The following is a 57,671-nucleotide window of genomic DNA, read 5'->3' as shown; positions in this document are numbered from 1 at the left end:
AGGATCGTCGTGCATCCGAAATTGGAGAAGATGAATCCATTGACGAATTGGAAGCGGAAGTCGAGCCACTGACGGCACAACAACTGGAAGAAATTCGATTGCACGCCCATAAGGAAGGTTATCAGGCGGGCTACGATGAAGGCCATAAGCACGGCGTGGATGCTGGAACTCAGGAAGGTCGTCAGCAAGGTGAAACGTCTATCCGCGCTGAGCTGGAACCCGCACTTCGCGCTGAAACCGATTCCCTCTCTGAATTAAATCGTTTGTTGCAGGCGGCTTTTGCCGAACAACAGGATCAGCTCAAACCACTGATTTTAAATATGGTAACGGGCTTGGCCCGCCAGTTTATTGAAAAAGAACTTGAACAAAGTCCTGAGTTGTTGACGCATTTTATTCAAAAAGGCATTCAGGTTTTACCAGGTAAAGTGGAAGAATTGACGGTGCAAGTGCATCCCGATCGTCAGGAAACGGTTCAAAATACGCTGCGCGTTCCTGAAGGAGAATTTCAAGTACAGAGCAATCCAGAGCTTGGCCCCTGGGATTGTCAACTGAACAGCGACTGCAGTCAGGTCAGCCTGGATTTTGAATCCCGTTGGCAGACCTTGTTGGAGCAGTTTACCCAAGGTGATTTGACAAGCGATGAATCTACAGAGTGCTTTGCGGAAGGGCAGTTAGTGGACGAACTGTCTGAAGATCTGGATGTCGCCATGGGCAGCCCGTCTCCCATTCAGGAAGACAACAATTCAACCCCCCAGAGTGGGATATAGAATCTAGCGCCGGTTTCCGGCAAACAGGGTTCTTAAGGAAGTGAATATGCGTGATTTATGCGCTGAGTTAAAAGCACTGAGCCCGAGTCAGAATCCTGGCGAATTTCAATACGATTACGTGGCAGAAGGGCGGCTGACACGCTTGGTTGGTATGACATTGGAAGCCGAAGGCCTGCGCACAAGCCTTGGCCAAACCTGTCAAATCATCAATCAGTCTGGTGTCGAAGTGGAAGCTGAAGTTGTGGGCTTCAATGGCCAGAAAGTGTATCTCATGCCGATCACCCACTTTTCCGGTGTCGAACCTGGTGCGCGCGTCCGCCCAATGACTAAAACCACTCAGATCCCTGTTGGCAACGAGCTGCTGGGGCGTGTAGTTAACGGTTTGGGCAAACCAATCGATGGACTTGGAGCCGTGCGCTCGAAGGATAAGTTGGCCTTGTTGGCCGAAGCCATTAACCCGCTTTCCCGTTCGCCCATTCAAGAGCCCATGGACGTAGGGATTCGGGCCATTAATGCCTTGTTGACCGTGGGTCGCGGCCAGCGACTTGGATTGTTCGCGGGCAGTGGCGTCGGTAAAAGTGTTCTGCTGGGTATGATGACGCGCTTTACGGATGCCGATGTCGTTGTTGTCGGTTTGATCGGCGAGCGTGGCCGCGAAGTAAAAGAATTTATTGATCACAGTCTGGGTGAGGAAGGTTTAAAGCGTTCGGTTGTGGTGGCATCTCCAGCAGATGAAGCGCCGCTCATGCGCTTGCGTGCTTCGGAGTTGTGCTGTCGCATCGCCGAATATTATCGTGATCAAGGCAAAAATGTTTTGCTGCTTATGGATTCCCTGACACGCTATGCTCAGGCTCAGCGTGAAGTGTCCCTTGCGGTAGGTGAGCCGCCGGCCACCAAAGGGTATCCACCTTCCGTTTTTGCCAAGCTGCCTCAACTTGTGGAGCGCGCTGGTAACGGCGAACCCGGCGGCGGTTCCATCACGGCTTTCTATACCGTATTGACTGAAGGCGATGATCTGCAAGATCCGGTAGCCGATTCAGCCCGGGCAATTCTGGATGGCCATATTGTATTGTCTCGTCGACTGGCGGAAGAGGGAATCTATCCGGCAATAGATGTGGAAGCGTCCATTTCGCGAGCTATGCCTAATATTGTTAGCCCGGAACAATTGCAAAAAATGCAAGCCTTTAAACGCTTGCTGGCGATCTACCAGGAAAACAAGGATCTGATTAATATTGGTGCTTATCGCCCTGGCAGCAATCCGGAAGTGGATTTGGCCATTGATCGGGCTCCACATTTGCGCCAATTTGTTTGTCAGGGTATGAACGAGGCGGTAAGTTATCCCGCGGCCTGTTCTATTTTGGATGCGGTGTTGTCGACAAACCAGCAAAATGCATCACAAGCTGGTGCACAGGCGCAGCAGGATATGGCTAGCTGATGGCGAAGTCGCGCAGTAAGCGCCTGGAAGTTGTACTGAATCTGAATCAACAGGATCTGGACAAAATTTCAGAACAGTTGGCTAAGCAGCAGGAAAATCTTCAGCAGGAACAACTCAAACTCGGGCAATTGAAAGATTATCGCGATGATTATATGAATTCCGTGCGCGCGCTTAAACACACAAATGTGCAACAAATTCAAAGCCAACGCGGTTTTATCCAAAGAATGCAAATGGCCTGTGATCAGCAACAGGCTATGGTTGCCAAGGTGAATGAACACTGTGAAGCGATAATGCAGTTATGGCAACAACAATCCCAAAAGCTCAAAAAACTGGAAGAGTTGATCGAACGTTATCAACAGGAAGAGCAGTTGATGATTGATAAACAGGAACAAAAGCTCATTGATGAACTCAGCACCCAAAAAGCCTCTCGTCGAATGTCCTCAGTCTGATCCGCTTGTCTTACCATACGTTTTCTGTTGGTGTGATTTACTTGTTCAATCACGCCCAGCCCGTTAAAGTTAAACCACAGTTCAGGAACTTTTTTGCTGGTAATCGCTAACTTTTTTAATGATAGCTATTGGTAATGGTGGCCATAACTGTAGATGAATGATACTCCCAGTCCCTAAGCCTGAAGGCCGCGGACTGCTTCATGCGAACGCGCAAAACTTGATGGCGCAACAGAATCGGACGAATTTCTGAATGGGCCTTGCTGCGATCGCCAAAGACAAGAACACAAGGAACGTAGCCATGGCAGATGTACTGAATGAAGAGTTGCTGGATGAGTTACGCCAGCTGATGGGTGATGACTTAAAGTTACTCATTGAAACGTATCGCAAAGATACGGAATTCCGCTTGTCCACTATTCAGCAGGCACTCGACGATGGTGCGTTGAGTGATGTTATTGATGCCGCCCACAGTCTCAAGGGCAGCAGTTCCAATGTGGGAGCTGTGAATATGGAAGCCTTGTGTCATCAAATCGTTCAATCTTCCCGAGCGGGCAGTCAGGGGGAAGTGGTGGCGTTATTTCCCCAACTTTGTGCTGAATACGATCGGGTGATGGGGCGGTTTGCCCGCGTTGTGGAACGATAAACCCCCTCCGATTTTCTGATTTCCAATCTTTGGCATTCCATTTGCTAACTCTTACTGCGTAGTTCTAAAGAGAAATCTCTAGCTGAGTTTTGATGGGCTAAGACAGGCCCACAGAGGGGGAAAGGCCCCGGTAGAGAGTTCCAAACTCATATATAGCTCGTTACAAGGTTCATTTGTGTACGTTTTTGTCCTGCCGGGGGCAAAGGCTTGCCGCTTAAGCAGGTAGCGAAAAAGGAAATCAGGCAATGCCAGCGAATACCAGTGATATTTTATTAAACAGTATTTCCTCCCCGAAGCCCGTTTCGCGTCCAGAATCGAAATCCGATGCGTCGCAAAGCTTTGCTGAGCATTGGACGCTGCAATCGAAAAAGTCGCCTCAGAATCTGGGACGTGAGCTTCATGAACCTCGGGAACGCCCTGAGCGGCTAAGCCCGCAGCAAAGTAATGCCAATGATCGACGCCACGACCGGCAAGCGGACAAGCATCAGGATCACAAGGCTGACGCTACACCGGAAACTCGCCGTTCAGATTCGGCTGCCGGGTCTTCAAGAGCCGAGATGGATCGCGCTTCGCATAACAAAGCGGCTTCACGTGCAGAAGCCGAAAAGCCGGATTCCAGTGATACGGTTGCTGGAAAAACCGAAAAGCAGGTTTCTTCGCAACGCCCGTCCGTTGATGATGAGAGTAATCCTCCCGAGACCGTTCACGAGAATACTCCGGCTCAATCACAGCAGAACTCCGAGCAGCCTTCCAAGGAGCTCAGTGCCAGAGAAAAGTTTTTACTGGCCTTGCTTGGTGTCTCTGATCCTGCGACTTCCGATAAGCTGGCGCCAGAAAATGGAGAAGACAGCGATGGCTCAGGTGAATCAGGTCCGGAAAGCTTTATTGAATTGCTGCTTACCGGGGGCTCATCGGCAAAAAATAACGATGGAGAACAGGCAGAGGCTGAAGGGCCAGAAACCCTGGATGGGCTACAAGAGGGGGAAGATCTGGCTTTGCCAGGCGAAGCTGAATCATCGGCTCAAGAAACTGAGGTCATCGCTGGCGATCTGGAGGTCGAAGCTGAGGCCGTTATGCCGGCAGCAGTATCCAACAAGGTGGCCGAGCAGGTTTCAGGGTTGCGCGCTGTGGCGAGTGCTGAGTCTAAACACGTAACTTCGACATCAGAGTCTAAATCAACCTTGACAGCGAACCCCTTATTGAACGAAACAGCTGTGGAAGGCGAGCTGGGTGACGATGCCGCTCAAGAGGATAGCCCGGGTGAACTGATCGCACAGAATGCCAAATCTGCGCAGGGCGCGCATTCTCTGAGTGGTTTGCTCAAGGAGGCTTCTCCAAATGTGGTTCCCAGAGAAATTGTCGCTTCACCCAGTGCCACCGGCTATGGTGAAGCGGCTGGCATCAATCACAGCCAGAGTCAGGGGCGCTTAAGTGGTCTGGAGCACAGCTTTCAAATGCAACGCTCTGCTGATGTACAGGGGCGCAGCAGCATGCAATCCGATTTGAATCAGGCCCAATGGAAAGCCGAAGTGGCGGAGAAAGTCGCCTGGTTTTCGGCGCGCAATATTTCTCGCGCTGAAATCAGGTTGGATCCACCGGAGCTGGGCAGCCTGCAAATTAAAATTCAGCTGAACCAGGAACAGGCCCAGGTAACGATCAATAGCCCCCATGCCAGCGTTCGTGAAGCGCTGGATCAAACCTCCGCCCGCTTGCGAGAGATGTTTCAGGAGCAAGGTCTGGATTTAACCGATGTGAATGTTGGTGGAGAAGGCGCCCAGCAGCGCTCTGATGAGCATGACAGTATGGCGGGTATGAACGAAGGTGAGGAGCCGACCGAGCCTGAGGCAGCTGCGCCACCTGTTATTCAACGTTTGGGTTTGGTGGATTCCTACGCTTGAGGCATCTGATTGAAGTGCATTTTTGAATATTCCGGATGAAGCATCGGGCATCGCGAAGGGCCCGATGCGCTTGTTCCCCGCTTATCCTCGATTTTTTCCTCTCTCTCCAAGATATACGGCTTCGTTCGCCACCTTGAAACGCTCCTCCTGCAAAACGCCTTTTGCGCACATTGGTCTATTCTGAGTTCAGAGGATTTGCCCCAGGCGAAATAATGGCACGCCTCTTGCTCAACAAGAACTGTAATCCAAGAAGTGACTGGAAATTGACGGAGAGCCCATGGCTGAAGAAAACGAATCCCAAGGTGGCGGAAAAAAGAAGCTGATTATCTTTATCGTGCTTGGCTTGGTGTTAATAGGTGCCTCGGTAGGAGGAACCTTGTTCGCTTTGGGCTTCTTTGATGAGCAAAAAACCGAGCAAACGGAAGAGGGCGAAGGTGAAGGCGAAGAAAATCCAGAGGAGGCTGAGGAAGGCGAAGAAGGCGATGAAATGGAAGCCGCAGAGCCGACCCCGTCGGCTATCTATTTGCCACTCAAGCCGCCCATCATTGTAAATTTTGAAGCGCGCGGTCGTCAGCGTTACCTGCAGGTGGAAGTCACCTTAATGATGCGTACCGAGCAGGCCCTGTCGGCGGCGGAGCTGCACATGCCAATGATTCGAAATGCCCTGGTCATGTTGTTCAGTGGCCAGATTTATGAAGAGTTGCAAACACCGGAAGGGAAAGAACTGGTGCGTCAGCTGGCGTTGGAAGAAGTGCAAACCATGATGGATCGCGAAATAGGTGAGCCCGGCGTTGAGCAGGTGCTGTTTACCAACTTTGTTATGCAGTAACGGTTAACAGCCGAACTAGCTAAGAGCGAGTGTACCGATAATGCAAGACTTACTCTCACAAGACGAGATTGATGCCTTACTCCACGGTGTCGATGACGGCGAGGTTGAAACGGAGGTTGAGGTCGAGGAAGGCGATGTCGTTGTCTATGACCTTACCGCTCAAGATCGTATTGTACGCGGTCGAATGCCCTCACTGGAAATGATCAATGAGCGCTTCGCACGTTACACTCGAATCAGCATTTTTAATCTCCTCAGGCGTTCAGCGGAAGTCTCTGTCGGGGGCATGCAGACCATGAAGTTCGGAGAGTATGTTCATACCTTGTATGTCCCGACCAGCTTGAATATGTTGAAGTTTCGTCCGCTGCGTGGAACCGGTTTGATCATTCTCGATGCCAAGCTGGTTTTCAAACTCGTGGATAACTTTTTTGGCGGAGATGGCCGTCACGCCAAGATTGAAGGCCGCGAATTTACGCCGACCGAATTACGTGTTGTACAGATGGTTGTGGATCAGTGCTTGATGGATTTGTCCGAAGCCTGGCGTGCGGTGATGCCCATTGAGCTGGAATTCCTCAATGCGGAAGTTAACCCGGCCATGACCAATATTGTTGGGCCAAACGAAATCGTGGTGGTCAGTAAGTTCCACGTTGAGCTTGACGGTGGCGGTGGTGAGATGCACATCACTATCCCATATTCCATGCTTGAACCCATTCGTGATCTGCTGGACAACAGCGCCCAGAATGAAGCGGATGAAACCGATGCCCGCTGGGTTAAGTCCATGCAGTCAGAAGTACTGCAAGCCAGTGTAAAGCTGGAATGCGATCTTGTGCGTAAATCCCTGCTTCTGCGTGAAGTGATGGATCTGAAACCCGGTGACATTATCCCCATTGAAATGCCCGAAGAGCATGTCGTGACGGCGAACAGTGTTCCGGTCTTTCGCAGCACTCTGGGACAATCCCGGGGCAATTTATCCATGCGCATCGAAGGCGTCGTGGAAAACAAAGATGAAGAGACTGCTGATTTGCTGCGTATTGCTGGTGTTAGCAGTCATCACGAAGACATTGACGAAGATATTCATAAAGCTTCGGCCTAATTAATGTGTAAACGGGCCTAGCGCCAGTGAGTTGGAGAAAACCATGAGTGATGACGATCAGAACGATTCCGGAGATGTGAATCAGGATGACATGGCCGATGAATGGGCAGCCGCCATGGAAGAGGCGGGTGAAGGCGGCGATGGCGACGGCGGCGTAGAAGACGATTGGGCCGCCGCCATGGCGGAAGCGGGTGTCAGCGAAGAGGAAGAAGAACCTGAGCCTGAACCAGCGGGAGACCCAATGCCCCTGCAGGATTTCTCCGCGCCGGAAGGCCCCGGGGATCAACCTGATCTGCAAGTGGTTTTGGATATTCCCGTAACCATGTCGATGGAAGTGGGCCAAACGTCCATCTCTATTCGTAATCTGCTGCAACTGACCCAGGGTTCGGTTATCGAGCTGGACAGATTGGCGGGTGAACCTCTCGATGTTCTGGTGAATGGAACCTTGATTGCCCACGGGGAAGTGGTTGTGGTGAATGAAAAATTCGGCATTCGCATGACCGATGTGATTAGCCCCCAGGAACGCATTGCGCGTTTACGCTGATTAAACCCAGGGTGCTTACTATGAAAAATAAAAACGCTCAGTACTTGATCGCATCACTGGCCAGCCTGCTGATGGCAATGCCGGTCTGGTCCCAGTCTGAGACGGCAGGAATCGCTCAGCAGCCGGTTTCCGGTTTGCCGAGCGCTTCCTCGCAGCTGTTGCAAATTTTGCTGGCACTGGGTCTGGTTATCGCCATGATTTACGCGCTGGCCTGGTTTTTAAAGCGTTTTTCCAAGCAAGGCAGCCTGGCCAACAGCCCCATTAAAATTATCAGCAGTACCAGCATGGGTACACGCGAAAAAATTGTGTTAGCGGAAGTGAACGGACAGCAGCTATTGTTGGGCGTGACAGCTCACTCCATCAATACTCTGCAAAGCTTCGACAAAGACGATCTGGAAGAACTTGAACTGAATCAAAACCGTACGGAGGCGGTGGTGGATTTCAAAGCCAAATTGGCAAGCTTGATGGCGGTCAACAAAAAACCGGTTTAAAAAACGCTTCGCTAACAATAACAGGGTGACAGGCCGGGGAGTATGAATCTAGAATCCAGCCAACAACAGAAAACCAATCCAGTATACAAGGGTATTCTGTCAATTTTCTTCGCTTGCATAGCGTTTATCTTCGCCAATACCAGTCTGGCGCAAACCAGCAGCAACAGTGAATTACGAGGCTCTGATGTTGCCACAGCGGCACAGATAGCCAGCGAGCAGCTGGAAAGTGCCAAGCCCAGCGCTGAAAATATTCCCTTAAAAGCCATTCCCGGTATGCCGGCTCTGACGGTAAAAACCAATCCCGACGGCAGTGAGGATTACACCGTAAGCCTGCAAATTCTGGCGATCATGACAGGGCTTACCCTGTTGCCGGCTTTGTTAATGATGATGACTTCTTTTACTCGCATCATTATTGTTTTTGCGATTCTCAGACAGGCCTTGGGTTTACAGCAATCGCCATCGAATCAAATTCTTATTGGTTTATCTCTGTTCCTGACGATGTTTATTATGACGCCGGTTTTCGAGGTTATTAACGAACAGGCATTGCAACCGTATATTGAAGAAGAGATTACCGCACGACAGGCGCTTGAGGCGGCAAGGGAACCAGTCCATCAGTTTATGCTGGCGCAAACCCGAGAGTCGGACATCGATTTATTCATGCGTATTGCCCAGGAACCCCCTGTGGCAACACCTACCGAGTTGCCATTGAATATTCTGATTCCGGCCTTTGTGACCAGCGAATTAAAAACCGCTTTCCAGATCGGCTTTATCATTTTTATTCCTTTTCTGGTGATTGATATTGTGGTCGCCAGTGTTTTGATGGCTATGGGTATGATGATGTTGTCGCCTCTGATTATCTCTCTGCCATTTAAGATTATGTTGTTTGTGCTGGTCGATGGCTGGGCAATGCTGATTGGCACCCTGGCAGCCAGTTACGGATACTGAGGTAGCGTATATGACGCCAGAACTGGTTATGGATCTCTTGGGCGACGCGCTCTACTTGATTGTCTTAATTGTTGCAGTCATTGTTGGGCCGAGTCTGGTCGTTGGCTTGTTGGTCAGTATGTTTCAAGCGGCGACACAGATTAACGAACAAACCCTGAGCTTCTTGCCCCGATTGCTGATTACCCTGGCCACCATAATGGTGGCGGGCAGTTGGCTGATCACCAAGTTTACCGATCTATTTGATCGCCTCTTCACGAATATTCCTTTGATGATTGGCTAAGCCGTGGAAGTTATCACCGAGCAACAAATTCTGGAGTTTGTGGGCCAGTATATTTGGCCCCTGATCCGAATCAGTGGTGTGCTGCTGGCCATGCCGTTGATTGGTGCTCGTGTTGTGCCGGCACGAGTGCGGCTTGCATTGGCTTTTGTGCTGGCGGTTTTGGTGTCGCCATTATTGCCTCCAGTGCCGAACGATGTACCCTTGCTTTCCCTGAGCATGTTGAATATCGGTGTTCAGCAATTATTAATTGGATTAGCAATGGGCTTTTCCCTGCAAGTGTTTATGCAGATTTTTGTACTGGCCGGCCAAGTAATCGCGGGCAAACTGGGTTTGGGTTTTGCTGCCATGAATGACCCGTCGACCGGTGTGAGTGTACCGCTGATTTCCCAATTTTATTCGATCACAGTGACTTTATTATTTTTTTCGGTTGATGCCCATTTGCTGGTGATTGAGGCATTGGCGGCAAGCTTTTACTCCATTCCTATTGGCCCGACAGGATTGGATCGACAGGCGTTATTGATGATCGTCGGGCTGGGCAGCTGGATGTTCAGTTCGTCATTGGTCATCGCCTTGCCATTGCTGACGGCTTTGCTGGTCGTGAACCTGGCATTTGGTGTTATGAGCAGGGCCGCACCACAGATGAATGTTTTTGCGGTTGGCTTCCCGCTGACGCTGGTGTTTGGTTTGTTGCTGATGTGGTTGTCTCTGGTCAGCTTTTTACCAAACTTTAATACCTTCATGTACGAAGCTCTGCAGTTTATGCAGAACTTGTTACAGAACCCTTAATTTCTTACTGGAGGCAGCGTCGATATGGCTGAAGATTCCAGTCAGGAAAAAACAGAAGAACCCACGCCCAAACGGCTGGAAAAGGCCCGGGAGGAGGGCCAGGTTCCCCGATCCCGGGAATTGACCACGTCTGTGCTTCTGCTTGGAGGCACGATTTGCCTGTTTATGCTCGGGGGCTACATCACCGAGCGTCTTGAATCGATCATGCGTTTTAATCTCAGTCTTGATCGTAAGTCATTGTTCGATACCAATCTGATGTTCCGCCAGTTGGGCGAGTCAATTTACGATGGTTTGTTTATTTTAGTGCCCATTTTTTCTGTATTGGCATTTGCCAGCATTTTGGGCCCGATTTCTCTGGGTGGTTGGTTATTCAGCGCCAAGTCTCTAGCCCCAAAAGCCAGTCGAATGAATCCCGGTGCAGGCTTGAAGCGCATGTTCGGTGTGAAAGGACTGATGGAGCTGGTAAAAAGTGTCGGTAAGGTTTTGGTGATTTTAATTCTGGCGCTGTTTCTGCTGGATTTTCAGAAGGAAGACATTCTTCGTCTGGCGTATCAGGATGTAAACGTCGCCCTGGAAAATTCCATGGTGTTAGCGGGAATTGCCGCAATCATTTTGGCCGCTTCTACCATTTTGATCGCGATTGTGGATGTACCGTTCCAGATTTGGGATAACGCTCGCAAGCTGAAAATGTCCTTGCAGGAAATTAAGGACGAAATGAAGGATTCGGAAGGTAAGCCGGAAGTTAAAGGCCGTATTCGTCAGTTGCAACGAGAAATGGCCCAAAACCGCATGATGGCCAATGTGCCTGAGGCTGATGTGGTGATTACCAACCCAACACACTTTGCCTGTGCCTTGAAGTACGATCCCACGAATATGGCCACACCCATTCTATTGGCCAAGGGCGGCGACAACATCGCCCTGAAAATTCGTGAGATTGCGAAAGCGAACAAGATTGAAATCATCGAATCGCCCCAGTTGGCACGTGCGATTTTTTACACCACAGAAATCGATGATGAAATTCCCGCCGGCTTGTATATGGCCGTGGCCCAGGTGTTGGCGTATGTATTTGGCCTGCAGAATTTCCGTCGAGGTCAGGGCGAACGGCCAATGTTCCCAAGAGATGTGCCAATCCCGCCAGATATGCGTTTTGATCAGTAATTGCTTGATGTCGATCCATTTGGGAATAGGGTAGAATTCCCGAGCTGGCCACGCCCAATGGCTGTGGATGGACCCAATCAACGATAATTCAAAAGGCATCCCATGTTACGCATTGTCGCTCTTGCAGTTCTCGCATTATTACTCTACTTCAGTTTCTGGCCCGTTCCGGTTGAACCGATTGCCTGGCAGGCACCTCCTAATCCCGGTTATCAAGGAGCCTTTGCGGAAAACACCAAACTTGCCGGCGTGGAATTGTTGAACATTGGTGATGAGCACGGGCCGGAAGATCTGGATGCCGATGCGGAGGGTGCGATATACGCTTCGGTGTACAGCGGTTGGGTTTTGCGCATGGCACCGGGCGAGGACCGTTTTACTCCTTGGGTGAATACTGAAGGTCGCCCTCTGGGTATGGACTTCGACGCCAATGGTAATCTGGTGGTAGCCGATGCTTATAAAGGTCTTATCAGCATTGCGCCGGATAAAACCATTACCGTGTTGACGGATCATGTTGAAGACAGCCCGATTCTGTACGCTGATGATGTGGACATTGCGCCTGATGGCAAAATCTATTTTTCCGATGCCTCGGTACGCTTCGGCGCCAAGAAAAATGGCGGCACCTATGAAGCCAGTTTGCTGGATGTGTTGGAGCATTCTCGTTCCGGGCGTGTGCTGGTTTATGACCCCGCCGATAAGAGCACTACACTGTTAGTCGATGGTTTGAGCTTTGCTAACGGCATTGCGATGGACCCGGCCGGACAGTTTATTCTGATCAACGAAACCAGCGAGTACCGCATTCATAAATACTGGATTGCCGGCGAGCGAGTGAATCAGATCGATACCATCATCGAGAACTTGCCAGGTTTTCCGGACAACATTATTCCGGGGCAGGACGGTCGTTTCTGGTTAGGGCTGGTGTCTCCACGTCTGCCGATTGTTGATGCCTTGGCAGATAAACCCTGGCTGCGCAAAGTGGTTCAGCGTATGCCGGCTTTTGTCCGCCCGGCGGCGAAATTTTACGGTCATGTTGTCGCTATTGATGCGGATGGCAAGGTACTGGTTTCCCTGCAAGATCCCAGCGGCGACTACCCGGTTACAACCGGTGTTTTGGAAACTGATGATTATTTGTACATCAGCAGTTTAATGGCGCCCGTTGCGGCGCGCCTTAAAAAAGACGACAAGATCTTGGCACCCTGACCCCGGCGACTGCAATCCGCCACTGGCGCTTATCGCCTTATCTTTCTTTAGTCTTTCCCAAAAGCTCGCAGGCTCAGACGGCATGCGAACTTTTGGGCTTAGCGGCAAAAAAATTCCTCTCTGCGGCAAATTCGGTACGCTTCTTGCGATACCCAGCTCTCAAGCCTTTGAGTGTCAAAAAGCCGAATTATGCCGTTACCGAGTTTTGCCGATATAAGATCCTTGCCCCAGCAGTTTGACCGCGATACCGCCATTAACAGTGCGCGCAGTTTCAGTCAGGGCAATCTGGGTGTCCCTCTGTTGTTGTTGATGTTGCTGGGAATGATGATCCTGCCATTGCCGGCTTTTCTGCTTGATCTGTTTTTCTCTTTCAATATCGCGCTGTCTATTGTGGTGCTGCTGGTCGGAATCTACACATTGCGTCCATTGGATTTTGCGGTATTCCCAACCATTCTTTTGGTGGCCACCTTAATGCGTCTGGCCTTGAACGTGGCCTCCACCCGAGTGGTCTTATTGGAAGGGCATAATGGTGGCGATGCGGCGGGTAAGGTGATCCAGGCCTTTGGTGAAGTGGTTATCGGCGGTAACTACGCGGTCGGTTTGATCATCTTTATCATCCTGATGATCATCAACTTTGTGGTGGTCACCAAAGGTGCGGGTCGTATCTCCGAAGTGAGTGCCCGTTTCACCCTGGATGCCATGCCCGGTAAACAGATGGCCATCGATGCGGATTTGAATGCCGGATTGATCGATCAGGATGAAGCCCGTACTCGCCGTGAAGAAGTGGCCGGTGAAGCCGATTTCTACGGGGCCATGGATGGTGCCAGTAAATTTGTACGCGGTGATGCCGTTGCGGGTATTTTGATTCTGGTACTGAACGTGGTTGGCGGTTTGATCGTCGGTATGGCGCAACATGAATTGAGCTTTGCCGAAGCGGGTGAGAAATACGTTCTGTTAACCATTGGTGATGGTCTGGTTGCTCAGATTCCATCATTGCTGCTGTCGACTTCGGCCGCCATTATGGTGACCCGTGTAAACAGCTCGGAAGACATGCGCAGCCAGGTGATGGGGCAGATGTTCGATTCACCCAAGGCGTTGGGTGTTGCGGCCGGTGTTCTGTTTCTGATGGGTTCGATCCCAGGCATGCCGCACTTTTCGTTTTTGAGCTTGGCGATGGTAACGGCAACGGTCGCCTACTTTATTTACAAACGCAACAAACAGGCGGAGGAAGCTCCAGAGACGGCCAGCCGCGCGGCTGGTTCACCATCGGGCTCGGGCGCTTCTGCGGGGGAGCTGGTGCCTGTCGGTGGCGGTGATGAACCTGGTATCAGTGAAGAGATCAGCTGGGATGATGTGATTCCCGTTGATGTGGTTGGCCTGGAAGTTGGCTATCGAATTATTCCCCTGGTCGACACCAATCAAAACGGTGAGTTGCTGGGACGAATCAAAGGCGTGCGCAAGAAGCTCTCTCAGGATGTTGGCTTCCTGATTCCCTCGGTCCACATTCGCGACAATCTGGATTTAAGTCCAACCGCGTACAAAATTTCCCTGATGGGTGTGGCATTGGGCGAAGCCGAGGTGTACCCCGATTCCTTTTTGGCGATTGATCCCGGGCAGGTGTTCGGCAAGCTGGAAGGGGTGCAAACCCAGGACCCGGCTTTTGGACTCGATGCGGTTTGGATTGAAGAGTCCCAAAAAGATCATGCCCAAACGATGGGTTACACCGTGGTGGATGCCGCGACGGTTATCGCGACCCATCTCAATCAGATTCTGCAAAAGCATGCCTATGAATTGCTCGGCCATGAAGACGTGCAAAAGCTGTTGGATATTCTGGCTGAAAAGTCACCCAAGCTTGCAGAAGAACTGGTGCCCAACACCATCAGCTTGAACGTTTTATTGAAGGTACTGCAAGGCTTGCTGCAGGAGGGTGTCTCCATCCGGGATATGCGCAGCATTGCCGAAGCGATCACCGCCAACTCCGATAAGAGTCAAGATCCCGTCGCCCTGAAAGCAGCGGCGCGAGTCGCTCTGGCTCGTCAAATCGTGCAAGGCCTTGTGGGCTCTGAGCCAGAGCTGCCTGTGATGACTTTGGATCCGCAGTTGGAACAGCTTTTGCTAGGTTCTGTACAGCAGGCGCAAAAATCCGGCACCGACGATGGAGCCTTTATCGAACCGGGTTTGGCAGAGCGTCTACAGCAGGCACTGGTCAGTGCAGCGCAACAACAGGAACTGGCAGGCAAGCCCATTATTTTGTTAGTCGCTGCACCACTGAGAGAGCTGATGGTGAAATTCAATCGCTTCTCTGTGCCGGAAATGCGGGTATTGGCTTACAGCGAAATCCCGGATAACAAACAAATTACCATCGAAATGGCTGTTAGCGTCGACGCAGCCTGATTGGAAAAACAATAAGCCCGAACCGAAAAGTGGGTGGGTGAGTAGGAGAGAGTAATGCAAGTAAAGCGTTTTGTTGCTGCCGATATGAGACGAGCGCTGGAGCTGGTACGTCACGAGCTCGGGCCTGAAGCCGTCATTCTTTCCAATCATCGAACGGAAAAAGGCGTAGAGGTGATGGCTTCCCTGGAGCTGCCTGAAAAACCCAGCCCGGTACCCAGCAAACATCTGCAAGATTCGACAGCGGCACCTTACGATGTGCCAATGGCCAGTGACCAGGCCTGGCAGCAGCAGATTCAGTCCCAGCAGTTGGCCGAGACGATGAGTGGTGCGAGTCTGGAAAGCGCTTCTCCACAGCTTCGCGGTCAAGCGTCCGGTAAAACCCGTGAAGAGCTGGCTGAAGAAGTGGCTTCCGCAAGGGACAAAATGTTGGCGGCGCGCAATCGAGCAGAAGCGGATGCGGCACCTTCTCCTGCGCCGGCCAGACGTTCGGCGGCGGTCAGTAATTTCCCGGCTGCTGCAGCGATGGCTCGTCAGCAGACCACACCAACACAAGCGGCGCCAAGCCATCAGGATGTGGCGGCGCATTGGCAGGGCACAGCACAGGCGATGCCTCAGCCACAGCTACAGGTAGATCATTTTCCGGGCCAGAATCCAAACTTCAGTTCGGTGCCTCACTCTCAAACCCAGGTTGATCATCAGGCCATGCAAAGGGAGTTGCGTGCACCAGCGCATCCGGCACCGGTTCAGCCCCAGGCCATGGAAGTGGATGACAAAATGAAACTGCTGATGGCCGAGCTTTCGGACATGCGCAGTTTACTGGAAGAACAAATCGCGCAAACCACACATCAGGCCGGTGTTAAAAACCCGGTTGTGGAATCGGTTCGCGCACGACTGCAAAAGCTGGGCTTAAGTCAGGCGGTGATCAAGCAGCTATTGAATCGATTGAATCCTGGTCAGAGCATTGGTGACAGTTGGAACGAAACACTGTCGCACTTGACGCAGTCGATTCCGGTTTTGCCAAAAGATATTACCGAACAGGGTGGCGTGTTTGCTTTTGTTGGCCCAACCGGTGTGGGTAAAACCACAACCGTTGGAAAATTGGCGGCACGCTATGTCATGAAGCATGGACCGGAACAAGTCGCCTTAATTACGACAGATACTTATCGCATTGCGGCCCATGATCAACTGCGTGCATTGGGTGCCATTTTGAAGGTACCGGTAAAAGTTGTTGAAGAAGACGAAAACCTGAAAGATGTTATCGATAGCTTTAAACAGCGTTCTTTGATTTTAATTGATACGGCTGGTTTCCGTCACGGAGATCCAATGTTGCATCAGCAGTTGTCCCTGGTACAACAGCATCGCTCGGTTCGCAGTTATTTGGTGATGGCGGCCAACAGTCAATGGCAAATGCTGAAAGCTTCGGCGCACGCCTATGCCGGTCGCGGTTTAAGCGGTGCGGTACTAAGTAAATTGGATGAAACCACGGGTTTGGGTGAGGCACTGAGTGTCATCATCGAACACGATCTGCCACTGGCCTACAGTACCGATGGTCAGAATATTCCACAAGACATTGCGGTTGCCCGCAGTCAGCATCTCGTCTCTACTGCGCTTGAATTGGGGCAGTTGGACGAAGCAGCTGGCAAAAAGTCGATGGAATTTTAAGCGGACAATGAAACTTTAATTTTTTTGGCCAAACGGCAGGATAAATGGAAATAGCCAACTATACTGAATAAGTTATTCCATATTCCCGCTAGAGACAGGAGCGAATTATCCCATGAGTTATGGTCGACCGGTTCAAGTGATTGCAGTGACCGGAGGTAAAGGTGGGGTTGGAAAGAGTAATATCTCTGTAAACCTGAGCATTGCCTTAGCCGAGCTGCATCGCCGGGTGGTATTGCTAGACGCCGACTTGGGATTGGCGAATGTGGATGTGTTGTTGGGTTTGAAAGCCCAATACAATTTAGCGGATGTACTTTCCGGTGAACGCCGACTGCCAGAGATTATGATATCAGGCCCCAGTGGTGTTGATATTGTCCCTGCAGCCTCTGGCGTCCAACAAATGGCAACGCTGGGTGATCAAGAGCATGCTGCTTTGATCCGAGCCTTCAGCGATATTGCTGACAATCTCGATGTACTCGTAATCGATACTGCTGCCGGTATTTCCGATTCCGTAGTGAGCTTTGTTCGTGCAGCCAATGAAATTCTGGTCGTGGTTTGTGATGAGCCTTCATCAATCACCGATGCTTACGCCTTGATTAAACTGATGAACACGGAATACGGAACTTTCCGTTTCCGGGTCGTTGCCAATATGACGCGCAACAATCAGGAAGGCAGTAAGTTGTTTGCGAAGTTAAATGCAGTTTGTCAGCGTTTTCTGGATGTTTCCTTGCAGTACATCGGGCACATTCCTTTTGATGAAAATGTCCGCAAAGCGGTGCAGAAACAAACCCCGATTCTAGAATATGCGCCTCGCAGCAAGGCGGCCCAGGCGATACGTACCCTGGCGCAAAAAGTGGATGAACTTCCATTGCCCAACAACCCAAGAGGGCACCTGGAGTTCTTCGTAGAAAAGCTGCTTAATGTGGCCAACTCAGGATTTTAGCGATGGCAGTATCTGATAGCTTGGCAATGTACGGCCAGTCACAAACGCCCAGTGTTAATATCCGCGTAGAGGATTATGCGACACTGGTAAAGCGTATTGCACACCATATGATGGTAAGGATGCCAGCTTGCGTGCAAGTCGAAGATTTAATTCAAGCCGGCATGATTGGCCTGCTTGAAGCCGCTCAAAAATACGATGCTTCCCGAGGGGCGAGTTTTGAAACCTATGCCGGGATCCGAATACGCGGCGCCATTGTGGATGAAATGCGCAAAGGTGATTGGGTACCGAGATCAGTCCATCGCAACAACCGCCGAATTTCTGATGCCATTAATACGGTGGAATCCCGGGAAGGGCGCGACGCCTCGGATCAGGAAATCGCTGCCGAATTGGATATGACGCTGGACGAGTATTACAACGTGCTGAAAGACAATGCCAGCAGTCGTTTGTTCAGCTTTGAAGAAGCTTTTGGTGGCGAAGATACTCGCATGAGCAGCGAGCACACCAGCATGGCTTTTATTGCGCCACACGACAATATGCAGCGTGAGGGCTTAAAAGAATCTCTGGCTAAGGCCATCGCTGATCTTCCCGAGCGTGAACGTATGATTCTGGCGCTGTATTATGACGAAGAGCTAAATCTGAAAGAGATCGGACAAATCATCGGTGTGAGTGAATCACGAGTGAGTCAGATTCACAGTCAGGCCACGGCCAGGCTGAGAACAAAACTCAGCGATTGGCAAAAAAATGGCGCTTCTTAAGAGCGCCATTTTTTTTCGTTGAGGCTGCTGGTTTTTTGTCAATCTCCATAAACATTACTGATATAAACATTTCCTTCCGCTTATCTAAAACCCCATATTCCTTACCCTTTTGTCCTTTCCTTGGCAGATGAAACCCTCGCAAAAGTGAGTGGCTTTATGCAAAATTTCCACAAACTGCGCAAATAAAGTGCGATTTAATTTAATTTCTAAAGAATTCTCAAAAATGACCAATAAAGGTACATGAGCGGGCGGGAATCATAGAAATTCAAACGCGCCAACTCATGGGTAATAAAATCGGACATATATCGGCCGTGACTGAGCAAGTCGAGAATTACCAACTATCATCAAGTATATATTCACCGTTAGATGAGCCCGTTTGGGGGCTGCCTGGAGGCTACATTGGATACTGATATGAAAATCCTTATTGTTGATGACTTTTCAACAATGCGCAGGATTATCAAAAACCTTTTGCGTGATCTGGGGTTTAATAACACCCAGGAAGCTGATGATGGCATGACAGCATTACCAATGCTTAAGGCCGGCGGCATCGACTTCTTAGTGACTGACTGGAACATGCCTGGCATGACAGGTATTGACCTGTTGAAGGCGGTTCGTGCCGATGACACCTTGAAGACTTTGCCGGTTCTGATGGTGACCGCAGAAGCAAAGCGCGAGCAAATTGTGGAGGCCGCACAGGCGGGTGTAAACGGCTACGTTGTGAAGCCTTTCACTGCAGCGGTTCTTAAGGAAAAAATCGACAAGATTTTTGAACGGGTTAATGGCTAAGCAGTGAGCTGAGGAAAGTCTATGAACACCCAATATATTGCCGGCCAATCCGACAACTTTATTACTGAACTGCGCGAATGCGCAAAGTTGCTCGTTGAAAAGCTGGAGTCAGAGCAAATTGAGGAAGCCGGGCAGTTAATCCATGCCTTGATGGATGCCCGCGACCGCCACTTATTTACCTCGATAGGCCGCCTTACCCGTGGCCTTCACAATGCCATCGTTAACTTCCATGTTGACGAGCAATCGAATCATCAGCCGGCTCCTCTCGAGGGGACGGAAATACAAGATGCTTCTGATCGTTTGCACTACGTCATTAAGATGACCCAGCAAGCGGCAGACAAAACCATGGATCGGGTAGAGGCAACCGCGCCGGTTGCAGATCGACTGGGCCGGGAAGCGGCTGAGTTACGTTCGGAATGGATGCGTATCAAAAGTCGTGAAATGTCGGCCCAGGAGTTTAATAAACTCTATCCGAGAATGGATATGTTTCTAAACCGTATGAGCGACGATGCGAATCTGATTAATTCCAACCTCCAGGGAATTATGATGGAACAGGAGTACCAGGATTTAACGGGCCAGGTACTCAATCGTGTGATGGCACTCATTAGCGATTTGGAAGGCGATCTTGTTGAGCTGATTAAAGTTGCCTCTCAGGTAGAAGACATCACAGGTATTTTACCAGACGACAATGGCCCAGCGGCGGTAGAAGCGAAACAAGCTGAAGCATTGAGCGGACCACAGATCAATCCTGAGCAGACCGAAGGTGCGGTCAGCAGCCAGGATGAGGTTGATGACCTGCTGTCCAGTCTTGGATTTTAAAGGGTGTAAGTTATGAGCTTTGGGGACGACGAAGAGATACTCCAGGACTTCCTAGTTGAAGCCGGTGAGATTCTGGAACTGCTTTCCGAGCAGTTGGTGGATTTGGAAAATAGTCCGGAAGATACGGATTTATTGAATGCCATTTTCCGGGGTTTCCACACTGTAAAAGGCGGTGCGGGATTCCTGCAAATTGATGCGATGGTGGAATGCTGCCACGTGACGGAAAACCTGTTCGACATTTTGCGTAATGGTAAACGCAGTGTATCACCAGCCTTGATGGACGTGGTGTTGCAAGCCCTGGACATGGTTAACCAACAATTTGCCGAGTTGAGTGCCGGGGAAACTCCCAGCGAAGCGAGCCCCGAACTCCTCGAAGAACTGGGTAAACTGGCTACTCCGGAAGGAGAAGGCGAGGCTGAAGCGCCAGCGGAGCCCGAGCCTGTGGCTGAAGAAGCACCAGCACCTGCAGCAGAAGCATCTGCAGAAGCCGGCGGCGATGAAATTACCCAGGAAGAATTTGACGCTTTGCTGGATGAGCTTGATGGTTCCAAGTCAGAGGCTCAGGCTTCCGGCAAAGTTGATGACATCATCAATTCGGATAATCCGGAAATTACCGACGCCGAATTCGAAGCTCTGTTAGATGGCCTGCATGGTGCAGCGCCGAAAGCGGAAGCTCCAGCAGCTAAACCTGCGGCCGAAGCGCCGAAAGCCGCCGCTGGCGGTGGTGACGAAATTTCCGAAGCGGAATTTGATGCTCTGCTGGACGATCTGCATGGCAAAGGGCAGGGGCCGACGGCCGCCGCTGAAAAGCCAGCAGAAGACAGCAAGGTCAGTAAGATAGAACCGGCGAAAGCCAAGGCGGCACCGAAGAAAGCCGAACCGAAAAAAGAAGCGGCCAAGCCCGCTGCAAAAGCCAACGTTACCAATATTGCTAATGCCAAAAAGGGTAGCGCGGGTCAAGGCGCAGCTGCATCTGGTGAAGCCTCGGTACGGGTAGATACCCAGCGTCTTGATGAAATCATGAATATGGTTGGCGAGCTGGTGTTGGTTCGCAATCGCCTGGTGCGCATCGGTGGTAAATCCAGCGATGAATCCCTCTCCAAGGCGGTCGCGAATCTGGATGTGGTCACGGCGGATTTACAATCGTCTGTCATGAAAACCCGCATGCAGCCGATCAAGAAAGTTTTTGGTCGTTTCCCACGAGTTGTACGTGATCTGGCGAGAAACCTCGGCAAAGAGATCAAGCTGGAACTGGTGGGTGAAGATACGGATTTGGATAAAAATCTGGTGGAAGCACTGGCAGATCCATTGGTGCACTTGGTGCGCAATGCGGTTGACCACGGTATTGAATCACCCGATAAACGTGAAGCTTCCGGCAAAAGCCGCGTGGGTACGGTAACCCTGGCTGCTGAGCAGGAAGGTGATCATATTCTCTTGTCGATCACCGACGACGGTGGCGGTATGGACCCGGACGCTCTGCGCAAGAAAGCTGTGGAAAAAGGTTTATACGATGAAGATTCCGCAGCACGCCTGACTGATGAAGAAGCGTTTAATTTAATCTTCGCGCCAGGATTTTCAACCAAGGTTGAGATCTCCGATGTGTCGGGCCGTGGTGTGGGCATGGATGTGGTGAAAACCAAAATCTCCCAGCTGAACGGTTCGGTGGATATTAAATCCCGCCTGGGCGAAGGCACCAGCCTGGTCATTAAAGTACCGTTGACTCTGGCCATTATGCCAACATTGATGGTCATGCTGGGCGATCAAACTTTTGCCTTGCCATTGATGAGCGTGAATGAAATCTTCCAGATGGATTTAACCAAAACCAATATTGTAGATGCACAGGAGTGCGTCACCATTCGCGATAAAGCGGTACCACTGTTTTATCTGAAGAAATGGTTGGTTGAAGATGAGATTGATCCGTTAGCTGAAGCCCATGTCGTTATTGTGAGTGTTGGTACCGATCGCGTTGGCTTTGTGGTTGACCGATTGATCGGTCAGGAAGAAGTCGTGATCAAGCCTCTGGGCCAAATGCTTCAGGGAACCCCGGGTATGGCCGGTGCGACCATTACGGGTGATGGCACCATGGCACTGATTCTGGATGTGCCTGCGATGCTGAAACGCTACGCGTAATCAGGGGTTGCCAGCGTCGCTGGCAATCTCTCTCTACATCTAAACAGACGGGAGCCAAGGTCTGCCTCTGCCGACAGCCGTACATGGAGTGTGTGCCAGCAGTTGTTTGTTTTTATTGCTCGGGTCTACTGAAAGGGGAAGGGCATAATGTCCGTTAAAGTACTAATTGTCGACGACTCTTTATTTTTTCAAAATCGCTTGCGGGAAATGATCGGCTCGCACGTCAACATTGATGTCGTGGGTGTGGCCAATGATGGTAAAGAGGCCGTAGCCAAAGCGGCTGAGTTGAAACCTGATGTTATCACCATGGACTACGAGATGCCCGAGATGGATGGCGTCACCGCAGTTCGTGAAATCATGGCGAACAATCCTGTTCCCATTATCATGTTTTCTTCCCTCACCTATGAAGGCGCCAAAGTTACCCTGGATGCGCTGGCAGCAGGTGCCGTCGACTTTATGGCGAAAAACTTTGCGGAGTTTTCAAGAGACTCTCAAAAGCTGAGTGCCGCTTTACAGGATCGTATTTTAACGGTCGCCATGCGTGGAGAAAAAGCGGTTGCCTGTCCTTTCTCTCCGTCGAAACCCGCGAAACCAAGACCCGCGCCTGTTCCGAGCCGGCGCTCGCAAAGCCAGGCGCCCTCCGTGGTTGTGATTGGTTCTTCAACCGGAGGACCGGTTGCATTGACCGATATTCTATCGGCCTTACCGGCAAACTTTCCCATCCCTTTGGTTCTGGTTCAACATATGCCGGCGAATTTCACTATGGCTTTTGCGGAGCGGCTGGATCGGGAATGTCAGATTCGCGTTCGTCATGCGGAAAACGGTGAGCTGCTTGAACCCGGCACAGCTTATCTGGCTCCCGGCGGCAAGCAATTGTCATTTAATAAATCAAACCCCATGAAAATCGATGTCTTCGATGGGCCGGCGGATGTGAATTATAAACCCTCCGTGGATTTAACTTTTACCTCGGCTGCGGAGGCTTTCGCCAGTCGAGCGTTCGGAATTGTGTTAACCGGTATGGGCAGTGATGGCTGTGAAGGCGCCCGTGCCATAAAGCAGCGTCGCGGTACGATCTGGAGTCAGGATGAAGCGACCTCCGTAATTTATGGTATGCCAATGGCAGTGGCCAAAGCGGAACTGACCGATCACGTCTTGCCACTGCATGAGTTCGCGTCACAGTTAGTTGAGATCAGCTGATGGATTTACTTACTCTCATCGGGCTTGCCATTGGTACGGCAGCATTGCTTGGCGGGAATTTTCTCGAGGGCGGCAGTTTGCAATCTTTGCTGAACGGCCCGGCAGCACTGATCGTCATTGGCGGCACCCTCGGCGCGGCTGTTTTGCAGACACCGCAGCCTCATCTACAGCGTGCCTTGAAGCTCGGGAAGCGCATTTTCTATCCTCAGTATCCGGCTTTCGATGCCGGTATAAAGCGCGTGGTGAACTGGGCAGTTGTCGCACGACGAGAGGGATTACTGGGGCTTGAGCCGATTGCCGACAAAGAAAAAGATCGCTTTGCTCACAAAGCACTCTTGCTATTAATTGATGGCAACGATACCCAGGTTATTCGGCAGTCTCTGGAAATTGATATGATTGCCCAGGAACAGCGGGATCATAATGCCGCCAGCTTTTACGAATCCATGGGCGGGTATGCGCCCACCATCGGAATCATCGGTGCAGTGATTGGTTTGATTCATGTGATGAAGAACCTTTCTGATCCTTCTCAACTCGGGCCGGGGATTGCGGTTGCATTTGTTGCGACCATTTACGGTGTGGCGTTTGCGAATTTATTTCTTTTACCGATTGCGAATAAATTAAAACAATCCGTCAATGCCGACTCTTTGTATCGTGAATTGATCATCGAAGGCATTGTTGCTATCGCAGAAGGGGAAAATCCTCGCAGCATTGAAATTAAACTCCAGGGCTTTTTGCCGCGCTAGAGTAGGCGTGCTTCAGGAGGCCTTATGCGTCGTCATCGTCCGCAACAACAGATTGAAGTTAAGCATGAACGCTGGATGGTTTCCTATGCGGACTTCATTACGCTGCTGTTTGCCTTCTTTGTGGTGATGTATTCCATTTCTCAATTAAATGAAGCGAAATACAAGGAACTCTCCACCAGCTTAAACGCCATTTTTACCTCGCCACCACGGAACCCCAATCCTATTGCACTCAATGAACGCTCGGCGATGCCTTCTGCAGTTGTTGATCAAAGTGCGCAGAGTACGCTCGCAGGTACACCGGCCATTGTCGCGGATTTGAGTCAGCTGGAAAGTCAGCTAACGAGTGAGTTTGCGGATTTGATTGATGATGAATTGGTAGAACTCGACAGCAACGAGTTGTGGCTGGAATTAAAATTGAACTCCAATGTTCTATTCGCCAGTGCCAGCGCAGAGCCCTCCGATGCCGCTAAGGAATTATTCGGTCAACTTGCAACAAAGCTACGCGGTTACGAAAACCAGATTCAAATAGAAGGTTATACCGACAATCAGGCCATACGTTCGCCCCGTTTTGCGAGTAACTGGGAACTGTCTTCAGCGCGTGCCGCAACGGTGGTGAAATTGCTAATCGCTTCTGGTGTAAGGCCCCAACGTTTGTCGGCGGTTGGTTATGGAGAGTTTCAGCCAATCGCGGACAACGATACGGTTGCCGGGCGCCAGCAAAACCGTCGGGTGGTGGTGATGGTATCCCGGCGTGCTCCGGAGCGCATGAGCGTGAGTGCCCGTACGGCCATGGAAATGGCGGCAAAAGAACCTAACGCTTTCCAGAGTCAAAGTGAAATCAGTCGCGCCGCCAGTCGTGCTTCGGCCATTGCTGAAATGCGCCAGATGGCGGAGCAAAGGTTACTGCAGGAGCTGGAGGCCGAAGCGGCCGCACAGGCGGAGGAGGAATTACCCCCTCTGATTTTGCAACCACAGGCCACTGAAAGTGGTGGTGTGCTGTACAGCAATGGCGACAGCCAATAAGCTCTATGAGCCATTCAGAAGGGCAATCCGCAAACGCTTGTCTTTCCCTTCCACTTTATCCCCGCTCATCGAATCCAGAAAACCCGCTTTCGAGGTTGGTACAGCCCTTGCTCTAGTACTCGGTAAATCCAGTTGATTTCACCCAATGTGGTGAAAATCGGCTTAATACGTAGTCATGGGGCAATCCATGGCCTATGGGGTATAGGGCAGGCGGCAAGTCATTACCGTCGTGGCAAGTAGAGGATTCGATCATGCAAGTGTGGACCGTAGCAAATCAGAAAGGCGGTGTGGGTAAAACAACCAGTGCGGTGACATTGGGTGGCTATGCGGCCCAGGCCGGCAAGCGCGTGTTGTTGGTAGACCTGGATGCTCAAGGTTCTATGAGCAGCTATTTTGGGATAAAGCCCCAGTCACTGAAACAGTCATCGGCGGAACTGCTTCACCATGAAGGCCAGGTGAGTCGCCAGATGATTATGGATATCGTCATGGAGCTACCCTATGAAGGGTTGAGTTTGATGCCGTCCTCCCCCAGCTTGATTACTCTGGAACGCACAGCCCAGCACCGACGGGGCTTTGGTCTGGTGTTAGGGCAGGTGCTGAGCCTGCTTGAAGAGGATTTTGACCTGGTGCTGATTGATTGCCCGCCAGCCTTGGGGGTATTAATGATCAATGCGCTGGTGGCCAGCACTCGCTTGATTATCCCGGTACAAGCCGAATTTTTGTCGCTGCAGGGTTTTGCGCGTATGCAGCAAACCGTTGATATGGTGCAGCACTCTCTGGATACGGTCATCGATAGAGTGGTTGTGCCCACTATGGTGGATCGTCGCACCCAGGCCTGCCAGCAGACAGTACGTTCTCTGCGCAATGAGTTTCCGGTCGATCTTTGGCCCGGCCATATCCCCATCGATACCAAGCTCCGCGATGCCAGCCGCCTGGGGGTTCCTGCTAACCTCTTCCAGCCCGCTGCAAAGGGCGTGCAGGCCTATGGGGCGCTGTACCGCTTCCTTGAACAACGCATCAGCAGCCAACGCCGTGTGGATTCCGAAGGTGAAACTTTCGCAAATTCCGACAAAGCGACAAAAGCTTATTGGGCTGAGGCTGTATAAATCTGAAATCCCGCCGATAACCCCCTTGGGTGGTCGTTTTTGCATTCCGACCAAGGGGCAGTTTTTTTACCTACCGTTCCTGGCACAGAACCTGCAAACGACTATATTTAAGAACAGGTGCGTGAAGTTTTTGACGCGAATTAATGCCTGCTTGGCCTTTGAGGGCCAAAAACTGTTTTGAGGGAGTCGAAATTATGTCGGCCAACGCCATTGAAGAGAACGTAAATGATGATCCTACCTTGCAATGGGTGACCTTTAAGCTCGCCGGTGAGGTATACGGGATCAATGTGATGCAAGTTCAAGAAGTCTTGCGTTACACCGAAATCGCTCCAGTGCCTGGGGCATCCGAGTATGTACTGGGGATCATTAACTTGCGTGGTAACGTGGTAACCGTTATCGATACCCGCGAGCGTTTTGATCTTGACGCTACAGATATTACCGATAATACCCGAATCGTCATTGTGGAAGCTGATGGCCATGTAGTGGGCATTTTGGTGGATTCCGTTGCAGAAGTGGTTTATCTGCGCCAGTCAGAAATCGAAATCACGCCAAACGTCGGTAATGACGATAATTCCAAATACATTCAGGGTGTTTGCCATAAAAATGACGAACTGTTGATCCTGATTGATTTGGACAAGCTGCTCACCGAGGAAGAGTGGGCTGAACTGAATAATGAAGACGTAGCCGTATAAGGGTCTTATTCACGCTACCGCTGACAGTAATGAGGTTTAGACATGTTCGCAGCGATGTTGCATCCGACAGTTTATATTGCCGCTGGCCTGGGCTTGGGCGTTTTGCTCCTGGTTCTGAGTTACTGGCGTCAAAGTCGTCAAATCAGGCGGCAGCTACAGGATTTGCAAGACGCGCGACAAGAACTGAAATCCATTAATGCCAGCAATATCGGTCTGGGCCGTCGCATCAAAAGTCTTGAGTCCAAGCGCGGCCCGACACTCGCTTCAGTCAGCAACATTACCGAAATCAACGATATGGCAGGCGCATCGCCTCAAGAGGCTATGCATCCTCATCAACAAGGTCAATTCGATACTCCCGCAGATTCGATGTCTCCTGACACCATCGTCGCGAAGGATTTGCGAGAGCTTCAAGCCCAGCAGCAAAGTTTATTGGCCAGTCTGACCGCTTTGGAAAACGAACAGCAACACCAGAGTGGAGAAACTGCGTTTGCCGAAACGACTCAGGAACCGATTGTGGGGGCGGCTTTCCAATCCCAACAACCTTTCCAAACACCTGCGGAAGAAAGCAGGGCAGAACCTTCATTTCAACAAAGCCTGGCGGCTCATCTGGAACAGGAAGCGGTTTCCGAACAACACTTTAAGACTCAAAATTCTGAACCTGAAGCACAGGAAGAGGCACGTCATGAACCCTATAGTTATGACGATGAACCAGAGCCTGACTTAGCACAGACTCCCTATACACGCGCTTCAGCCATGTTGGATGAAGGCTTGGCGCTGGATGAAATCGAGCGTCAAAGTGGTTTGTCAAAAGCCGAAATCAAACTGATGGCGACCATGCATAAAAATATGAGCAAATTTGCTTTAGCCTAAGCGCTTATCGGCCGATAAGTCAGTTAAGAGAAATTAATTGGGAGACAAGGAGCTTTCATGATCCGTCTCAGCTTATCACTGCTAGCCGCCATCAGCCTGAGTGCCTGTACCATCATTGATCGATCCCAGGATATTCAGTACAGCACCGTCACTCAACCCGTTTCCGCCCAGGCCTTGAGTGATATCCGTCCGGGAAAAACCAACAGCCGTTGGCTGCTGAACAATATCGGTCTAGCCAGCGAAGTGGAAGCTTACGGCGAACGAAAGTCCATCTGGCGATATGACCTCAACGAAATTCGCCGCTCCCGCACCAAAGTCGCGTTGCTCTACAGCAACCACGAACGTATTAAAAGCCGCTGCCAACTGTCTCTCCTGCTAGTCGATGATATCGTTAGCGCAATGTGGAGCGGAAACTCGGCCGAAACCCTCGCCCGAGTTGCAGAATCTTTCAAACTCCGTATGAGTGGAAGCGAACAGGACATGCCGATGTGTGAGAGTTTTCGGTATATTCAGGCAGATTGATTCTCAGTGAGGAGTCACTGAGTGCCCAGGTGTCTAAGAAAAGATATTCCCATATTTTGATCAGCTTCCGTATTTTTTGAGTTTTCTTGCTTGTCCTTTCGGGCTAAATTTTCGTTCCAGTCCTGCAGTTTTTTCTCCGTACTTTATTCGTAAAATTCCTCTTTCTCCCAAGACTTGATTGAATAACTGTAAATATGGCTGTTAGTATCCTCAGCCTTCAAGTCGGGTGAAACTCGCACATGGATCGTGTCGGTGACCGTAGGCGCTTTGATATTTACGATGGATTGCAAAAGTAAAACTTCCTGTTTTTAGCTTTACTATTTTCCTTGATCGTATTCGTTTTTGTGTGGTAACAGATCTCCCATGTTGTTGGTTGTAGGCCTGTTATTAAGAAAAATTTATTTTATTGGTCTGAGTAGGGTTGTTGTTGGGAGGTGTGAAATATAAGTCTTTATAAAAAATTAAAATCGATAAAAGTTTTATATCATAGTAATAGATAAGGAAATATTTATGTTTAAAAGGTTAGTTTTGCTCGTCGCTTCTTCTGTATTTTGTTCTGTTGTCAGTGCGGATGTCCGTCCATTTTTTAATGCTGATATCGGCTATGCGGATACCGATTTCGATAACGGAATTTACTTCGATGTTGGTGGTGGTGTGCAGTTTAATGATCACATTGAAATGGAAGTCGGTTACAACCATTATGGAGATGTTGGTCCATATGGAATTGATGTTACCTCTTTTTCATACGGATTGAATCTGGGCGGAAAGATTTCAGAAAATACACGCTTGTTCGCTGTTTTAGGTGCGGAACGTTTGGAGCTCGATGATACGGTTACTGTGGGTACAGTACGGGTTAATGTCGATGACTCGAGCACCGAAGCTTTCTATGGTATTGGCGCTGCCTTTGCTAAAGGCGAGAACACAGATATAAGGCTTAAACTGCTAAGCCACAGCTCGGGTGATTTGATTACATTTAGCGCAGGTTTTGCCTATTATTTCTAATCACTAAAGCTATTTGAAAATAAAGCGGCTTCCTTTTGTGAGGCTGCTTTCCCTTCAGTAGGTGGCTTAAGAAAATACATTTCTGAGGTTCGACCTGTTTTATTTCTGGTAGAACTTTCTTGCCTGTCCTTTGGGGCTAAATTATCGCCCCCTTTCTGAATTTTTATCTCAATACTTTATTCGTAATATTCCTTGCTGCCCCAACTCTTGATTGAACAATTGCTAATGTAGCTGTTAGTATTGCTTCCCTTCAAATGGGGTGCTGCTAGCACATGGACAGTATCGATGGCCGCAGGTACTTGGATGTTGACGATGGATTGCGAAAACAAGAATTCATACTTTAGTTTTATCTTTTCTATATTTCTATTTTCTTTCAGCCTGTCCAGTTTTGCTCTGGAAAACAGTGTTTGTAATGACGACGCCTATGTATTGAAGGGCGATTGTGAGGCATTGGTATCGCTTTATAACGCTCTGGATGGAGACAGCTGGTCTCCTAATAATTGGAGCTCTGATCCTGTTTCAAGGTGGTCCGGGGTTGTTGTCGATGAAAACAAGCGGGTTGTATCTCTAAAGCTTCACAATATTGGGGCCTCGGGCTCTTTGCCCGCCAGTTTGGGAGATCTGCCTGAACTCAAAGTGCTGGTTTTGGCGCAGGGTAGCATCACCGGTACGCTACCGGATGAAATGGCCAACCTTCAAAAGCTGGAATATCTCTGGTTGTTTGGTAACCAGTTAACAGGGGACTTACCTGGATTTTTAGGGACTTTTACCGAGCTAAGGCACCTATACTTGCAAGGTAATCAATTTACGGGCTCTATCCCATCGTACGTTTTTGAACTGCCAAACCTCGAACAATTACATCTAAGCCGCAACAATTTTAGTGCAGGGCTTCCGGCCAGCGTGGGTCAAAACAAAAATTTGGATTCTCTGGGTTTGTCGGGGGTCGATATCTCGGGTCCATTTCCAACGTCCTTATTGGCTCTCACTAAACTTAAACTTCTGGATATGACCGGAACTGGGTTGACCGGGCCAATCCCTGAAGAAATCTCACAACTTTTAGAGCTGAAATCTCTATCACTGGCTGAGAATCAGTTAACTGGCAGCCTGCCCGCCGGTTTGTTTCAGCTGAGTAAGCTAGAACAACTTCTTCTGTCGGAGAATCAGTTGTCTGGCCATGTTCCTTCCGAGATCGCTTCCTTGCAGGCTTTGAAATGGCTTGCTTTAGGAGGAAATCAGTTCTCTGGTGAAATTCCCAATGAAGTGGGTGAGCTGAGTCAACTCGAGAGATTGGAGCTGCAAGACAACCAGTTCACGGGGCTGTTTCCGAAATCTATCGCCGAATTGCCATTTTTGGCAATCATCGACACTCGCAATAACAACTTTATTGGCGATATTTATGCTTTGTTCGATGGTGTGATATTGGCCGAGCTAAACATCGATGACAAAAACAACGGTAGTCTGCAGACCATCATCAGCTTTGCGAAGTTGGGTGAAGGGCGTTTTTTGTTGCCTGATAATGACTATGTTGATGGTGGTACCCTTTTTGCGGCGGCAGGCGAGGGCTTCAGGCTCTCAGAATTTAACGGCTGCTCCGGCGAGAAAACGGGTTTTGCGTACACAATTGGGGCGCAGACCTCCAGTTGCACAATTGAAGCCACCTTCGAAGCATGTGATGACACTACCATTGGTGATTGCATAAATGACTTAGGCACAACGGATGTGAATGGTGAAGCGGTTGCGAATACCCAGTTAAATGCCATAAATAATTCAACAGCTTATTTACTGGGCAATGTGATGATGTTGCAGGGTTGGCTTTATGAACCCGAAATTAATAAACATTATCCAGGGCGTGAGGTGTCTATAACCCTGAATCAAGGTGGCGAATTTTCTGTACCTCTGCGCTATGAAGACCCCAGGTTGCCGGTCGAATTAAAAACATTGAACAATGGTCCCGTGTATTGGGCGGTCTTTGCAGACGCTGAAACAATCAGGTCGCACGATATTCGTGTAAAAGTACGCACAAAGGAAGGCGTTCTTGTTAATGAGGCTGAGCTAAAAAGCTTGGCAGTGGATAACCGTATTGATCAAAGTGGAGCGTTCAGCAGCATCACGAATACGGTTCTCATAGAAGATTTTCCCCAGGCAGACTTTGATATTCGACTTAAATTTAACGCTGAAGCTCAGCGTTTTGTTTTGGTTGATCAACTGGACGCAAGTGGCCAAAGCATGTTGTCCTCCAACAAATACTTCACAGACGATGGCAAATCCGTGGAAGCTCTTCCTAAGCTTAATGGGCAGGATGCGGTTGGCTTGGATAATCATATTATTGATGGTGTGTTATCGGGCATTGTTCCTTTGACTGGTTGGTACAGTACAGAGCTGCCTGACCTTCAGGGAAAGGAATTGTTGATTCAAATCGATGATGCAACACCCGAGGCGGTACAGAATTTCACGAGGAACAGTGTTAATCAGCGCCTTGGTTTGAGCGCAACTGCCGAAACGGCCTGGGGCTATTATTTGAACACCTTGAATCTGGACAACGGGGATCATCGTCTGCGTCTGATTGTTGATGACCGAATTTTTTGGGAAGCCAGCTTTAAATCCCACAGTCTTTTGAACGCATCAGCGCAGGCCATGTATGTAAGTCCTTCAACTCAGGAAACTACGGTTATGGATGTACCTGCCAGTGGTGACAGTTTAAAGCTCAGGTTTGATGCCAATATGCAGAACTTTGTGGTGATTGAGCAAACCCTGGTCTCTCCTTGAATTGAGACCAGTACGGAGAATGTTATTAAACAGGGTGTGGTCACCTTGGGTTACAGGGAAGGGCGGATTGCCCAAAGTGAATTATGAAGCGCGTCAGTTTTGTTAACAGTTTTTTATTAATTTCCTCACTTGCACTTGCGAGTGTAGCCAATGCGGAATTAAAAGGGAATTTTGAGGGCAATCCCTGGAAAGAGGACGAATTTGTCGGTTGGGCTTGCGAGGTCGGGAATACTGCACCTGTTCGAGTCGAATTTTTCGATGGCAGCAACAATCGAATTCATACCTTAAATACGCATTCTCGTGCTGAGTATCAAGTTAATGAGGTGTGTGGTTTAAATCCCAATTCGGCGCTAAACCTGCGCTTTAACTGGAAGTTGAGCGACAGGGATTTGAATGTATATTGTGGCCAGACAATTTCAGCGTATGCAGTTAGTGGCGGCGAGAGACGCCATATAAAATCCCGAGAACTGGTTTGTGATTCAAGAATTGTGGGTAATTTTGAGGGTGCCCATCTTGCTCACAACCAATTGACTGGCTGGGCTTGCCAAAAGGGTAATGAACAAGCTGTCCGGATTCGCTTCACGGCACAACAAGGGAATGCACAAGAAGAAAAAGTCAATGAGCTGTTAGCAAATATCCCTGGCGAACGGGCGATTGCACATCCCAATCACTGTAACACCGTTAACTCCAACTTCCGATTCCAATGGCCTTTAACCGACGGTTTTATCCAGCAGCACTGTGGTAAAACTCTGCATGCCTACGCCTATTTCAACTCTGATTCGGATCGCATTGGTTCTTTTTCCTTGCCATGCCCGGCACCGCCAAAACCCACGGATATTCCAGATGTATCGCGGGTCTTGAATGTACCATCTTATGTAACGACTGAATCTTCGTTCAGAATCAGCTGGGGGGCTGTGTATCCTTCCGCAGCAACTTACGAGTTGCAGGAACGTTTCAATAACGGAGCCTGGAGAACCATTGCCGATCAAAGCAATACGATTTATCAAGTACCCTTAAGAAGTCAGGGCGGGCAATACCAGTATCGTGTGCGAGCCTGTACTTCAACAAAATTGTGTGGTGGCTATCGCGAATCTCGAGTGGTTAATTTGGTCACTGAGACCCAAGCTAAACAACGATCGGCCCAGGTCCCTATCGGTAATTTTGAAGGTGCAGCCGGTGATGCGCTGCGAGGGTGGGCTTGTACTCTGAAACAGCGCCAGCCCATCGCAATGCGTTTGTTCTTCGGTGAAAAGGGCGATTTCTCTAATCCCTATCAAACACTGTCTGCAAGCACCAGCAGTGAGCAGTTGATTAAAGATCGATGCCAGTTGTCGAGCAGCAGCTTCAACTACCGAGCGACTCGTCAGCTTTCGGTGACAGAGCGCGCGCAGATTTGTGGTCGCAGCTTGAGTGCCTACGCCTCAACTAATGGCGGTATTGAACATTGGGTTGGTACCCAGACGATCCCTTGCGAGGGTGGGAAGCCAAAGGCCGATAATGCGAGCTTGATTGCTCCAAGTGAGGTCTTCTCTGACAACAGTTTCCAATTACGCTGGTCTGGTTTCAGCGGAGCGATTGCCGTTTACGAATTGCAGGAGCGCGTTCCCGGTGGCAATTGGGCGCAAATCCAGCGAAGTTCAAGTGCTCAAAGAACCATGGTGGCTTCCAAACAGTTGGGCAGTTACCAGTATCGAGTGCGAGCTTGCAGTTCCAGTAATGAGTGCTCAGCTTATGTCAGCAAAACGGTCGAGGTTAAACGTGGTGGCACAACAAGTGGTGGCGTACCGGCATTACCCGCCTTTCCAGGTGGTGATGATATCGGCAGTCTTGCCGGCCAGTTCAGGGTTACAGAATCCGGCGCAAGCAGCTACTCCGTACCAATTGCTACGACGTCAGGTACCGCCGGTGTTGCGCCAACCATATCTCTCCAATACTCCAGTCAGGGCGGAAACGGTCTTGCCGGGGTAGGTTGGAATCTGTCCGGTCTCAGCAGCATCAGTCGTTGCCGCCAAACCCATATGGTCGACGGCCGAGCGGAAGCCATTAATTTCACCGACAGTGATCGTTTCTGCCTTGATGGGCAAAGATTGATAAGTGTCGCTGCACCGGCAGGGCAAAGCGGCAGGTATTACAAAACGGAAGTTGATAATTTCGCGACGATTGTAGCCCGAGGTGGCAGCGCCGCTACCCCGGCCTATTTTGAAGTTCAGCGTAAAGACGGCTCCAAAAGCGTTTACGGAAATAGCAGTGATAGCCAACAACGAGCCTCAGGGCAGGTCATTAACTGGGCGATTAATCGTTTTGAGGACAGTGTCGGCAACCCGATTACCTTCCAATATCTGGATGCAGGGCAGGGGTTCAGAATCGATCGAATCAATTATGCCTTCGGTTCTGGCAACTCCCCTCAAGCGTATCTGCGTTTTAGCTATGAAGCGCGCAGTGATGTTCGCAGTCAGTATTTGGCGGGTGTGCAATCCCACCGTCGGGTTCGCCTGAAAACCATTGAGTCTTTCAATACCGGGCAACTGTTACGTTCATACAAATTACAGTACTTGGCTGAAAACAATGTGGCCAGAGTGGGTCAAGACGTACTCAGTAACAGTCGCTTACGCAGTATTCAGGAGTGTGCGGCTGGAAATATCTGCCTGCCGGCGACAAGCTTTGATTGGGATGTTGTAGCCAGCCGCAGTTTTGGTTCTGAGCAACGACTAAATCTTAGTCCATTAGATAATCGCTTTATTGCAAGTGTCAAAACAATTGATGTTAATGGCGATGGAATACTGGATTTGGTGTGGCTGGAAGCTGATCAGGATAAACGTAAAGGGGATATCCGTAATCACTTCTTGTATTACTCCATTACATCTTCCAATCCTGGCGTATCAAGAGTTGCCCAGGTTGCGCACCATTTTAGACACGCAGGCCTTAAGCAAGCGTTTAGGATGGAAACTCTGGATTACAATAATGACGGTCGACAAGATGTACTGATTTTTGATAGCTCTCAAAATAGCCATTTGGATGTTAACCACGGTAAATGGCGCTTGTTTATGAATACAAGCAATGGCTACGGTCCACCCCGTTTCGATGAAGAAAACGTTAACTTCCCGTTTAATGAGCGCCGCGTGTCATTTATGGACATCAATGGCGATGGATTGACCGATGCAGCGATCAGCTCCCAAAGCCAAAACCTGTTTCAGGCTGGGCGTGACGATCGTTACTATTTACTGCAGTCGTCCAATGAATCGGTATACAGCTATACTCCGTACTCCTTTGGCGGGCCAAATAAGGTATCGGGCACATATAATTCAAGGGGGCAACTGGCACCGGGAGTTTGTGATCAAACTATAGAAATTCCGGCAGGAGATTTGAATGGTGATGGGCAGGTCGATTATCTGACTGAGCAATACTGCGGCGTTTTGGAATACATACAAGGCCCCAACGAGGATATCGTCACTTCACAAAGAACGGGACGTTATCGCCTATCCTTGACTAAAGCGGCCAGTAACGGCTACTACCTTGAACGTTTCAACACAAGTTTTGGTTTACCAGATAAAGACTCGGTGCGTTTTGCGGATATGAACGCTGATGGTCTGAGTGATGTTCTGGTATCCAGACATAATGGTTGGTTCCTGTATTACAGTACAGGCACAGGTTTGGCCGACAGCGGTTTGGGTGCGGTTATTCCTGCGGCTTCAAATACGTCTGAGGATCAGAGTGTTCAGCTCGTAGATTATAACTACGATGGTTATATGGATGTTGTTTGGCGAGACGGCACTACGCTCTATGTAAAACAGTGGCAGCCAGCCACTCGGAACTTCTCAACGGCCATTATCCTCAGCAGTTCTGCGGTGGAGTCTGGTCAAAACATCGTGGCGGATTTGAACGGTGATGGTGTTCTGGATTTCACTACGATCGATAAGCGCTATCTGCGTCAATACAATGGCAGCAGTCCAAGTTCAGGCTCCATTGTTCAAATTACCAATGGCTTGGGTGCGGTTACTCGAATCAACTATGAACCACTGAGTACATCACGTCACTATAGCCTTTGGGATCGACGATTCCGTGGCAATGGCAGTGATTGTGATTATATCTGCGATACGACCCAGCCGTTTAATGGTTCGGATGGTTTGCAAAATATAATGCCCTTATCGGCGGTTATTCAGTTGCATGGTTCAATGTATGTTGCGACACGTGTTCAGAGCTCCGCTCCTACCGAACAAGATCGGAATCAGCTGAGTGCTATCAGTTATTTCTACAGCGAAGCCAAGATGCAGGCCGGTGGACGTGGTTTTCTGGGATTCAGGAGTTTGACAACGCTTGATGAACAGACACGAATTGAAACGTCGACCCGTTATCGTCAGGACTGGCCGTTTATTGGTTACCCAGCTGAAACTGAAGTAAGGCTTGAGGATTCTCACAGAATTAGCCACAGTACAAACGAGTGGCGTTTACAGGGCTTTAATCCAAGTTGGGTGCAGCAGGTTCGTAACGGAACGGCAACAATAGGCAGTTTGCGTCCTTATATCAAGCGTAGCTCGGAAAGCAATCGAGATTTAAATTCCGGTAGGGAGTTGACCGGCACAACAACCGAAAATCAATACGATGCTTATGGTAATCCCACCAACATCACCACGGTGACATTTGGCAATGGCATTCGCAGTGAGAAGCGTACTGTGAATACCTATTCAGCCAGTGGTTTCTCGTTAGAAGAGAGCCGACGCCTGGGCCGCTTATCATCAACTCGAGTAACAACCATTCGAGAAGAGAGTGGGCAACCGAGAGCAGAACAAACGCGCAACTCTCAGTTTGCTTACTACAGCAGTGGCAAGTTAAAAGGTCTATTGGAAAAAGAAACGGTTGAGCCGGGTGGTAGTCAGGACCAGAAATTGGAAACGACGCATCACTACGACAATTTCGGAAATAAAACCCATACCATGAGTCGCGGCTGGGATGGCGGAGCTACCGTCAATCGTCAAAGCGAGCGATTGGTTTATGATGCCCATGGCCGATATGTGGATGCACAGCATCAACGTTTTGATGGTCGCAATGCTGAAATCAAAGTTCTGCAAGTATTGGCGCGTAACCACTATGGCTCCATTACTAAAAGCGAAGATCTCAATGGCGTTATCACTGACATCAGCTACAGCCCGATGGGCAAACAGTATTCCAGCAAAAGCAGTATTCAGGCGTGGAGCCGACAGTATATGCAGCTGGCTGATAGTCAGTGTTTGCCGGGGGCTGCCTATAAGGTATTGAGTGAATCGGCGGATGGAATGCAGGCGCAGGAGTGTTTTGATCGCCTTGGTCGCAGCCAGCGTAAACTGTCTCGTAACCTCAATGGTCGCTGGGTAGCGGTTGATAGCTACTATGATAACCTGAGTCGCACCGTCAAAGTGAGTGAGCCTTACTTTGTGGATGGTGGCCAGCGCCACTACAGTACGATGGGTTACGACCGCTTGGGCCGTGTCCTTGGAACTCAGCTGCCTGATGGAAGCATAAGCCGCATAAACTACAACGAGTTTGCAACAACGTATACAAACGGCTTGAACCAAACCAAATTGGAAACCCGTAATGCCCTGGGTGAGCTAGTGCGTGTTCAGGATCATATTGGCGGCTTTGTGCTCTATCGTTACGATGTGAATGGCCAGCTTGCTCGCACCGAAGACAGCGCAGGCAATGCTATGACCATCGTCTACGATCTCTTGGGGCGTAAAACCCAAATGGACGATCCAGACAAAGGTCAGTGGCGTTATCGCTATAACGCCTTTGGTGAGCTGATTGAACAAACCGATGCTAAAAACCAGAGAACACAGTTGCGTTACGACACCCAAGGGCGCATGGTGTCACGAAGTGAAGGTGGCCTACAGAGCCATTGGCGCTATGACACAGCTGCGCAAGGGGTGGGGCAGTTAGCACAGGTTAGCGACAACGCTTCCTATAACCGTGATTATGTCTACGATAATTATGGTCGACTCAGTCAGGTTCATTACAAACTACCCGGCTTAAGTGATACCCAAATCACCGGCACCACCTATGATGCCTTTGGTCGTGTCTTTGGCCAGTTTGATGTCGCACATCCACTGCTGGGCAATCACGGAATCAAGAATATTTACAACCGTTACGGTTATCTTGAGCAGGTGGCAGATACACGTTCGGATGGCCCGGTTTACCTACGCAATCTCGAAGTCGACCCGCGTTCACAGGCCTCTAAATTCCAATTGGGCAGCGGTGCGATTGTCACGCGACGTTACGACCCCAAAACCGGACGCCTGCTGAATATTGATACCGAAAGCAGCAGCGGTGCCCAGCTACAAGCCTTGAGTTACGATTGGGATGTCTTGGGTAATCTGAAACATCGCGAAGAGCGCAGCGGTGGTAAAAACCTGTCGGAGACTTTCAAATACGATGGCCTGAATCGGCTTACTGAAGCCAAATTGGGCAACGGCCAAACTAAAACGGTCAGCTACGATGCCATTGGCAATATCATCAGCAAATCCGATGTTGGTAGTTACACTTATGGCGAAAGTGCGGGTCCGCATGCGGTTACCAGTACCTCGGGTGCAGGTCAGAACAATCAATATCAGTATGACGCTAATGGTAATAACACCCGCACTACGGGTGATATGAATCGTACCATCGCATACAGCCATTTCGACAAAGCAACGCGCATTGTAAAAGACGGTCACACGACCGAGTTCAGCTACGATCCAGATCGTAGTCGTTACAAGCGCGTGGACAACAATAGCAGTGGCCAGCGCAGCACGACGTTCTATTTGGGCAATGTTGAAATTGTTCAGCGTGCCAACAGCGTCACTGAATATAAGCGCCGCATTGCTGGCGTGGCTATTCAAACCTTGCGCAAGACGGCAACGATTGATCAGCCCGGCAGGCAGCTGCATTACTTGCTGCAAGATCACCTGGGCAGTCTGGACGTTATTATCGATGAGCAAAGCAATATCGTTCAGGAATTCAGTTTTGATGCCTGGGGTGCAAGACGCAGCGGAACCGATTGGGCAGCAATGACCCAAGCGCAAGTGAATGCCTTGGTTGGCCAGTTCACAAGCCAAAGCATTAACTTGAGCGGCTTGGGGGCAATTACCACCCGAGGTTTTACCGACCATGAAATGTTGGACGAAGTCGGTATCGTCCATATGAATGGGCGGATTTATGATGCGAAGCTGGGAAGGTTCCTGCAGGCGGATCCACATATTGACGGAACCACCAATACCCAAGGCTTTAACCGCTACAGCTATTTGCACAATAATCCGTTGAATGGGACGGACCCCACGGGTTACTTTAGCTTGCGGGAATGGGTTGCTCCTATTGTTGCTGTGGTTGGCGCTTGGCTCTGTCAAGGGTGTGCGATTCAAGGGTATATTGCAGTGGGTGCTGCAGCGGGAGCTGCAGGTGCAGCTGCCAATGGCCAAAACATTTTTCTGGGGGCATTCACTGGAGCTGTTAGCGCGGCCGCTTTTTACGGTATAGGCCAATATTTTCAATCGGCTGGGATTGAGAATTTGTTGGGGGTATTGGACGGAGATGTGTCTATTTCCTCCCTAACGAAGTTTGGTGGTAACTGGCTGACGGGCGGCCAAATTGCTGGCCAGATTTCGCTACATGCTATGGCTGGTGGGGTCATGAGTGTGTTGCAGGGTGGAAAGTTTGGTCATGGATTTATTAGTGCTGGGTTAACCAAAGGGGTATTGGGTAAATATGGAGCCGGAGGTTATCTTAAAAGAGCTTTGGCGCATGCAGTGGTTGGAGGCACTGTTTCGGAGTTAACGGGTGGAAAGTTTGCAAATGGTGCGCGAACGGCGACTTATCAATATCTTTTCAATGAGCTTTCCAAGTGGTCTTTTAAGAAACTCAAAGAGTCGTATCCATCTAACAAAGGACTTTCTGGAGGCGATGTTGTAGATAATGCTGGTGGTAAGGTTAGTTCAAATTTTGCTTTGCGAAATACGAGCAAGGATCCTTTGGTAAGGGCTAATTGGAGTAATACATGCGCGGCCAGAATGAGCTACTGCTTGAATAAAGCTGGCTACCCTGTGCCTTCGCCAGCTAGCCTCCCTAGTGATATTAGAGCGTTGTCGTCAGACGGGAATGGGAACTACATTTATGGAGCGTCTGATATGGCGAGGTATATTGAAGGTGTCCTTGGTAGTCCATTGACGGTCAAAAATGATCTGTCCAATATTACTGGAAAGACAGGCATTATATACTTTGAGAATTACCATATAGATTTATGGGATAAAAAGGCAATGGTTGGAAATACTGGGTCAATCAGCAACTACATAGGCAAGAAAAAAGCATTCTTTTGGGAGGTAAAATGATAGCTCGTTTCGCTCGATTAATTCTGGCTCTGAGCGTGTCCTTGCAAGCATGCTCAAGCCAAGGTCGTGATTACATTGAATATCATACAGATTCCTGTTTGGTTAGAGTTGAATATAAAGGAGAAGCTCAATATGGGGTTTTGAAGCTGATTAGCAGCTGGAAGAACGGAGATATAGGCTGGTGTGAAACGACGAAAGAGGACTTTCAAATTTCGCTTGATTCGGCAATGAAAAAACTAGTAGTTCCTCATACAGAAAATAAATTGACGTCAGTGCAAATTGGGCAGTTGTCAAATTATTCTTGGGTTCGAAATAGGCTAAAAAATACTGATAGTACCGTTTCGGGAAATGGAAAATATCATATAAGTGAATATTTGAAAGTTCATAGAGTGCTCGATCCAATATCAAGTGTTCTTGAAAAGTACGGCTGGATTGGCCAAGCCGCTCAGTGTGAGAAAGCAGAGTACAATAATTCTGGAATACCCATAGATGGTTTTTGCTGGTTAAAAGTGGAAAGGCTTGGAACTTATTAGATTTGTTAAATTTTTTCTAGCGTTATTAGTTATTCCCATATTTTTTCTGATATCTACGTGCGAAACTAAAGGAATAGTCAATCAAAATTTTAATGGGGTGGCTTCTCACATCGATTGGACATCAAGAAACCACCGAGTCCCTAGAATTATAATTCGTGATTCCCTATTTAATAAAGATGTGGTTTTTTCGGACTATAGAATAACTCTGAATGATAAAAACCTAAGAGTTGGCGATATTATTAGTAAAGAAAAAGGTTCAAAAATATGCGGTATCAACTCTGTCAACATTGTCTGTTTACAATAGCCATGAGTATAAAGGTATAAGTTTTTGGTGGTGTGCACCATGATTCGAAATGAAGGCAGGGAGAGCAATTGATCATTGGGATGATCGCATGAAATTCCCAGAAGTATAAGCAATACGCCTTGTAAAAGGCGGTTACACGACCGAATTCAGGCCAGAAGCTTCTAGACGTGGTAGGGGCGTCCTGGTTCGATGATGATGTAGAACCAAGAAAGCCAAGTAGTTGGAATCTCGAGGTTTCGAAAGAGCAGATTAAGAAAGAATTGGGTGCCGACGCATAAGGATTTGATCAATTCCAATCGGGTTACATTGGCATTTCCTACGAAGATTTTGGCCGTGTCTTTGGCCAATTCTATGTGCCCCATTAATTACTATGCCGCTCGGAAGTAGAACTGTTATATGTGATTAAAATCCAATAGTTATTTTAGTCGAGTGTTCAATACTCTACAGCTATACGTATAAAACTATATAGTGTAGGCAGGTGGATCTTGAAATGATGGGGGGTGTATTGGTAGTTGCCATCGAGTTGGTTGGTTGTTGGGTAGTGATCGAAAGCCTATTGCAGTTCTTTTTGCTAATTTTTGCTTTGATATACGGTAGGTCGGTAAGTCTAGATTGGGCATTGCGAAATAGTGGGGTTAAGAACTTTTTCGTTAGGCATATTAAATTAAATTTTAAAGCGCCTTTTAGTACCCTGTTAATATGTAATCTATGGTTGCTGCGGTGTGCTATTTTAGCTCTTGTTGTTTTGATGATGTTTCTGATTGTATTTGAGCTGGTAGTTTAGAAAATTTGGCCAGTTTCCTGAGACTAGCAGGTATTGATTGTGCGCACTGAAACTGTAAAGGAAATTATATCTGCCCACGCGTCTTTATTTCAGACCATGGAGTGTAGCGAAGAGAGATGGATTATCCTTGCTGACTTACCATTGGGAAATCACCACTTAGGACTGGATACTGAAGGGAGGTGGGTAACTGAAGGCGATGGCAAGCTTGAGGAAATAGAATCTGATTGTGGGTTCGAAACGATGATCAAGTTCGTGGAGTCTTCATTTGAGGAATTAGTCTTATTTATTTTACATAGTTTGGAATCTCAAGGATTACCTGCATCGATAGCGCAGTCTTTTCCATTTGATGAATTTCTGTGCTATGCGGCATTGCGTGGGCAGTATTGGGCGGAATGCGTGTCAAAATGGGTAAAGTCCGGATATCCTATCAATTATGAAATAGCATTAGCCTTAGGTGGCGGTTCTAGAGAGTCGAAATCATTTCAGGATTATAAGAAAAAGAGGTTTCATCAGATAGTTGATTTTGTAGGATGTGATAAGAATGCATAGTGCGAGAATTTACGAGGGCGTTCAGAGCTCTACTTCGAACAATATTTCGTTCATTGTGTGTGATGTTGAAAAAAACAAGAGAGCAAAGCGGGAGCACAAAAAATGGGGCGTCGGGGGTTCCTGTCATTTTGTATGGAAATAAGAGAATGAATGGTTTTAGTGTTAAAGGGGGTAAAATGATTTTTTACGCCTGATTCATGAGGTCTATGCTTGAAATGGTCATGTTCATTATCTAGGGTTTTTGTTGGTGGTTTACAATGTGAAAATTTGTGTAGATTTTTCAACTTGCAAGGATGTAAGTTCGGGATTTGAAATAAGTTGTGATCTGTGGAATAAGGCAACTTTTTCGGTAACTCCTTCTGGGGGAGAGTTCCAGCTCGATGGTAGTTTACTCTCCATTAATAAGGCAGAAGTTTTTTTAGATGGGGTTGGTATTGGAAGGTTTTCGAAGTGCCTCGGATTTTTAACCATAAACTATGATAAGTTTACTCTCTATGGGAAAAAGTTTTTTATTGAGGAGGCGTTTGATTTTCCTGAGAATAATGATGTAGATAAATTGTTGTTGTGTGAGGGAGAATGCGTTGCTGAAATAGAGTCTGGTATAGTGATTTCTTTGCTAGGGTCTAGAAAGTCCTTCAAAAAAGCCTACTGTCATATTAAAAAACCAAATTTGGCTGTATGTGCGATGTTGTATCTTTATGGATATTATTCAACTGTTGTTAATAATATCAATGGTTGATGTAATGAATTTACTTCATTGGAACGGTAAAAGATAAATGACCGGGTGCTGAAGAATAGTAAACCATATTTGGACGTATGAGGGCTTAGATTGATAACTCAAGGTTATGTTTATAGAGGGATGGAATTCCTTGTTTATATACCTGAACCTCTTGCGTATAATTTCAGATTACGCCCAAACAGACTTTTGCCATGACCATCGATAAAAACCCCTTGCAACAAGAAATCAGCCAAAACCTCAAAAAGCTACCCAAGTATGTTTCTCGGGTATTCCACGGCAGGGGGCGTTTTTTCCCTTCGTTGGAAGAGGTGAATGTTGAGTGGTATCCGCCGGTCCTCTTTGTTCAGTGTTATCAGGATCAGCTTGGCGATGATGCCGTTGCGGCCTTAAAGGCGGTATTCGACGAACATTCGTTTATAGAGACGGTTTTACTGCAAGTTCGGCCCTGGCCCGATGTCGAGAACGAAATCCTGTTTACGCGAAGCAATGCTGAGCAGCAATTGCCGTTGGAGTTTGAGGCTCCGCTGTCTGATGGGCTTATGTGTCAGATAAGTCTCGGTAAAAACCGCAATACAGGTGTGTTTCCTGATATGCGCAGTGGCTGGTCTTGGGTGCAGAAGCATGCTGAAGGCAAGCGCGTTCTCAATCTCTTTTCTTATACGTCAATTTTCTCCCTTTTTGCTTTGCAGGGAGGTGCCCGTAAGGTCGTGAATGTTGATATGTGCGGCAGTGCAACCAAAACCGCGCAATATAATCATGAGCTTAACGACCTATTGGGCGAGCGCGTTTCCATCTGGAAGCGAGATATCCTGAAGTCCAATAGTCAGCTTGCCAAGCAATCCAAGTTTGACATTATTATTCTGGACCCACCTCCATTTCAAAAAGGCTCTTTTAGAGGCTGGCCAGATTACCAAAAACTGCTCAGACGTTGTGTCAACTATCTGAGAGAAGGTGGTGTAATATTAGTAGCTCTTAACAATCAACAGGTTACTTTCGATGAGTTTGAGCGGGATATTCGGGATGTGATTGAATCGATAAGGTCTATTGCCCAGATCGGTCTGGCTGAAGAAATTAAGGAGCTGGAGCCGGAAAAAGGATTAAAGCTCGCATTAATTGAGCTTTAATTTTTCGTGAATGTGGATTGTTGATTACAAAAGGAATGTCCGTTTGACAAGTTAAATGGTACACAAAGGAAAAGTTAGGAATGATGAAACCACGATACTGTCTTGTGTTGCTAGTCTTACTTCTTCCGGCGCATGCCCAAATCTACAAGTGGGTGGATGAGAATGGCAAGGTCCATTATAGCGATTCCAGAAATAAGCCGGCGGGCCAAAGTGCGAAGAAGCTCGATCTCAAGATAAACACTTATACCAATGTCAGTTACCAGCTCGAAAAGAAACGCACTGAAAAGGTGGTGATGTATTCGGCTTCTTGGTGTGGGTATTGTAAAAAGGCCAGAAAGTACTTCGTTGCTAACAATATCCCATTTATTGAATACGATATCGAAAAGAACAAGAAAGCAAACCGGGAGCATAAGAGGATGGGGGCTACGGGCGTTCCTGTCATTCTCTATGGAAATAAGCGAATGAATGGTTTTAGTGTGAATGGGTTTAAAAGAATCTACAAGCCTAAGTCAAAGCCATAGGGCTCATATTTTTGGCGGTATGGGCGGTTTACTCAATGAGTTCGCATAATTATTAGCTAATCACCATTTTTATTAATGGTTGTCATATAACCTAAAATTCGCTATCTAACCAGGCTTCATCCTTCAAAATGTTCGATGAAGTCAGTGATGATACTGTTTGTTCGAAAAATAAGGTCATTATGTTAAGGGTAATTTCATTTCTACTTCTGCTGTGTTTTTCATTTGCTGAAGCTCAACTTCTTCCGAGTTCGAAAGCAAAGCCAGAGGGCGAGCTCGCCTTGTTTATTGCGGCCTCCGATTCGGCTAAGTATATTGAGGAATGGTTTACCACTCCTCCAGAGCATGGAGTCACTATTAGTCGACTTAAAACCGCCAAAATGGATAAGCCGATTGTTAGTAGTTTTTTGGTTACCGGCTTAACCGCTGATAAAAAAGGAATGTATCGATATGTTGTCGATGCCTATTTTGTGGGGCCGGAAGAGGAAATTATCTGGGGTGAGCGAAGGTATGCAGGTGGTCATGGGAAATTGCCGAGAAAGCCCAATATTCTAATGGCCGATCCGGCATTGGATATTATTATGGGGAGCGATGACGTGGATGGTGAATACCGAATTTGTGCTCAGGTAACAGACTTGGTATCAGGTAAGAAAGCCGATAATTGCTACAGCTTTTCTTATAAAAAATAACCCTTTCCATAGAGAATCACGACCATACGGTTTGCCTTTATGGCCTTGTGTGAGCCGCTTGAGTGTTTAAAAAGTGATCATTTCTTCAGGTGAGCTTTCCAAATGCCGTTCTAGGGAACCTTTCCCTCATTTGTTATTCTGAACTCTATTCCATTTTAAACGCCTTGGCACATTCCTGATGAGTACTGGCTTGTAATGAACCGCCACAATCACCCTACGCGCAGAACGATATCTGGCCTTCCAGTTCGATTTGGCTGTTATTTGGTCACCTGTCTGGCGTTTTTTGCTGCCTTCAGTGGGGCGGCAGAGGTTCCTCCGGTTGGTGATGCTACGTTTCCACAATTGAGCTTTCGCCCTGATTTTTCGGGTGCTTGGGAGAAGGATTATCGGCGCAGTGATAACTGGGAGCGCCAGGTTCAGGCCAAGCTGGCGGAGTTGCGGCGTGCTGCTGAGCGGCGGGCCCGGGGTGGCCGAGCGGATATCGGTGTGCCGGGCGCGCAGATCACTCTGGGGGGTAATCGCACCAATGTTATCGATCTGGCGAGGTTTACCGAGACGATCAGCCGCCACAATATTATGACGATCAAGCAGGATGAGCATGAGGTGCGGATCGAGCGGGAGGGCGAGGCGGATCTGGTGTGTACGGTCGATAAGAAAGCGGTGCTGAGTGGGAATGAGTTTGGGTCCGAACGCTGTGTCTGGTCGGCCAATCGCCTGATTTTCAAAATCAGCTTGAATGAAGGCACCGAAATTCTGCATCATTTTCGGATATCCGCCGATCGGCAGTCCATTAATATGCAAACCCGGGTTTCCCATCGAGGTTCTTCTTTTGAGTTAGTGCAGTTTTTCACGCGCTTTGGCGATAGCAATAACCAATACAACTGCCGCCAAACCATCAGCCGAGGAAAAGTGTGTAGTTTGCTGGGTGAGCAAGCTGGAGGCAATCAAGAGTGAGTAGCGGCTTGAGGTGGTGTCTGTGTGGTTTGCTGTGCCTCTGTGTGGCGGCGTGTAGCAGTTCGTCGAGAGAGCGATTGCCGCGTGGGGCGACGGATCATATAAAAGATGCCGCGCCTGCTGTTGCCCTGGAGCAGGCTGAAGAGCGACCTGAGCTGGAGCGGCTGATCAATATCGGCATTCCAGTGTTTACGATTGCGAATGAACGAGCCAAGCGTGAGGGGACTGAGTCTGAATTTGGGGCCTGGGTTGGGAAGGAAATTCTGGAGATCGAACGTCAGTACTTGCCACTCATTTTGCGCAATACTCTGGTGGCCTCCAATCAATGGGGGGCGGTGCGTGTTTTGCCCCAGGCGGATGTGTCTACTGATCTGCAAATCATGGGTACTGTATTGCATTCTGATGGTGCGGTGTTGAGTTTCAGGGTTGTTGCCCGGGACAGCACTGGTCGGGAGTGGCTCAATAAGATCTACAGCGCGCGTTATGCATCCAGCCAGGAAGGCATCGCGGAAGATGACAAGCTGAGTCTTTCGGATTTTGATACGGACCTTTGTTTGAAGGTTGATAAAACGTCGGCTGAGCCTTACGAGAACCTCTACAAGCAAGTGGCGAATGATTTGCTTGTCGTTCGGGAAACCCTGACTGATCAAGAGCTCCAGAATATTCAGCGGATTGCCAACATACGACATGCTCAGGATCTTGCCCCTATGACCTTTGATGATCTATTGGAAAAAGATCAGCAGGGTAGGTACGTCGTAAAGCGTTTGCTTGCTCACAATGATCCGATGCAGGCTCGGGTCGACAGTATGCGTTTACGCCACCAGTTCTTTATCGATACGGTCGATGTGCATTATCAGGGGCTGCATAAAAAAATGGGGCCAATCTATAAATTGTGGGCCCGTTATTCCTGCGAGCGGGATCTTGAGCTCCAGTTAAGGCGCATGAGTGGCGAGGATGGGATGAAGCGAATTAGCGCCGGCGGTTTTGAAGCGATCAGCAACAGTTATCGACGCTACAATATCAATAAAATCTTTGAGCAGGAATGGAATAGTCTCGCAAAGAGTTTCACCATTGAATTGAATCCGGTGATTGTCGAGCTGAATGACAAGGTCTATACCCTGAAAGGCTCTGCTGAACAACAGTACGAGCAATGGCGAGCGTTGTTGAGCGAATTCTATAAACTGGAAAACGCTGTTCCGTAGTTCCTCAGAATTTCGGTAGCACCTTTATTTTTGTTGTTAACCGGGCTAATTAAGATTTTATATCGAACAGTTATCGTGTGGCTCTCGCACGTTCCCTTTAAAAGGGCCTTGAACGTGCTTTCAAGGCCCTTTGATCAAAGATATTAAAGCGCTAACTGGTCATCTTTTTGAGTGTATCTTGTTTATTCAACATGTCTATTGCACGCTGACGAGCGCGTTCAATTATGTCATCTGGACGACTTAGTTTTGCATCGGCCTTGTTGTACAGGCGTAGTGCTTCCCGGTAGTTGGCGACAGATTCTGCGCAAACACCCTGGTTAAAAAGAAGGTTTATGCTTTCCGCGCTCTCGGGGGAAAGCAGGGCAATTTCTTTCCACATCCCACAAGCTCGATCCATTCGGTTTTCGGTTGCGAACGCGACTGCACCTTTAAATCGTTCTTTGTGCTGGTCGGAAATTCCATCGGGTTTTGTTTTGAGTTCAACTGAGATTTTCTCGGTATATGGAGCAACGGCTTGACGTATTTTGATTGCAGACTCTTTTAGCAGTTGATCGTAAAACTCTCGATCACTCACTTTGATTCCCTGAGAGGGAATACTGACGTCGTAAATACTATTTGCTGCCGAACCTTTACTGCCTCCTATGGCGCCTACAATGGTATTCAGGCCATTAAAAACCTCACCCATAAATCCGCCAACTTCAGGCCTTTCAGAAGGGATGGCGTCTCCTTTACAGTAGCTATGATGAGCTGTGGACTTAATGGTATCTGAATACACCAACTCCGCTGTTTTTACGCTAAGGAGTTGGGGTTGCACGATCATAACCGCTGTTTGTTTTGTGCAGGGAATTTGTTCTTCTGTATATCTTTCGCATTTGTCTTTTTTATCATAGGAAGCACATTTGCTCCGTGTTTCATAAAACCGATCCGATTCAACTCGGTAGTCCGAGAAAGATCCGAGGTAAACGCCTTCTACACCAACCTTCCGACCATAGGCTAATGCCAGTTCTTGTTGCTTTGTTTGGCCTCTGGTTGTCGATGAATCTTCGGGGTTGTAAACTGAAAAGTAGGGTGCCCCGCTATATTCTGCAGACTTAAGTTCAGCGATCAGTTCATTTTTAAATCGTTTGTTTTTATCGCCCGCGAATTCAAACACGGCAATGGATTTCAATTCGGCAGCGGCTGGGTTTTGGGCTGGAAACCGTGCGTCAATAAGCAGCTGTTTTTTAGGCATGCACCCTGCTAGGCCAATCGAAGCCAGTAGTAATAAAGATCCTAGGTTTTTCATCGTTTTCTCCCTTTAAACAAAAATGATGCTATAACGAAGATGTGTTGTTGCTGTATTTTAGTAATAAGAAACTGAGCTGAGTGCGCCATCTCTCTTTAGCCATATGTCCAATCGCTGGTCTTGTTTGTAGGCGTTTTCTAAGAATTCAGTTGGTTTTGCTTTGAATGAATCTATTCCATTTCCATTTATTTCCAATATTATGTCCCCCTCCATGAGTTTATCTCTCAGTAATGAATTCGGGGCGACATAAACGACTTTGATTTCTTCGTTTCCTTGGTTAGGTGAGCCTTGTAGAACCAAATCGACAGCGATTTCACGTTGTTGGCTTTTGGGGCGCTCTTTCTTGCGCAGAGCCAATAGCTTTTTCTCCGCCTGGAGAAAGTACTTACCATTTGGGTATCGATTCATATGGTCTGTAAAATCCGTCGGGATTTGGCTGTTTCTAATTCGCAACCAATGCTTCTTGGCGTGGTCGATGCTTCTTGGGAGTGAGTTGCTGTTCGGCTTTCCAGGTGAAAAGTAGAATGTGCTGTTCAGGGATGACGTTTGCGTTGGGCTTTGCTTGAAGTTCGTGGCATGTTGGACTGAGTTTCGGACATTCTGGAACACGGTGTTAATATCGAGCCCCTTCCTAATAACTTCCTGTGACAGACTTTCCATATAGGGGCTATGCTTTCCGACACCATCTTGAGCCAACCCTTTGGAGTTTGTAGAGAAGGCCAAGTAGCTGTTATCAGGCATGACATAACTGTCACTGTGAACAAGGGGGTTTCCAGCTACGTTGTCAATTTCTCTACAGGCATCGATAATAAAAACTTTCTGGACGTCGGGGCTGTAGGAAAAGTCTTGAAGAACTTCTTGCAATAACAAGTAGTTAGAGTTTCTATTGGGTCGATAATCAATGGGGAGAAGTAGGTTTCCGATATCGTTTTGAACGCCGTGCCCAGCATAAAAGAATACCAAGCTGGAGCCTGGTGGGAGATTTTTTGCTGAATCGATGGCCTCAAATAACCGTTGCTCAAGCTTTTTAAAGGGTAGGTCGATAAGAGCTTCTACCTGAAAGCCGATGCCTTTCAATGTTTTCGCGAAAAGCTTAGCGTCTGAGCCAGCATTGGGCAGTGATTGTATTTTCTTGTAACTGCTGTTGCCAATGACGACAGCGTAGCGTTTCTGGGAAAATGCTTGATCGCTTCCCATCAACGCGATTAAAAAAATAGTAATGTATATTCTAATCACGGGTCACCTAAAACGACTGGTAGTATGCAATGGCTTTGTTGAGTTGTTGCTTGCAAGAGGACTTTCGAAACCAGCTAAGTTGTTCTCCGGGGTTTAATAGTGATTCTGAGTAGCGCAGGGTTACTGAAAAAACCTTGTTGTTTTCGGTAGAGCTAATACGTATGCGTCGAGGTTTTGAATTGAAGAGGCTTTTGGGAAAGGTGAGTTGTCCATCTTTCACGTTTAAACTTTGCTTGTTGCCGTTTTTTTCTACGCTGATTGCTTGTTCATGATCGGATATGCCTTTTAAAACCAAATGTTGTTTGGGTGACAGGCAAACGATGCTTGGTATCCCCCAGCTAATATCAATATTCTGGGGATTGTGGGCTGTTATTTTCCCTGTTCCACCCCGAGAGGCTCCAGTTGCGTCTTTCGATTGCCCGCGCTCAAAGAATACGTTGGACAGTTCGTCGAATATCGATTTGCCTGATTTTTTGTTGGATTTTATCAGGTTGTCGAGATTTCCCCTGAATGGGCCTTTGAACTTGTACATATTGCCGTCGCGAGACATGACTCTTACAACTTCATTTTTTTTCAGTTTTATTTCAAATTTAGGCGGAAGCTTGCTTCCCTCTACCAAGCTTTTACTGTTTGAACTTACAATGATGAGTTCATTCGCTTGGCTGTTTGCGGGAAAAGCAAGGCAGGCGAATGCCAATGTTAAAAATAGTTGTCTTACAAAAATCACAGCTATGATCCTAGTTTTGTTTGCGATTTGTTCTCACTACGTACACCTCTGTTTTTCAACAAGGTGTGAGGGTAATAAATCAATTTTTTAATGAGGTTTGCTAAAAATGCCGATTTGGCTACGCAAAATTGCAAACTCAAGGATATTAAAAATAGGCCTGCTGGAAATGAAACATCAAAATGGACCAATAATAGGTATTCAATAAGCAAGAGCAAAGAGTAAATAACAGCAATGAAAACAATGACGACAAGTTCAATAGCTAAGTCACTTGAGACGTGTGCCCTTAATGGCCCTTTGCGAATAACAGAGCTAGCGTTTGCACTGGTCAGGTAAATGCCCAGCATAATAGCTGCGACTATTGAAAGGGGGATCTCAGAGATTGTTCTGTTGTCCAGCAGTTGTTGTGTAATCTGTGCGTGTATATCTACCCCGCTCATGGCAGGAGTTTGATTGAGGTTTGTGTCAAAGGGGGTGTGGTGCCGGTCAGCACTTCGGTAATCTACTCCCAGAAAAACAATCTTGTCTTTAATTGCTGATTTTAGGTAGTCAGTGCTGTCAGGGAATGAGAGGATGTCGGGTGTTGAGCACTGAGACGCAACTGGTGGCAATGTTAGCATCTGAGCGGGTATTCGACGGATTAGTTCATTTCCTGTCTGATCAATTGGGAGCCAGTCGATTAATATTTCTTTGTCGACGATTGAAAGTTCTTTATCGAATCTTTTGGCCGCTGCGAAAGAGAGGCTCTCTTGAGTGTTGTAGTGAACATAGGCTCGACGTACGACATTGTCATAGTCTTTTTTGAGCGCTGCACTAAAGAAGTATGTTTGCGGAGCAGATATTATTGGTTGATAAGGGGTTTCGGCGAATTCATCGGTGGGCGCAGGGAGAGCAAATAAAATCTTTTCCTGATACCTCTCGACCGTCTGTTGTAGGTGATGGTCTTTGTGGGGCTCTGTTTTCTGGTCAAATAGAATGTCCAGGACCAGGAATTTTGCTTCGAGCTTAAATGTGGTGTCAATAAGGTTAGCAAGCACACATCGATCAAGAGGGCTGCGATATGGCAGAGATTTGGCAATTTGTTCGTCAAAGTAAATGACCACCACTGGAGAGGGCGCACTGATGGTAGCCTGTTCGGCTTTCTGCCTATAGAAGGCATCAGTCAGCAGTGAGTTTTCATCGAAAAAGTGGGGGGCATATCGATTACCCAAAATCACTAGGGCAACGGCAAGACAAGCAAGGGCAAGGCTCCATAAAGGGTTTTTATAGGCCTTCCAAGCCTTCATGGGAAAATTCCTTTTTGCTCTCGTCGCAATTCCGCTCTGTGGGTTTAATGGCTTCCACCTTGCATCGTTAATGCTAACGGTGGCAGCATGACCAGCAGATTAGCACTTTAGGTAGTCCGTCTCAATCCAGTATTTTACTTGATTTGTATTCTTTATCTTTAGGGCCGTTCTTTGGATGAGTGGCGGTGCTGTATAGATAAGGATATGACGAACAAGGCGACATTGGCCAGTCCGGTCTTGATTTTTGGACTGGCCTTTATGAAGGGCTTACTTTTTCACCTGGGCATCAATAGAAACACCATTCAACTTCACGCTCTCATCACTTAACAGATACAAATATGACGGCATAATGTCCGCAGGTGTTTTTAGGGTGGCGGGGTTTTCGCTGGGGTAGGCACTGGCGCGCATCTGTGTACGTGTTGCACCCGGATTAATGCAGTTCATGCGTACATTATTAATGCCATCCATTTCATCGGCGAATACTTGAACCATGTTCTCAACAGCGGCTTTGCTGACAGCGTAGGCGCCCCAATACGCTCGACCTTTACGACCAACCGATGAGCTGGTGAATACTACGCTGGCATTGTCAGCTTTTTCCAACAGTGGCATCAGGGCTTTGGTCATCAGGAAGCCGGCGTTGACGTTCACTTGCATCAGTTTCAGCCAGACGTCGATTTCATAATTGCTGAGTGGGGTTTGTGGGCCCAGTTGTGCGGCATTGTGCAGCAGGCCATCCAGTCTGCCAAACTCGGAATGAATGGCATCGGCCATATCGTTGTAATCTTTTTCTACAGCGCCTTCAAGATTGATCGGGAAGATCGCCGCCTGTGGGTAGCCGGCTGCTTCAATCTCGTCGTAAACCTGCTCCAATTTTGGAATGGTACGCCCAAGCAGAATAACGGTGGCACCGTGCGCGGCGCAGCTCAGCGCGGCCACTTTGCCGATGCCGTCACCTGCGCCGGTAATGGCAATGACTTTGTCTTTCAAAGCGTCTTGCTTGGCCTGGAAGGCGGCAGCGTCAATACTGAGTTGTTGAATGTCTTGGCTGTGATCCATGCGTGTCTCGTGCTTTTAAACGGTTTCAGGTAATCGTGTTGTTACAGTAGCTTTTCAATAATGGGCCAGATGTCTTCGGCATGGTCCACTAAATAATCGGCGTTCCAATCGCTGGCGGATTCACCTTCGGGAATGTAACCGTAGGCTGCGGCGATGGTAGGCATATTGGCGCGCTTCCCGCATTGGATGTCGCGCTCATGATCGCCAATATAAATCGCTTCTTCCGCCTTGCAGCCGATATGATCGCAGGCGATAAACAGGGAATCCGGTGCGGGTTTGGCATTGGGCACTTGATCGGGTGACAGTACGATTGCCGGCTGCGGGTCCAATGGTAATTGTTCCATTAACAGGCGGGTGTAGTACTCCGGCTTATTGGTGGAGATGCCCCAGGGAATATTGTGTTCCCCCAGTTTTTTTAACAGCTCGTTAATGCCGGCAAAGGGTTGGCTGTCCACGGCCAGTTCGCGTTCGTAGAGTTCCAATAAGCGTTCGCGAATTGGTTCAACGGCTTCATGGCCTGGTTCGAGATCGTAGGCCAGTTGCACCAGCGCTCGCGATCCAGCGGATACGGTGGCACGAATGCGATCTTCGGCAATCAATGGGCGCCCATCTTCCTTCAACAATTGATTTACGACGCGAATAAAATCAGGAGCGGTGTCAATCAAGGTGCCGTCCAGATCGAACAGCACCGCTTTTAAATTTGGCATAGAGATATTGGCTTAGGCGGGTTTGCGTGCGTGAACCAGATAATTCACATCCACGTCCTTGGGGTTTAATTTGTAACGTTTGAGCAGGGGGTTATAGGTCATGCCGGTGATATCCACCAACTCAAGACCTGCCTGGCGCAAACCGGCAGCCAGCTCGGAAGGGCGAATAAATTTGCTGTATTCGTGAGTGCCTTTGGGCAGCCAGCGCAAAATGTATTCCGCACCCACAATGGCAAGGGCGTAGGCTTTTGGTGTGCGATTGATGGTGGAAAAAAACAAATCACCACCGGGCTTGCAGAGATCGGCACAGGCCTGGATGACAGAGGCCGGATCGGGCACGTGCTCCATCATTTCCAAACAGCTGACAACGTCGTATTGTCCGGCTTCCTGCTCGGCGAGTTCTTCGGCGGTACAGCGTCGGTAGTTGACTTCAACGCCGGATTCGAGACTGTGAAGCTTGGCGACCTGCAAAGGTGCTTCACCCATATCGATGCCGCTGACCCTGGCGCCTCTTTGTGCCATGGCTTCACTGAGAATGCCGCCGCCGCAGCCAACGTCAAGATAGTTTTTCTCGGCGACTTTGGCGCGCTCGTCAATGTAGTTGGCGCGCAGAGGGTTAATGTCGTGCAGTGGCTTAAACTCGCCTTCGCGATCCCACCAGCGGCTGGCCAGTGCTTCAAATTTGGCCACTTCGGCCGGGTCGACATTGCTGGAAGCCGTGCTTGTGCTCATTCATCAAACCTTTTTAAGACAGGGCGCCAGGGCGCGCAATTGGGATAGCGATTATACCATTGGTATGCGCTTCGTATAGGAGAAGCTGTGCAGCGAGTAAGTTTTGTGCAGCCGCCGGTTTGGGAGTGCAAATATGTGAAGAAAGGATTGGCCTTTACTGCAACGATGCGATGTAAAGGCCAGAGGTTAGCAGCGAAGGGTTTAGCCTTTAATTTTGGCCTGCCACTGCTGGGCATTTTCGCGCAGGGCGCCTTCGTCTATCGTTTGAAGCACGCCGGCGGCCAACAGGCGTTCACCTGCAACCCAAACGTCACTCACCTGGTGGCTACAGTTTGTGTACACCAGATAGCTGACCGGGTCGTACATGGGCAGAGCATTCAGCGCGCTCAGTTCTACGGTGGCGATATCGGCCGCTTTGCCAACTTCCAGACTGCCAGTATAGCTGTCGATATTCAGTGCTTTGGCACCGTCGATGGTGGCCATGGCCAAGCTGTCCATGGCATTGAGGGCGCTGGCGTCGTCGGCAACGGCTTTGGCGAGCATAGAGGCTGTGCGCATTTCACTGAGCATGTCCAGATCGTTATTACTGGCGGCGCCATCGGTTCCCAGGGAAACGTTTACGCCGGCTTTGCGTAATCGTTCGGTTGGGCAGAAGCCGCTGGCCAGTTTCAGATTGGATTCCGGGCAGTGCACCACATGGCTTTTGCTCGCTTGCAAAACGGTAATATCTTCATCGCTAACGGCGGTCATGTGAACACACTGGGTGCGCTCATTCATTACACCAAGATCATTCAGGCGCTGAGTCGGGCGCTTGCCGTGTTCAGCGATGGAATCGTCCACCTCTTTCTGGGTTTCCTGCAGGTGAACCATGACGCCACATTTGTACTTGGCTTCCTGTTTGGCGATTTCGGTGAAGGCTTCATTGCTGACGGTGTAGGGCGCGTGAGGACCAAAACCGATGTTCACCAGCGGGTGCTCCTGATATTGCTCAATCAGTGCGCAGCTTTTGGGGATGGTTTCTTCCGGACCGGAGCCCCAGGCTGTCGGGAAGTTCAGAATTGGGCTGTACAGGCTGCCGCGCATACCCACTTCGGCGCAGACTTCGGCTACGGCCTCCGGGAAGAAATAGTTGTCGCTAAAGGCTGTGGTGCCACCACGAATCATTTCTGCCATGGCCAAGCGGGCGCCATCGGCGACGAAGTCATGGCTGACAAACTTTCCTTCGGCTGGCCAGATGTGGTCATTGAGCCAGTCGTGCAAGGGGTAGTCATCGGCATAGCCGCGTAACAGGTTCATAGCCAAGTGGCCATGGGTGTTGACCAGTCCGGGCAGGGCAATGTGTTGTTCGAGGGAGATGCATTCGTTGGTATTGAACTGCTCCTCCGCTTCGGCGGTGGGGATAATCGCGGCGATCTTGCCATCCTTAATGGCGATGCTGTGGTTTTCCAGTACTCGGCGCTCGCTGTCCATAGTAATGAGCCAGCGGCAGTGGATCAGTTGATCTATCGCTTGTGACATAAAGTGTGTAAGGCCTCTTCGGGTCAAATGCCCCGTATCCGATTCGATGGGGCGTGCTTATTTATCGATTTTTACCGGTGCCGCTGTCTTCGGGCACCTTATTTTTGGATGTTGGGTTTCCAGTGTGAGGGGCATTATACGCTTCTTGGGCCCGATAAATTATGTCATTTTGATCAATTCTCTCGGGAATCCCCTTCAAATGCCCCTGAGGTGCTCAGAAATGCCCCAAGTACATGATTTTATGGTAAGATTTGAGCCTTTATGTGTTCGCTAAATGGTGCGCCGCAGAAGTGGCTCTATAGCCCTTCATGTGGGGGACGGCAATCAGCATCCTGCAGCGGACAATTGAAAGGCCAGGTGGCCAGAAATGGCCGGTGTAGCAAGCTCAGTTGATGCGCTTGCTAAGCAGCAGGGCATGAAAAGACAGGCATAATAAGGAAAGCGATCGTTTATGGGCGATTTGGCAAAAGAAGTATCACCAATCAATATTGAAGACGAACTGAAGCAGTCCTATCTGGACTACGCCATGAGCGTTATTGTTGGGCGCGCCTTGCCTGATGTGCGTGATGGCTTGAAACCGGTGCATCGCCGGGTGCTGTTCGCCATGAACGAATTGGGCAACGACTGGAACAAGGCGTATAAAAAGTCGGCCCGTGTGGTTGGTGATGTAATCGGTAAATATCACCCGCACGGTGATTCCGCTGTATACGACACCATCGTTCGTATGGCCCAGCCATTTTCCTTGCGCTACATGCTGGTGGACGGGCAGGGTAACTTCGGTTCTATCGATGGTGATGGCGCGGCGGCAATGCGTTATACCGAAATCCGCATGCAGAAAATATCCCACGATCTGCTGGCCGATCTCGACAAAGAAACCGTCGACTATGTGCCGAACTACGACGATACTGAACAAATTCCCGAAGTGTTGCCAACCCGTATTCCGAACCTGCTGGTCAATGGTTCCTCCGGTATTGCGGTGGGTATGGCGACCAATATCCCGCCTCACAACCTGACCGAAGTCGTCAATGGTTGCCTGGCTTTGATCGACAACCCCGAAATTACCATCGATGAGCTGATGGAAATTATCCCGGGCCCTGATTTTCCTACCGCCGGTATCATTAATGGCCGTGCTGGTATTGTGCAGGCCTACCGCACGGGTCGCGGTCGTATCTATGTGCGTGCCAAGGCGGAGGTTATTCACAACGAAAAGACCAACCGCGACACGATTATCGTTCACGAGATTCCCTACCAGGTGAACAAAGCGCGTTTGATCGAGAAAATCGCTGAGCTGGTTAAAGACAAGAAGATTGAAGGTATTGCCAGCGATGGTCTGCGCGACGAGTCGGATAAAGACGGTTTGCGCGTTGTGATCGAAATGAAACGCGGCGAGTCCGGCGAAGTTATGCTGAACAACCTGTATGCCCAGACTCAGTTGCAGTCGGTATTTGGCATCAACGTAGTTGCTCTGGTTGACGGGCAGCCTCGCGT

Annotated in this window: 48 protein-coding genes (2 of these 48 only partly in view); 40 read left to right on the top strand and 8 right to left on the bottom strand. The window is 48.8% G+C overall.

Features of this window, described 5'->3' with window-relative positions; genetic code table 11:
• From G8768_RS18630 to G8768_RS18440, 39 genes are all read left to right on the top strand, one after another.
• Positions 1–767: the 3' portion of a FliH/SctL family protein gene (locus tag G8768_RS18630; protein WP_166847758.1), read on the top strand. It extends 109 nt beyond the left edge of the window; 767 of the gene's 876 nt are visible here — the last part of the coding sequence; its start codon lies off the left edge, out of view; the stop codon is at positions 765–767.
• Between the two features lie 46 nt (positions 768–813).
• Positions 814–2,202 carry a flagellar protein export ATPase FliI gene (gene fliI, locus G8768_RS18625; RefSeq protein WP_166847760.1) on the top strand — a complete coding sequence of 463 codons (1,389 nt, stop codon included), beginning with the start codon at positions 814–816 and terminating at the stop codon, positions 2,200–2,202.
• Positions 2,202–2,651 (top strand): flagellar export protein FliJ, encoded by a 450-nt coding sequence (gene fliJ, locus G8768_RS18620; protein ID WP_166847764.1) that lies wholly within the window; start codon positions 2,202–2,204, stop codon positions 2,649–2,651. Before fliI ends, fliJ begins: the two co-directional genes overlap by 1 nt.
• Positions 2,652–2,949: 298 nt before the next feature.
• On the top strand, positions 2,950–3,291 hold the full coding sequence (locus tag G8768_RS18615) for an Hpt domain-containing protein (RefSeq protein WP_166847767.1): 342 nt from the start codon (positions 2,950–2,952) through the stop codon (positions 3,289–3,291).
• Positions 3,292–3,536: 245 nt separating this feature from the next.
• Positions 3,537–5,189, top strand: coding sequence for a flagellar hook-length control protein FliK (locus G8768_RS18610; RefSeq protein WP_166847770.1), 1,653 nt, complete (start codon positions 3,537–3,539; stop codon positions 5,187–5,189).
• A 277-nt stretch (positions 5,190–5,466) separates the two neighbouring features.
• Positions 5,467–6,018, top strand: a complete 552-nt coding sequence (locus tag G8768_RS18605; RefSeq protein ID WP_166847773.1) for a flagellar basal body-associated FliL family protein — start codon at positions 5,467–5,469, stop codon at positions 6,016–6,018.
• Between the two features lie 40 nt (positions 6,019–6,058).
• Positions 6,059–7,108, top strand: coding sequence for a flagellar motor switch protein FliM (gene fliM, locus G8768_RS18600; RefSeq protein WP_166847776.1), 1,050 nt, complete (start codon positions 6,059–6,061; stop codon positions 7,106–7,108).
• Between the two features lie 43 nt (positions 7,109–7,151).
• Complete coding sequence (fliN, locus tag G8768_RS18595; RefSeq protein ID WP_166847779.1) at positions 7,152–7,652, top strand: flagellar motor switch protein FliN; 501 nt, start codon at positions 7,152–7,154, stop codon at positions 7,650–7,652.
• Between the two features lie 20 nt (positions 7,653–7,672).
• Positions 7,673–8,143: a flagellar biosynthetic protein FliO gene (gene fliO / locus G8768_RS18590; protein ID WP_166847782.1), complete on the top strand. Its 471-nt coding sequence runs from the start codon at positions 7,673–7,675 to the stop codon at positions 8,141–8,143.
• Between the two features lie 42 nt (positions 8,144–8,185).
• Complete coding sequence (fliP, locus tag G8768_RS18585; protein WP_243749604.1) at positions 8,186–9,088, top strand: flagellar type III secretion system pore protein FliP; 903 nt, start codon at positions 8,186–8,188, stop codon at positions 9,086–9,088.
• 10 nt (positions 9,089–9,098) lie between these two features.
• The gene (gene fliQ / locus G8768_RS18580; RefSeq protein WP_166847785.1) at positions 9,099–9,368 is read left to right on the top strand and encodes a flagellar biosynthesis protein FliQ; all 270 of its coding nucleotides are present in this window, start codon (positions 9,099–9,101) and stop codon (positions 9,366–9,368) included.
• A 3-nt stretch (positions 9,369–9,371) separates the two neighbouring features.
• The gene (gene fliR, locus G8768_RS18575; protein ID WP_166847788.1) at positions 9,372–10,154 is read left to right on the top strand and encodes a flagellar biosynthetic protein FliR; all 783 of its coding nucleotides are present in this window, start codon (positions 9,372–9,374) and stop codon (positions 10,152–10,154) included.
• A 24-nt stretch (positions 10,155–10,178) separates the two neighbouring features.
• Complete coding sequence (gene flhB, locus G8768_RS18570; protein WP_166847790.1) at positions 10,179–11,312, top strand: flagellar biosynthesis protein FlhB; 1,134 nt, start codon at positions 10,179–10,181, stop codon at positions 11,310–11,312.
• A 102-nt stretch (positions 11,313–11,414) separates the two neighbouring features.
• Positions 11,415–12,506: an SMP-30/gluconolactonase/LRE family protein gene (locus tag G8768_RS18565; protein ID WP_166847792.1), complete on the top strand. Its 1,092-nt coding sequence runs from the start codon at positions 11,415–11,417 to the stop codon at positions 12,504–12,506.
• A 189-nt stretch (positions 12,507–12,695) separates the two neighbouring features.
• Complete coding sequence (flhA, locus tag G8768_RS18560; protein WP_166847793.1) at positions 12,696–14,900, top strand: flagellar biosynthesis protein FlhA; 2,205 nt, start codon at positions 12,696–12,698, stop codon at positions 14,898–14,900.
• 54 nt (positions 14,901–14,954) lie between these two features.
• The gene (flhF, locus tag G8768_RS18555; RefSeq protein WP_166847795.1) at positions 14,955–16,562 is read left to right on the top strand and encodes a flagellar biosynthesis GTPase FlhF; all 1,608 of its coding nucleotides are present in this window, start codon (positions 14,955–14,957) and stop codon (positions 16,560–16,562) included.
• Positions 16,563–16,674: 112 nt separating this feature from the next.
• Complete coding sequence (locus G8768_RS18550) at positions 16,675–17,502, top strand: MinD/ParA family protein (RefSeq protein ID WP_166847797.1); 828 nt, start codon at positions 16,675–16,677, stop codon at positions 17,500–17,502.
• Between the two features lie 2 nt (positions 17,503–17,504).
• A complete protein-coding gene (locus tag G8768_RS18545) occupies positions 17,505–18,257 on the top strand; it encodes an RNA polymerase sigma factor FliA (RefSeq protein ID WP_166847799.1) in 753 nt (250 codons plus the stop codon).
• Positions 18,258–18,656: 399 nt separating this feature from the next.
• The gene (gene cheY, locus G8768_RS18540; RefSeq protein ID WP_166847801.1) at positions 18,657–19,043 is read left to right on the top strand and encodes a chemotaxis response regulator CheY; all 387 of its coding nucleotides are present in this window, start codon (positions 18,657–18,659) and stop codon (positions 19,041–19,043) included.
• A 21-nt stretch (positions 19,044–19,064) separates the two neighbouring features.
• Complete coding sequence (locus G8768_RS18535; protein ID WP_166847804.1) at positions 19,065–19,862, top strand: protein phosphatase CheZ; 798 nt, start codon at positions 19,065–19,067, stop codon at positions 19,860–19,862.
• A 12-nt stretch (positions 19,863–19,874) separates the two neighbouring features.
• Positions 19,875–21,992 carry a chemotaxis protein CheA gene (locus G8768_RS18530; RefSeq protein WP_166847807.1) on the top strand — a complete coding sequence of 706 codons (2,118 nt, stop codon included), beginning with the start codon at positions 19,875–19,877 and terminating at the stop codon, positions 21,990–21,992.
• Positions 21,993–22,139: 147 nt separating this feature from the next.
• Entirely contained in the window at positions 22,140–23,189 is a 1,050-nt protein-coding gene (locus tag G8768_RS18525) for a protein-glutamate methylesterase/protein-glutamine glutaminase (RefSeq protein WP_166847810.1), read from the top strand.
• Positions 23,189–23,932, top strand: coding sequence for a flagellar motor protein (locus G8768_RS18520; RefSeq protein WP_166847813.1), 744 nt, complete (start codon positions 23,189–23,191; stop codon positions 23,930–23,932). Before G8768_RS18525 ends, G8768_RS18520 begins: the two co-directional genes overlap by 1 nt.
• 24 nt (positions 23,933–23,956) lie before the next feature.
• The gene (gene motD, locus G8768_RS18515; protein ID WP_166847816.1) at positions 23,957–24,955 is read left to right on the top strand and encodes a flagellar motor protein MotD; all 999 of its coding nucleotides are present in this window, start codon (positions 23,957–23,959) and stop codon (positions 24,953–24,955) included.
• 251 nt (positions 24,956–25,206) lie between these two features.
• The gene (locus tag G8768_RS18510; RefSeq protein WP_166847819.1) at positions 25,207–26,061 is read left to right on the top strand and encodes a ParA family protein; all 855 of its coding nucleotides are present in this window, start codon (positions 25,207–25,209) and stop codon (positions 26,059–26,061) included.
• A 194-nt stretch (positions 26,062–26,255) separates the two neighbouring features.
• On the top strand, positions 26,256–26,753 hold the full coding sequence (locus G8768_RS18505; protein WP_166847822.1) for a chemotaxis protein CheW: 498 nt from the start codon (positions 26,256–26,258) through the stop codon (positions 26,751–26,753).
• Between the two features lie 42 nt (positions 26,754–26,795).
• A complete protein-coding gene (locus G8768_RS18500) occupies positions 26,796–27,623 on the top strand; it encodes a DUF2802 domain-containing protein (RefSeq protein ID WP_166847825.1) in 828 nt (275 codons plus the stop codon).
• A gap of 57 nt (positions 27,624–27,680) precedes the next feature.
• The gene (locus tag G8768_RS18495; protein WP_166847828.1) at positions 27,681–28,145 is read left to right on the top strand and encodes a hypothetical protein; all 465 of its coding nucleotides are present in this window, start codon (positions 27,681–27,683) and stop codon (positions 28,143–28,145) included.
• Between the two features lie 510 nt (positions 28,146–28,655).
• Entirely contained in the window at positions 28,656–29,147 is a 492-nt protein-coding gene (locus G8768_RS18490; protein ID WP_166847831.1) for an outer membrane beta-barrel protein, read from the top strand.
• Between the two features lie 285 nt (positions 29,148–29,432).
• The gene (locus tag G8768_RS18485) at positions 29,433–31,913 is read left to right on the top strand and encodes a leucine-rich repeat domain-containing protein (RefSeq protein ID WP_166847834.1); all 2,481 of its coding nucleotides are present in this window, start codon (positions 29,433–29,435) and stop codon (positions 31,911–31,913) included.
• A gap of 83 nt (positions 31,914–31,996) precedes the next feature.
• Positions 31,997–40,243 (top strand): T6SS effector amidase Tae4 family protein, encoded by an 8,247-nt coding sequence (locus G8768_RS18480; protein ID WP_166847837.1) that lies wholly within the window; start codon positions 31,997–31,999, stop codon positions 40,241–40,243.
• Positions 40,240–40,776 carry a hypothetical protein gene (locus tag G8768_RS18475; RefSeq protein ID WP_166847839.1) on the top strand — a complete coding sequence of 179 codons (537 nt, stop codon included), beginning with the start codon at positions 40,240–40,242 and terminating at the stop codon, positions 40,774–40,776. The genes G8768_RS18480 and G8768_RS18475 overlap by 4 nt, the downstream gene beginning before the upstream one ends.
• A gap of 1,127 nt (positions 40,777–41,903) precedes the next feature.
• Positions 41,904–42,413, top strand: coding sequence for a hypothetical protein (locus tag G8768_RS18470; RefSeq protein ID WP_166847841.1), 510 nt, complete (start codon positions 41,904–41,906; stop codon positions 42,411–42,413).
• A 259-nt stretch (positions 42,414–42,672) separates the two neighbouring features.
• A complete protein-coding gene (locus tag G8768_RS18465; RefSeq protein ID WP_166847843.1) occupies positions 42,673–43,152 on the top strand; it encodes a hypothetical protein in 480 nt (159 codons plus the stop codon).
• Between the two features lie 191 nt (positions 43,153–43,343).
• Complete coding sequence (locus tag G8768_RS18460) at positions 43,344–44,276, top strand: class I SAM-dependent methyltransferase (RefSeq protein WP_166847845.1); 933 nt, start codon at positions 43,344–43,346, stop codon at positions 44,274–44,276.
• Positions 44,277–44,356: 80 nt separating this feature from the next.
• Positions 44,357–44,797: a DUF4124 domain-containing protein gene (locus tag G8768_RS18455; RefSeq protein WP_208020260.1), complete on the top strand. Its 441-nt coding sequence runs from the start codon at positions 44,357–44,359 to the stop codon at positions 44,795–44,797.
• Between the two features lie 128 nt (positions 44,798–44,925).
• Positions 44,926–45,483 carry a hypothetical protein gene (locus G8768_RS18450; RefSeq protein ID WP_166847847.1) on the top strand — a complete coding sequence of 186 codons (558 nt, stop codon included), beginning with the start codon at positions 44,926–44,928 and terminating at the stop codon, positions 45,481–45,483.
• 261 nt (positions 45,484–45,744) lie between these two features.
• Positions 45,745–46,437 carry a hypothetical protein gene (locus G8768_RS18445; RefSeq protein WP_166847849.1) on the top strand — a complete coding sequence of 231 codons (693 nt, stop codon included), beginning with the start codon at positions 45,745–45,747 and terminating at the stop codon, positions 46,435–46,437.
• Positions 46,434–47,639 carry a hypothetical protein gene (locus G8768_RS18440; protein ID WP_166847851.1) on the top strand — a complete coding sequence of 402 codons (1,206 nt, stop codon included), beginning with the start codon at positions 46,434–46,436 and terminating at the stop codon, positions 47,637–47,639. The genes G8768_RS18445 and G8768_RS18440 overlap by 4 nt, the downstream gene beginning before the upstream one ends.
• A 151-nt stretch (positions 47,640–47,790) precedes the next feature.
• Here G8768_RS18440 and G8768_RS18435 read toward each other — a convergent pair whose 3' ends face one another.
• The 8 genes from G8768_RS18435 to G8768_RS18400 all read right to left on the bottom strand — a co-directional run bounded on the left by G8768_RS18435 (position 47,791) and on the right by G8768_RS18400 (position 56,183).
• Entirely contained in the window at positions 47,791–48,924 is a 1,134-nt protein-coding gene (locus G8768_RS18435) for a hypothetical protein (protein ID WP_166847853.1), read from the bottom strand.
• A 57-nt stretch (positions 48,925–48,981) separates the two neighbouring features.
• Entirely contained in the window at positions 48,982–50,160 is a 1,179-nt protein-coding gene (locus G8768_RS18430; RefSeq protein WP_166847856.1) for a caspase family protein, read from the bottom strand.
• A gap of 7 nt (positions 50,161–50,167) precedes the next feature.
• Positions 50,168–50,887, bottom strand: coding sequence for a hypothetical protein (locus G8768_RS18425; protein WP_166847858.1), 720 nt, complete (start codon positions 50,885–50,887; stop codon positions 50,168–50,170).
• A gap of 2 nt (positions 50,888–50,889) precedes the next feature.
• A complete protein-coding gene (locus G8768_RS18420; RefSeq protein WP_166847861.1) occupies positions 50,890–52,170 on the bottom strand; it encodes a CHASE2 domain-containing protein in 1,281 nt (426 codons plus the stop codon).
• Between the two features lie 267 nt (positions 52,171–52,437).
• Positions 52,438–53,226, bottom strand: coding sequence for a YciK family oxidoreductase (locus tag G8768_RS18415; RefSeq protein WP_166847864.1), 789 nt, complete (start codon positions 53,224–53,226; stop codon positions 52,438–52,440).
• A 41-nt stretch (positions 53,227–53,267) separates the two neighbouring features.
• The gene (locus G8768_RS18410) at positions 53,268–53,933 is read right to left on the bottom strand and encodes an HAD family hydrolase (protein WP_166847867.1); all 666 of its coding nucleotides are present in this window, start codon (positions 53,931–53,933) and stop codon (positions 53,268–53,270) included.
• A gap of 12 nt (positions 53,934–53,945) precedes the next feature.
• Entirely contained in the window at positions 53,946–54,665 is a 720-nt protein-coding gene (gene ubiG / locus G8768_RS18405) for a bifunctional 2-polyprenyl-6-hydroxyphenol methylase/3-demethylubiquinol 3-O-methyltransferase UbiG (protein WP_166847870.1), read from the bottom strand.
• A 201-nt stretch (positions 54,666–54,866) separates the two neighbouring features.
• Positions 54,867–56,183 (bottom strand): TRZ/ATZ family hydrolase, encoded by a 1,317-nt coding sequence (locus G8768_RS18400; protein ID WP_166847872.1) that lies wholly within the window; start codon positions 56,181–56,183, stop codon positions 54,867–54,869.
• Positions 56,184–56,634: 451 nt separating this feature from the next.
• Here G8768_RS18400 and gyrA point away from each other — a divergent pair, with 451 nt between their 5' ends.
• On the top strand, positions 56,635–57,671 hold the beginning of the coding sequence (gene gyrA / locus G8768_RS18395; protein WP_166847875.1) for a DNA gyrase subunit A. It continues 1,552 nt past the right edge of the window; only the first 1,037 of its 2,589 coding nucleotides appear in the window; the start codon lies at positions 56,635–56,637; its stop codon lies beyond the right edge, outside the window.

Origin of the sequence: Pseudoteredinibacter isoporae, assembly GCF_011602085.1 — a bacterium.
GTDB lineage: Bacteria > Pseudomonadota > Gammaproteobacteria > Pseudomonadales > Cellvibrionaceae > Pseudoteredinibacter > Pseudoteredinibacter isoporae.
The sequence above is the reverse complement of the archived record's forward strand: the minus strand, read 5'-3'. Positions and strand labels throughout refer to the sequence as shown.

Bases quoted from the DNA above. Each gene is read 5' to 3' on its own strand.
- fliI (WP_166847760.1), top strand. From the start codon at position 814: ATGCGTGATTTATGCGCTGAGTTAAAAGCACTGAGCCCGAGTCAGAAT.
- fliJ (WP_166847764.1), top strand. From the start codon at position 2,202: ATGGCGAAGTCGCGCAGTAAGCGCCTGGAAGTTGTACTGAATCTGAAT.
- G8768_RS18615 (WP_166847767.1), top strand. From the start codon at position 2,950: ATGGCAGATGTACTGAATGAAGAGTTGCTGGATGAGTTACGCCAGCTG.
- G8768_RS18610 (WP_166847770.1), top strand. From the start codon at position 3,537: ATGCCAGCGAATACCAGTGATATTTTATTAAACAGTATTTCCTCCCCG.
- G8768_RS18605 (WP_166847773.1), top strand. From the start codon at position 5,467: ATGGCTGAAGAAAACGAATCCCAAGGTGGCGGAAAAAAGAAGCTGATT.
- fliM (WP_166847776.1), top strand. From the start codon at position 6,059: ATGCAAGACTTACTCTCACAAGACGAGATTGATGCCTTACTCCACGGT.
- fliN (WP_166847779.1), top strand. From the start codon at position 7,152: ATGAGTGATGACGATCAGAACGATTCCGGAGATGTGAATCAGGATGAC.
- fliO (WP_166847782.1), top strand. From the start codon at position 7,673: ATGAAAAATAAAAACGCTCAGTACTTGATCGCATCACTGGCCAGCCTG.
- fliP (WP_243749604.1), top strand. From the start codon at position 8,186: ATGAATCTAGAATCCAGCCAACAACAGAAAACCAATCCAGTATACAAG.
- fliQ (WP_166847785.1), top strand. From the start codon at position 9,099: ATGACGCCAGAACTGGTTATGGATCTCTTGGGCGACGCGCTCTACTTG.
- flhB (WP_166847790.1), top strand. From the start codon at position 10,179: ATGGCTGAAGATTCCAGTCAGGAAAAAACAGAAGAACCCACGCCCAAA.
- G8768_RS18565 (WP_166847792.1), top strand. From the start codon at position 11,415: ATGTTACGCATTGTCGCTCTTGCAGTTCTCGCATTATTACTCTACTTC.
- flhA (WP_166847793.1), top strand. From the start codon at position 12,696: ATGCCGTTACCGAGTTTTGCCGATATAAGATCCTTGCCCCAGCAGTTT.
- flhF (WP_166847795.1), top strand. From the start codon at position 14,955: ATGCAAGTAAAGCGTTTTGTTGCTGCCGATATGAGACGAGCGCTGGAG.
- G8768_RS18550 (WP_166847797.1), top strand. From the start codon at position 16,675: ATGAGTTATGGTCGACCGGTTCAAGTGATTGCAGTGACCGGAGGTAAA.
- G8768_RS18545 (WP_166847799.1), top strand. From the start codon at position 17,505: ATGGCAGTATCTGATAGCTTGGCAATGTACGGCCAGTCACAAACGCCC.
- G8768_RS18535 (WP_166847804.1), top strand. From the start codon at position 19,065: ATGAACACCCAATATATTGCCGGCCAATCCGACAACTTTATTACTGAA.
- G8768_RS18530 (WP_166847807.1), top strand. From the start codon at position 19,875: ATGAGCTTTGGGGACGACGAAGAGATACTCCAGGACTTCCTAGTTGAA.
- G8768_RS18525 (WP_166847810.1), top strand. From the start codon at position 22,140: ATGTCCGTTAAAGTACTAATTGTCGACGACTCTTTATTTTTTCAAAAT.
- G8768_RS18520 (WP_166847813.1), top strand. From the start codon at position 23,189: ATGGATTTACTTACTCTCATCGGGCTTGCCATTGGTACGGCAGCATTG.
- motD (WP_166847816.1), top strand. From the start codon at position 23,957: ATGCGTCGTCATCGTCCGCAACAACAGATTGAAGTTAAGCATGAACGC.
- G8768_RS18510 (WP_166847819.1), top strand. From the start codon at position 25,207: ATGCAAGTGTGGACCGTAGCAAATCAGAAAGGCGGTGTGGGTAAAACA.
- G8768_RS18505 (WP_166847822.1), top strand. From the start codon at position 26,256: ATGTCGGCCAACGCCATTGAAGAGAACGTAAATGATGATCCTACCTTG.
- G8768_RS18500 (WP_166847825.1), top strand. From the start codon at position 26,796: ATGTTCGCAGCGATGTTGCATCCGACAGTTTATATTGCCGCTGGCCTG.
- G8768_RS18495 (WP_166847828.1), top strand. From the start codon at position 27,681: ATGATCCGTCTCAGCTTATCACTGCTAGCCGCCATCAGCCTGAGTGCC.
- G8768_RS18490 (WP_166847831.1), top strand. From the start codon at position 28,656: ATGTTTAAAAGGTTAGTTTTGCTCGTCGCTTCTTCTGTATTTTGTTCT.
- G8768_RS18485 (WP_166847834.1), top strand. From the start codon at position 29,433: ATGGCCGCAGGTACTTGGATGTTGACGATGGATTGCGAAAACAAGAAT.
- G8768_RS18480 (WP_166847837.1), top strand. From the start codon at position 31,997: ATGAAGCGCGTCAGTTTTGTTAACAGTTTTTTATTAATTTCCTCACTT.
- G8768_RS18475 (WP_166847839.1), top strand. From the start codon at position 40,240: ATGATAGCTCGTTTCGCTCGATTAATTCTGGCTCTGAGCGTGTCCTTG.
- G8768_RS18460 (WP_166847845.1), top strand. From the start codon at position 43,344: ATGACCATCGATAAAAACCCCTTGCAACAAGAAATCAGCCAAAACCTC.
- G8768_RS18455 (WP_208020260.1), top strand. From the start codon at position 44,357: ATGATGAAACCACGATACTGTCTTGTGTTGCTAGTCTTACTTCTTCCG.
- G8768_RS18450 (WP_166847847.1), top strand. From the start codon at position 44,926: ATGTTCGATGAAGTCAGTGATGATACTGTTTGTTCGAAAAATAAGGTC.
- G8768_RS18435 (WP_166847853.1), bottom strand. From the start codon at position 48,924: ATGAAAAACCTAGGATCTTTATTACTACTGGCTTCGATTGGCCTAGCA.
- G8768_RS18420 (WP_166847861.1), bottom strand. From the start codon at position 52,170: ATGAAGGCTTGGAAGGCCTATAAAAACCCTTTATGGAGCCTTGCCCTT.
- G8768_RS18415 (WP_166847864.1), bottom strand. From the start codon at position 53,226: ATGGATCACAGCCAAGACATTCAACAACTCAGTATTGACGCTGCCGCC.
- G8768_RS18410 (WP_166847867.1), bottom strand. From the start codon at position 53,933: ATGCCAAATTTAAAAGCGGTGCTGTTCGATCTGGACGGCACCTTGATT.
- ubiG (WP_166847870.1), bottom strand. From the start codon at position 54,665: ATGAGCACAAGCACGGCTTCCAGCAATGTCGACCCGGCCGAAGTGGCC.
- G8768_RS18400 (WP_166847872.1), bottom strand. From the start codon at position 56,183: ATGTCACAAGCGATAGATCAACTGATCCACTGCCGCTGGCTCATTACT.